Here is a 56,144-nt window from a genome sequence, read left to right on the forward strand (position 1 = left end):
CCACGTGGGCCAGCGCCTCGGATCGGCCGACCGGCCCCAGTACGGACCGCCAGCCGTCCGGGACGGCCTGGAAGGACGGCCACAGCGAGTGCTGGCCCTCGTCGTTCACCAGCACGAGGAAGGAACCGTTCTCGTCGTCGAAGGGGTTGGTCATGGGATGAAGCCTTCTTTCGAGTGGGACGTCGGGACGGGTGGGACGTCGGGACGGGTGGGGCGTCTCAGGCCCGTTCGCGCCCCTCCAGCATGCGCACCAGGGCCCGCTTGTCGATCTTCCCGATGGCCGTCAAGGGCAGGTCCGCGACCGACTCCACGCGGTCGGGCAGCTTGAACGCGGCGACACCACGCTCCAGCAGGAAGGCCCGCAGGGACTGAAGCGTCGGAACCGAGGGGCCGTCGGGGACGATCACCGCGCAGATCCGCTCGCCCTGGCCGGAGTCCGGCAGGCCGACGGCGGCGCAGCGCCGCACCTGGGGATGGGCCGTGACGTGGCCCTCGACCTCCTCGGCGGAGACGCTCTCGCCGTTGCGGTCGATGGTGTCCTTGACCCGGCCCTCCACGATCAGGTGACCCGACGGCAGCCGGCGCACCAGGTCACCGGAGCAGTAGTAGCCGTCCGGTGTGAAGGCGGCGGCGTTCACCTCGGGGGCGCGGTAGTAGCCGCGCAGGGTGTACGGACCGCGGACCAGGAGCTCTCCGACCTCACCGGGCGCGACGTCCTGTCCGTTCGCGTCCACGACGCGCAGCTCGTCGTCCTCGCTCAGCGGCCGCCCCTGCGTGAGCGCCACCGTCTCGGGATCGTCATCGGACCGGGTGTAGTTGAGCAGGCCCTCGGCCATGCCGAACACCTGCTGAACGGAGCAGCCGAGGGTGCCGGGGATGGTGCGGGCCAGGTCGGCCGAGAGCTTGGATCCGCCGGCCTGGAGGATGCGCAGGCTGGAGATGTCCGCGGGATCCCACTCCGCCGCGTCGGTCCAGAGGGGGATCAGCGGCGGCACCAGCGCGGTGTGCGTGACCCGTTCGGCCTCGATCAGCGGGAAGGCGTCGCCGGGCGCGGGGGAGGGGGAGAGTACGACGCGGCCGCCCACCGACAGCGTGCCGAGCATGCCCGGGCAGGCCAGCGGGAAGTTGTGGGCGATGGGCAGGCAGGCGAGGTAGACCGTCTCGGCCGAGAGCTCGCACGTCTGCGCGCTGGCACGGGCGTTGTACCCGTAGTCGTTGTGGGTGCGGGGAATCAGCTTGGGGACACCGGTGGTTCCGCCGGAGACCAGCAGCAGTGCGATGTCGGCGGGGTCGGGATCGGGAAAGTCGCGGGGCTCCGCGTCGACCTTCGCGAGCGCGGTGTAGGGGCCGGGATCACCCGCCACCAGGACGTGCCGCAGGGCGGGTGCCCCGGCCCGCACGGCGGCGGCGAGCTCCCGGTAGTCGAACCCGGCGTACTCGTCGGCGATGACGTACGCCACCGCTTCGGACAGTCGGGCCAGGTGGCCGATCTCGGTGACGCGGTGGGCGGGCAGGGTGAGTGCCGGGATCGCGCCCAGCCGGGCGAGGGCGAAGAACAGAACGGGAAACGCACCGGTGTTGGGCAGCTGCACCAGTACCCGGTCGCCGGCGCGGATGCCAAGGTCGGCCAGGCCGGCCGCCATGCGGTCCGCGCGTTCGTCGAGCTGTCGGTAGGTCAGCCGCTCCGTCGCGGCGACGATCGCGAGACGGTCGCCGTATTCGGCCGTCCAGCCGCGCAGCATGGTCCCGAGGGTGCGGCCGTCCCAGTGACCGGCCGCGACGTATCGCGCCGCGGAGTTCGCGGGCCATGGGGTCAGACCCGAAGTCCGGGGCGAGGGAGGCTCGGTGGCGAAGTGGGTCACGTTTCGGCTCGACTCTCGTGGCCGGAGGGCGACGGGCGCGCCTCGCTGGTTTCCGCTCATGGGTGTGGACGCCGGGCGCCGCCTCGGCATCCACAAACAGGTGTGGTTAGGTTAACCTAACTCCCGTCGGTGCACACCTCCTGTCGCAAGGGTGCTTATGGTGACCAATTCTGGTTCGTTCTAGGCGATTTGAGAGCGGTTCCTCCGTACCTCGCCCCATCCGTCCGCCGGTGCTCATGGGCTCACCCGGACGCGAGCGCGACTCTCCATCACGACACGACGTCCTAGGAAGAAGCCGCTTCATGCTGTCGATCGACGATCTCCGGCGCGTGGTCACCGAGTTGCTCGGCCCTGGCTCCGAGCCTCCCGGAGACCACGACAACCTCATCGAACTCGGTCTGGACTCGCTCAAGCTGATGAGGATCGCGGACCGCTGCCGACGGAACGGCCTCGACGTGGGTTTCGCCGACCTGGCGCGTCGGCCGACGCTGGCCGGCTGGGCCGGGTTGCGGGCGGAAGCGGCATCCGAGCCGGAGCCCGAGGCGGCGACGGCGTCGGCGGCCGGCACGACCGCACCCGGGGAACGTCGCGTACCCGGGGAACGCGGAGCCGCGCAGGGCGTACCGGCGGCGGACGTACGTGCCTCGGACGATCCCACGACGGACGCAGCCGCGACGGACGAACCATTTCCCCTGGCGCTGATGCAGCACGCCTACTGGGTCGGCCGGGGCGGCTCACAGGCCCTCGGGGCCGTGGCCGCTCACCTCTACACCGAGTTCGACGGCTCCGGTGTCGACCCGGCCCGCCTCGGAGCGGCCGTCGCCGCCCTGGCGGAACGACACCCCATGCTCCGCGCCCGTATCCTCGACGACGGCCGTCAGGTCGTCGGGCCGTGGACCCGCGGCACCGAACTCCCGGTCCTCGACCTGCGTGACCTCTCGCCGCAGGAGGCGGAGGAGCAGGCCGCCCGCCTGCGGGACCAACTCTCCCACCAGCTGCTCGACGTCGAGGCCGGACAGGTCTTCGACGTCCGGGTGACGCTGCTGCCCGCAGGCCGCACCCGTGTGCACGTGGACGTCGACATGCTCGCGGCCGACGCCCGCAGCTACCGCGCGATGCTCGCCGACCTCGTCCACCTCTACGAGAACCCCGGCCGGCCACTGCCGCCGCTCGGCTACAGCTACGCCCGATACCTGGCCGAACGGCGTTCACAGCCGCCGCGCGAGCAGGACGTGCGCTGGTGGCGCGAGCGGCTGGGCGAGCTGCCCGGCGCCCCTCTCCTGCCGACCCGGCCGGAAGCCGAGCGCGGCGCCGGCCACCGGGTGACGCGCCTGCACCACTGGCTCAGCCCCGAGCAGCGCGGACGGCTCACCGACCAGGCCCGCCGGCACGCCGTCACCCCCGCGATCGCGGCGGCCACCGCCTTCGCCGAAGTCCTCGGCGCCTGGAGCGGTGAACCGCGGTTCCTGCTCAACGTCCCCATGTTCGACCGCCGTCCGCTCCACCCCGACGTGGACCGTCTCGTCGGCGACTTCACCAGCTCCGTCCTGCTCGACGTCGACCTGACCGAGTCCCGTACCTTCGCCGAACGGGCCGCGGACGCGCAGGACCGCATGCACCGGGCCGCGCAGCACTCCTCGTACTCGGGCGTCGAGGTACTGCGTGACCTCTCGCGCCATCAGGGTTCCCAGGTGCTCGCCCCCGTGGTCTTCACCAGCGCGCTCGACCTCGGCGAGCTGTTCGGCCAGGACGTGGAGCGCTGCCTCGGCGAGCCGGTGTGGATCGTCTCGCAGGGCCCGCAGGTCCTCCTCGACGCCCAGATCACCGAGCTCCACGACGGCCTGCTGGTCAACTGGGACGTACGGGCCGACGCCTTCCCCGACGGCGTCGCGGACGCCATGTTCGCCGCCTTCGTCGAGCTGATCGGCAAGGTGTCCGACGGCAGTGCCTGGGACGCCCCCGTGGGGCCGCTCGCCACCCGTGAGCAGCTCGCCGTCCGGGCGGAGGTCAACCGCACCGACGGGCAGCTGCCCGAACACCCGCTGCACCACGCGTTCTTCACCCGCGCGGCCGCCACCCCCGACGCCCCCGCCGTCCTGGGCTCCGACGCCGTTCCCGGCTCCGGGACGACGACGGTCACGTACGGCCAACTCGCCGAGCGCGCCCTGCGGGTGGCCGGAGCCCTGCGTGAACGGGGTGTCCAGGCCGGCGACGCCGTGGCGATCAGCCTGCCCAAGGGCCCCGACCAGCTGGTGGCGGTCCTCGGCGTCCACGCCGCGGGCGGGCACTACGTGCCGATCGGCGTCGAACAGCCACCCGCCCGCGCCGAGTCGATCCGCGAGCGGGCCGGTGTCACCGTCGCCCTCACCGCGCCCGGCAGCGGCACGGACGCCGGGCATCTCCCACTGGACGAGGCCGTCGCCTGGCCCCGGCCCCTGGCCGAGCCCTTGTTCGCAGACCCGGGCACCGTGGCCTACGTCCTGTTCACCTCGGGCTCCACCGGCGAGCCCAAGGGCGTCGAGGTCTCCCACCGCGCCGCCGCCAACACCGTCGACGACCTCGTCGAACGGCTCGGCCTCGGTCCCGCGGACCGCGTGCTCGCCCTGTCCGCGCTCGACTTCGACCTGTCCGTCTTCGACATCTTCGCCCCCCTGGCGGTCGGCGGAGCGGTCGTCACCGTCGACGAGGCGACCCGCAAGGACGCCTCCGCGTGGGCACGGCTGGTCCATCGGCACTCCGTGACCGTGCTCAACTGCGTGCCCGGCCTGCTCGACATGCTGCTCACCGCGGCCGGGAGCGAGCCCCTGGGGACGAGCCTGCGAGCGGTCCTCCTCGGCGGCGACTGGGTCGGCGTCGACCTCCCGGTCCGGCTCCACGCCCAGGTCCCCGGCTGCCGCTTCCTCGGTCTCGGCGGCACCACCGAGACCGCCATCCACTCCACCGTCCGGGAGGTCGAGGGCGGCGAGGTGCCCGCGCGGTGGACGAGCGTCCCCTACGGGACCCCGCTGCGCAACGTCAGGTGCCGGGCGGTGGACGCCCAGGGCCGGGACTGCCCCGACTGGGTGCCGGGCGAACTCTGGATCGGCGGCGCCGGGGTGGCCGACGGCTACCGGGGCGACGCCGAACGGACCGCCGACCGCTTCGTCGAGACCGACGGGGTCCGCTGGTACCGCACCGGCGACCGCGCCCGCTACTGGCCCGACGGCACGCTGGAGTTCCTCGGCCGGGCCGACGACCAGGTGAAGATCCGTGGCTTCCGGATCGAACTCGGCGAGGTGGAGGCCGCGTTGGCCGAGCACCCGGCGGTCCGCCACGCCGCGGCGCTCGTGATCCGTACCGGCCCCACACCGCGGCTGTGCGCCGTCGTCGCCGCCGACGCGGGCACCGGGCCCGGCGACGTCAGGGCCCGCGCCGCCGACCGGCTGCCCGCCCACATGCTGCCGGACACCATCGCCGTCCTGGACGACATGCCCCTGACCGCCAACGGCAAGGTGGACCGCCGGGCGCTGCGGGAACTCCTCGCCGTACAGGCGAAGGAGGGTGAGCGCGAGGCACCGGCATCCGCCCTGGAGGAGGTCGTCGCCCGGACATGGGGCCGCGTCCTCGACGCGGAGAAGGTCGGTCGCCACGACGACTACTTCCAGCTCGGCGGGGACTCCATCCTCGCCACCCGGATCACCGCCCGGCTGCGCGAGGCCCTCGACACCGAGGACGTCTCCGTCCACGACGTCCTCGCCTCCCTCACGGTCGCCGGCCTCGCCCGGACGCTCCTGGACCGTGACGAGGAAGGCCGTTTGGAGCTCGTCGCCGAGGTCTTCCTGGAGATCGACTCGCTCACCGACGAGGAGATCGACGCGCAGCTGGACGACGGGCCCCGGGAGCCGGAGCGCGCCGATGGCTGAGCCCGCCGCCGGTGCGGCGGACCGTGGCACCTCGGAGGCATGGTTCCGCCGCTACGCCCCGAGGCCGCACGCCACGGCTAGGGTCGTGTGCTTCGGCCCCGCCGGAGGTTCCCCCGCCTTCTACCGCGACTGGGCCCGTTCCGTGCCCGGCGACGTCGAGGTGCTGTCTGTGGTCCTGCCCGGCCGTGAACGCCGGTTCGGCGAACCGCCGTCGACCACCATGGACGTGCTCGCCGACGCGCTGGCCGAGGCCCTCGTGCCCTGGCTCGACCGGCCCACCGTCCTGTTCGGCCACAGCATGGGCGCCTCGGTCGCGTTCGAGGTGACACGCCGTCTGGAGGCCTCGGGAGGGCCTCGCCCGGCCGCCCTTGTCGTCTCCGGCCGGCCCAGCCCCCGCCGGCTGAGGGAGTGCCCATCGCCCGTGGCCGACTACGACGACGACGCGATCGTCGCCTACCTGCGCGGTCTCGGCGGCACCCCGGACGAGCTGCTGGACGACCCGGAGACGCGGGAGCTGATCCTTCCCCCGTGCCGGGCGGACTTCCAGGTCATCGGCCGGTACGCCCCCGATCCGCACCCTCGTGTCACCACTCCGCTGCACGTCCTGGTGGGCGACCGGGACGAGAACGCCCCGGCGTGGGACGCGCCGCGCTGGGGCGAGGTCGCCACCCGGCTCGCCGGGATCCACGTCCTGCCGGGCGGGCACTTCTACCTCGTCCCCGGGCGCCCCGCCGTCATCGCCCACGTACTGCGGGCACTGCGCGAGGCGGACGCACCCGTGCGCACCACGCCCGCCGCCCCGCCACGCCTCGCCCGTTCCGAGAGGGACACCCGCCACGCCGGACATGCCGACTCCGGGAAAGAGAGAGAAGCCGTGACCTTCGCCCCTGCCTACCACGAGCGCCGCATAGCGCTGACCGGCGACGCGCTGAGCACCGCGGTGGCGCTGTCGGAGACCTCGGCCGACGCCTACGTGCTCTTCGAGAACCGGGGCGCCATCGGATGGGCGGAGGGCGAGTACGGCAGCATCGTCATCCGCGCCGAGGGGACCACGCTCAGCCTGGAGGGTGCCGACCCCGTCGAGTTCTCCGCCGGAGGGGGGGTGCTCCACGCGCTGGACCAGGCCCTGGCCGCCGTACGCCTCCAGGGCTGGCGGGCCTACGGATGGTCGACGTTCGAACTCAGCTATCCGCTGCACGGCCTGCCCGCCGTGCCCGGAGACGCCCCCCTCGCCCACCTCGTCGTACCCGGCCGGGAGGTCAGGCTCGAGGACGGCGGCGCCCTCCTGCGGACGCTGCGCCCCGAGGAGCTCGACGGTCTGGAGCAGCGGGTGCGCTCCGCCGCCGCCCTCGGCGGAGCGGTGGGCGACACGCGGCGGGTGACCGCGGACATCGAGCGGCACGACGCCGATGACTACCGCGCGTCCGTCGCCGCCGCCGTGGACGAGATCCGCGCCGGAAACCTGACCAAGGTGATCCTCTCCCGCGTCGTTCCGGTCACCTCTCCCATCGACCTGCCCGCCACCTACCTCGAAGGCAGGCGCGGCAACGACCCGGCCCGGTCGTTCCTGCTGCGCCTCGGTGGCTGGGAGACGGCCGGGTTCAGCCCGGAGATCGTCGCCCGGGTCACCGGCGAGGACCGGCGGGTCGTCGCCCAGCCCCTCGCGGGCACCCGGGCCCTGGAAGGCGACCCGCTCGCGGACAGCAGCCGGCGCGCCGAGCTCTACCGCGACGAGAAGGAGGTCTTCGAACACGCCGTGTCGGTACGGCTCGTGGCCGAGGAGCTCGAACAGGTCTGCACCCGGGAGTCGGTCACGGTCGACGACTTCATGTCGGTGAAGGAGCGGGGGAGCGTGCAGCACCTGGCCTCCCGGCTGTCCGGCTCGCTGGCACCGGGACGTACGGCGTGGGAGGCGTTCGGCGCGCTCTTCCCCGCGGTGACGGCTTCGGGCATCCCCAAGGCCGAGGCGTGCGAACTCATCCACCGCAGCGAGCGCGACTCCCGTGGCCTCTACAGCGGCGCCGTCATGACGGTCGACGCGGACGGCACGGTCGACGCCGCGCTGGTGCTGCGCAGCGTGTACCGCCACGAGGGCCGGACCTGGCTGCGGGCGGGCGCCGGTATCGTGGCGCACTCCAGCCCGGACCGCGAGCTGGAGGAGACACGCGAGAAGCTCCGCAGCGTGTCACGCTTCCTCGTCCCGGCCGCCCACGCCGGGGCCGAGCCGCAGTCCCCGCTCTCCGCCCGAGACGAGCAGTCCGCGGCGTTGGCCCGCTGAGTTGTCCGCCGAGTCCGGCGAGAACGGAGCACCGGTGACGGTCAGGACCTATCGGGATGCCTGGGGCATTCCGCATCTGCGTGCCTCGGGAGCGCTCCAGCTGGCTTTCGGGCAGGGCGAGAACGCGGCGCGGGACCGGTCCTGGCAGATCGAGGTGGAGCGGCACCGCTCCGAAGGCACCACCGCGTCCTTCCTCGGCGCGGACGCCGTTCCCTGGGACCGATTCGCCCGTCAGGCCAGACTGGACGACACCGCGCGGCGCTGCTTCGACCGCCTCGACGAGGAGACGGCGGCCTGGGTGTCGGCGTACGTCGACGGCGTGAACGCGGGTCTGGAGCGCGGCGCGGCAGCCGCTCCGGAGTTCGCGGCCACCGGCCTCGCGCCGCGGCCCTGGCGGCGATGGACACCTCTCGGTGTCTGGCTCACCCACCACATCCTCTTCGCGGGCTTCCCCACCAAGCTCTGGCGCGAAGCGGTCGCCGGACGGCTCGGCGACGGGGCCGTCGAACTCTTCGCCACCGACGACCCGGGAACCGCGGGATCGAACGGCTGGACGGTCTCGGGGGAACGCACCGCCGGCGGCGCGCCGCTCATCGCGGGTGATCCCCACCGGTTCATCCAGGACCCCGGGTTCTACCAGCAGATACATCTGTCCTGTCCCGATTACGACGTCGTCGGTCTCGCCGTCCCCGGTGTCCCGGGAATCGCCCACTTCGGCCACACCGGCACTGTCGCGTGGGCGATCACCAACGCCATGTCCGACTACCACGACCTCTACCGGGAACGGTTGCGCCGCACGGACCACGGCATCGAGGCGCTGGGCCCCGACGGGTGGCGGCCGGCCCTCCATCACCGGGAGACCGTCCAGGTCGCGGCAGCCGAGCCCGTCGAGGTCGACGTCATCGAGACGGAACGCGGCCCCGTCGTCATCGAGGGCCTCGCGGACACCCCCGGCACGGAGCCGGAACCGGGCGGCCTGCCCGAGGGCATCAGCCTGCGCTACCCGCCCCGCGTCACCGCAGACCTCGGCTTCGACGCGATCCCCGCCCTCCTGCGGGCCCGCACCGTCGCAGACGTGGACCGCGCGCTCGACCGGTGGATCGAGCCCGTGAACGTCGTCCACGCCGCCGACTCGACGGGCGGGCTGCTGCACCGGGTGGCCGGCTACGTACCGATCCGCGCTCGTGACAACTGGCTGCGGGTCGTTCCCGCTTGGGGGCGAGGACACGACTGGCGCGGGCGCCTCGGCCTGCCCCGTGCCGAGGTCGACGACCTCGCCGTGATGGCGAACGCCCGAGGCATCGCCGCCCCCCTCGGCGTGGAGTTCGCGCCGCCGTACCGCGCCGACCGCATCGAGGCGCTGCTGCGCGCGTCGCGGGACTGGACGGCCCCCCGTATGGCGGCCATCCACATGGACACTCACCTCGCGGCCGCCGCACCGCTGCTCGCACAGGTGGAGCGGCTCGGCGATCTCCGCCCCGAGGCCGAGCGGCTGAGGGAGAGACTGCTCGCCTGGGACCGCCACATGGACGCCGACAGCGTCGCCGCCGCGGACTACGCGCGCCTCCGCTCAGCCGTCACACGCGGGCTCGCCGCTGCCCCGCAACTGAAGGACCTCGCCGAACCACTGCCGTATCCGGCGGTGTTCGCGCCTTGGCTGACCCTCACCTCCAAGGTGGCCTTCGCCCTGGAGAATCTGCTGACCACCGACCTGTTGCCCGGCCTGGACGTGCCCGGAATCGTCCGCGCCGCCATGACCGAGGTCGCCGGCGAGGAGCCCGTCGCCTGGGGTGAACTCCACCGTCTCGCCCCCTGCCAGGCCGTCCCCGCGGTCGCCGACGAACCCTGGCCCGGGCTGGGAGGCGATCACGACTGCGTCCTGGCCACCTCCAGCACCCCCGGCATCACGGACCTCAGCCCACGCGGCCCCTCCGCCCGGTACGTCTGGGATCTCTCCTGCCGCGAGAACAGCCTCTGGGTCGTCCCCCTGGGCGCGAGCGGAATCCGTGGAGACCAACACCACCACGACCAGCTGCCGTGGTGGCTCCGCGGCGAACTGGTGCCCGTCGTCACGGATTTCTCGCGGCTCGTCGAGGAGGACGACGGGCGCTGAAGGGACCCCGCGGTGGGGACGGTCCGCTTGGTCAGGCCCGGGAGAGGGGCAGGCACACCACCAGCAGGCAGACCTCCGACGGCGCGGTCGCCGTGGGAGAGGTACTGGCCTGCGACGTTCCCGAGCCCGTGCTCTCGGTGCCGGAGTCGTCAGCCGGGGCAGCGGGCGCCGGTGCCTGGGAGGCCGTTGTGCCCGGGGTACTCGTGTCGCTCGCGCGGTCGAGAGCCGGCTGCGCGGAGGCCGGTGAGGCGCTCTGGGGCTGGTGGGCCGGCGCTGCCTGGGTCTCCTGCGAGGCGGCGGGGCCGGGTCGGGCGTCCGGCGGTGTGGTGGGGGGAGCGACCGCCGAGTCCGGCCGCGGGACGTCCGGCGCGGGAGGGGCGGCCTGAGAGACGGGCGGGGCGGGGCGCGTGTGAGGCGGTGTCGATGCGGGCCGGGCGTCCTGCGCCGCCTGTTCCTCGGCGGCGCCCATGCCCGGGTCCTGCGGCGCCGTGGCCGCCTGCGCCCGGTCGCCGCCCTGCCGGTCCATCGCGGTCATGGTCAGACCGCCGCCCACGAGCGCGACGGCGGTCGCGACCACGGCCCGGCGCTGGTTCTTCTTCCACCGGACACGCTGGCGTCGCCGTGCCGCCCGTCCCTCGGGCACGGACGGCACGCCCGCGAGATCCGCGGGCGAGTCGTCTCGAAGTCCCTCCTCCGGGACGGTCCCGGCCGCGGTCTCGCCGTGAGGCCGACCGCCGTGCCACGCGGCCGGGGCCGCCTCACTCATCGTCACCGTGGTGGCTGCCACCGAGAGGGGGCGACCGGCGGTGACGACGGGAGCGATGTCCGGGGCGTGGGCGCCGCATCCAGGGCACACGAGGGCGCCGTTGAGATGCCGGCGACACGAGGAGCAGTAGTCCATCTCGGTCTTCCTGAGTTGACAGGCCGCCGACCCGGTGGGGCCACGGCTCGATCACGTTCGCAATCGGAATCACGCGGCCAGTCACGCTAACCAAGTTTTCGAAAGACTGTGCGCAGCCTGTGTGGGGCTCCTGTGCGGATTCCCTCAGTGTGGGATGCGCCCGGCCGCCGCGTCCGCGACCGGAATGCCGAAGTCCGGGGTCCCGTCGGGGTTCCACCCCAAGACCTGGATGCGGGTGTGCCGGTTCGGATCGTTCAACGGGTCACCCGTGATGTCCTTGTACGGGCGGGCGTGGTACACGAGGACGTCGGTGCGGCCGTCCTCGGCGACGGTGAACGAGTTGTGACCGGGGCCGTACTGACGTGTGGCGTCGCTGCTGGTGAAGACCGGCGCCCTGGACTTCGTCCAGGAGTTCGGATCCAGCAGGTCGCTGCCGGCGCCGGCGGTCAGCAGGCCCATGCAGTAGTTGCTGTCGGTGGCGCTCGCCGAGTACGTCATGAAGACCCGGCCGTTGCGCGCGATGACCGAGGGGCCCTCGTTGACCTTGAAACCGCGCGTCTCCCAGTCGTACGTGGGAGAGGACAGCCGCACCGGCCGCCCGCCGATCGTCCAGGGGTTCGCCATCGGCGCGATGTAGAGATTGGTGTTGTTGTCGATCCCCGGCTCGTGCTGCGCCCAGGTCAGGTAGCGGACGCCGCGGTGCGTGAAGGTGGAGGCGTCCAGCGAGAAGGTGTCCCACGCCGTCGTGATCTGCCCCTTCTCGGTCCACGTTCCCCGCAACGGGTCGGGGTGGGAGTTCTCCAGGACGTACATCCGGATCTTCCAGATGTCGTCGGACCGACCCGCGGCGAAGTAGATGTACCAGCGGCCGCCGACGCGATGAAGCTCCGGTGCCCAGATGTGCGCGCCCATGTCGCCGGTGGTGTGCTTCCGCCACAGCACGGTCTCCGCTGCCCCGGTCAGGCCCCGCAGCGTCCGGGAACGGCGCAGGACGATGCGGTCGTACTCCGGCACGGTGGCGGTGAAGTAGTAGTACCCGTCGGTGTGCCGGTGGATGTGCGGGTCGGCGCGCCGCGGCACCAACGGGTTGGGGTACCGGGCGGCCGACGCGACGGCCGGGCCCTCGGCGGCCCGGGCCACGGCGGGCAGGCCCGCCGTGGCGCCCAGGGCAAGGGCGCCCGCCAACACGCCTCGGCGGCTCAGGTCGGTGTGCCTCATGGTGTTCTCCTCACGGGGGATCATGAACGTTTCTGCGGACCGAGCGTCTTGATCCGCATGAAGGTGATCGAGTGGGGCGGGAACGTGTACGTGAAGGCGGAGTCGACGCCGTCGAACGTCGACCGCCTCGGCCGGATCGGCTGAGACGCGGACGTGTTCTCCGAGCCCGGATCGCCCTGGAGCGTGGTCAGGCGGGCGACCGGTGCGACGTCGGTCTCCCGGCCCAGGTCGATCCGCGTACGGGCGGCCGCGTCCTGCGCGTTGACGACCTTGACGATCAGCTCACCGGTGGCCTCGTCCCGGGTGACCACCTGGCGGAACGGTTCGGCCACCTTGTCGTCCGTGAAGCCGCCCCACTTCTCGCCGTCCAGGAACAGCGTGACGTGCCGGCCGCGGACCTCGATCCTCACGTCGTACGCGCGGCCGCTCTCGATCGTCGTACCGTCCTCGACCATCGTCTGCTTGGCCCCGCCGACGGTCTTCTCCACCGCCGAGCGGGTGTTCCCCCAGCCTCCGAGGTTCCACCAGTAGTGGTTCCCGGTGTCCTTGACCCCGAAGGCGATCAGGAAGCCTTCGCGCCCGGCCCGCTTCGTGGCCTTCACCCGCACGTCGTAGTCCCGCCACGCCGGGTCCCCGGCGGTGACCAGCGTGTTCTCGGCGGTGACGTCGGACTGCACGTACGCGCCGTCCTCGACGGCCCACGCACCGCGTCCCGCGGCCGGTGTCCACCGCCCGTCGCCGTCCGAGAAGTCGTCGCCGAACAGGACGCGGCCGTCCGGTGCGGTGACCGTGACGTCGTCGTACGCGGCGCTGGTGGCCCAGGTGGACAGTCCGACGGCACCGCCGATGGGAGCGACGGTGGCGGGCGTGGGGGAGGCCTCGCTGGGGACGACCCGGTCCCCGACGTTGGTCATGAACAGCTTCTGCGCCTCGTAGCTGGTCGATCCCCACGACGTCCGGTTGTCGAACCAGATCATGTCGGGTCGCCACTGGACGGAGTCCGTGCGCGCGAGCAGCGGCGCGTAGGACGCGAGCTTGACGACGTCGGCGTTCCGCTCGAGTCCCGTCATGTAGGCCGCTTCGGCCAGCGCGTTGGAGAAGCGGTTGTCGAGGGAGGCGTACTCGCCGAGGAACACCTTCGGGCCCTCGCGGTCGTAGGAGTCGTAACGCTCGTTGTTCTCCAGGAACCACTGCGGGCTGTTGTAGTAGTGCTCGTCGACGAGCTTCACCCCCGCCGCCCGGTTCAGTTCCCAGAGCCGGTCGAAGGTCTGGCCGGCGTCGTCGGGACCGGAGTTGCCGACCACCGTGATCTCGGGGTGCGCGGCCTCGACGGCCTTACGGAACGCGGTGAAGCGCTCGAAGTAGGCGTCGGGGAGGTTCTCCTCGTTGCCGACCGCGAGGTGGGTCAGACCGAACGGTTTCGGATGCCCCATCGCCGCCCGCTTCCCGCCCCAGGGGGAGGTCACCGGGCCGTTGGCGAACTCGATCAGATCGAGGGTGTCCTGGATGTGCCGCCGCAGGAGCTCGGGGTCGTCGGTCGCGCGGTTCTGGCCGCACCCGGTGACGAGTGCCGGCACGACGGGCAGCGGCATGGCGCCGATGTCCTCGGCGAACTGGAAGTACTCGAAGTACCCCAGTCCGTAGGACTGGTTGTAGCCCCAGAAGTTGGCGTTGGCCGGGCGCTGCTCGACCGGTCCGATGGTGTCCTTCCACTGGTAGGAGCGCCGGCGCTCCCAGTTCGGGGCCTGGTACCCCTCGTGGCTTCCGGTGTTGACCAGGCAGCCGCCGGGGAACCGCAGGAAGCCCGGCTTCAGCGCGGCGATCTTCTCGGCGAGGTCCTTGCGCAGCCCGTTCGGGCGGCCGCGGAACGTCTCCCGGGGGAAGAGCGAGACCATGTCGAGCCGGACCGTGCCCGAGCCTCCGGCGACCACCGTGAGCCGGCCGGTCGTGCTCGTGGCGCGAGCGGTGAGCGTGCCGGTGTACTTCGTCCAGCGGTCTCCGCGCACAGTGATGCGCAGGGGGTCGGCCAGGGCCGTCTCTCCGGCGGCGTCCCGCAGGCCGACCGTCAGTGGTGTACCGGAGGAGCGGTCGGTGCGCGCCCACACCGAGAAGTCGTACCTCTCTCCTTCGCGGAGGCTGACGCCGGAGGCGTGCCCGGAGTTGGCGACCCCGATCCCGGCCCCCGCACCTCCCTGACCGCCGAGCCTCATCCGCAGGTGGCGCCGGTTGCGCTCGGCCAGGCGGCCGTCGTCGTCCACGACCTCGGCGGAGCCCGTCGCGCCCCCGGTCGCGGTCGGGGTCCACGCGGTCATCGGGGTGTACGAGCGGTTGTCCGCGGTGTCGTACTCGAAGGACCGGTTCCGCACCAGCTCGGCGTAGAGGCCGCCGTCGGCCGCGTGGTTGATGTCCTCGAAGAAGACGCCGTACATCGTGTCGTCGATGGCGGGGCCGGTACGGGCCGGGTCGAGGGTGAGCGAGTAGTCGACCTCGGCGGTGTCCGCGGCCGAGACCCGGGCCGGAGCGCTCGACGCGGTGGCGGGAAGCGGAAGCGGTAGCAACGCCGCGGCGAGCAGGACGCTCAGAGTGCTCAGGGCGGGGGTGAACCGTGATCGTCCGCGCGGTCCGCGCGGCTTGCGTGATCTGCCGAGTGTCATGGTGCGCCTCTCTTGTGTAGTTCGAAATATCGGACGGCGTCTGGGATTTCGCTCGCAGAAGAATGTCCGTCTCGGTGACCTCACGTCAACACCCCTGTCGCTCAGGGGAGATGTGCGACGCGAACCGTTGACACGCTCCCTGGAACGTCACTACGGTCACGCCACGATTTCGAACCCATGACGAAATATCGAACGACCTGGGTCGAGGAGTCGCATCGTCATGCGCATCAGCAGACGTACGGTGATGGCTGTCGTACGGCGGCATCGTCCAGGCCCTGGAAGTCCCCGACCGGCGCGGGCGCTACGCGAACGTGTCGCTGGGCTTCGACAACCTCGAGGACTACGTCTCGGGCAGCCCGTACTTCGGCGCGATCATCGGCCGCTACGGCAACCGCATCGCCGGCGGCGCCTTCACCCTCGACGGACGCACGTACCGGCCCCCCGTCAACGACGGTCCCCACAGCCTGCACGGCGGGGACAAGGGCTTCGACAAGCGGGTGTGGGACGTCGAGCCGTACACACAGGGACCGGACCGGCCTCACCCTGCGGTACGTCAGCGCGGACGGGGAGATGGGATACCCCGGCACCCTGCGCGTCCGGGTCGACCACGTCCTCACACCGCGCGGCGACTTCCGCATCCGGTACGAGGCCACGACGGACAGGTCCACCGTCGTGAACCTCACCAACCACACGTACTTCAACCTGGCGGGAGAGGGCAACGGCAGCGTCCTCGGCCACACCCTGAGGATCGCCGCGTCCCGCTACACCCCCGTCGACGCCACCCTCATCCCCACCGGCGACCTCGCCGGCGTCGCGCACACGCCCTTCGACTTCCGAGGCGGCAAGCCCGTCGGCCGGCACATCCGTGAAGGGCACCCGCAGGTCCTCTTCGGCCGCGGCTACGACCACAACTTCGTTCTCGACAAAGGTGCCACCGACGCACCCCGGCACGCCGTCACCGTGACCGAACCCGTCTCCGGTCGGGTGATGGAGATCGCGACCACCGAGCCGGGCGTGCAGTTCTACAGCGGCAACTTCCTCGACGGCACGCTGGCGGGCCCCTCCGGGAAGGTCTACCGCCAGGGCGACGGCTTCTGCCTGGAGACCCAGCACTTCCCCGACTCGCCCAACCACCCGTCCTTCCCGTCCACGGTGCTGCGCCCGGGGCAGACCTGCCGTTCGACGACGGTGCACTCCTTCGCCACCCGCTGACGCGGCCGGCCGAGCCTGCCCGCGCCGGGGCGGGCCCGGGCAGGCTCGGCCGAACGGAGGTTTCCCGCCACGGACCGGTACCGGGGCCGCCCCGGCGGGTATGGCGCCGCGCATGAGCGGATTGGAACTGAGCAGCCCCGCGTTCGACGACGGAACGGTGATCCCCCGTCGGTACAGCGGTGAGGGAGAGAACGTCTCACCACCCCTGACCTGGGCGGGCGTGCCCGAGGAGGCCACGGAGCTGCTGCTCCTGTGCGAGGACCCGGACGCGCCGGGGAAGACCTTCCTGCACTGGCTGGTCACCGGTATCGACCCGGGAACCACGGGTGTGGCGGAGGACCAAAAACCGCAGGGCGGTCTGCCCTGGCCCAACGGCTTCGGGCGCGTCGGCTGGGGAGGACCCATGCCTCCACCGGGGCACGGGCCGCACCGCTACTTCTTCCGCCTGTACGCCTTGTCCGAACCGCTTCCCCTGCACGGCCACCCGGGCGTCGAGGACGTGCACCGAGCCCTGAAGGGCAGGGAACTGGCCTCCGGCGCCCTTGTCGGGACCTACCAGCGCTGAGCACGTCCCCTCAACATCGACACGGCCGGGCCCCGGCCGACGCCCCGGCATCCGGCAGCGAGCCCTGAGCCGCCGCACGAGCCACGTTGATCCGCCGCCGAGGGCCTCGCGAGGTGGCGTGGGAAGTGTGTCGCGAGGCGCTTCGGAGGACCGGACGAACCCCGAGCGGGTCTCCGGTGCCTTCCCCCGAAGCTGCGGACGTTCCGTAGCAGCGGGGACGCCCACCGGCGAGGATGCCCACCATGGCCCTCGACAACGACCTCGTACCCGCCCGTTCGCTCCACTCGACACCCCTGGTGTTCGGTACGGGCGCGGCCATCGGGGTCCTCGGCGGGATGATCGGCCTGGGCGGCGCGGAGTTCCGCCTGCCGCTGCTCATCGGCCTGTTCGGCTTCGCCGCGCTCTCCGCGGTCATCCTGAACAAGGCGATGAGCCTGGTCGTGGTCCTCGTCGCGCTGCCCGCCCGCCTGGCAGCGGTGTCCGCCGCTGAGCTTGCCGCTCACTGGCCCGTCGCGCTCAACCTGCTGGCCGGAAGCCTGCTCGGCGCCTGGACAGGGGCGGCCTGGGCGGTACGCATGCGCGGCTCCACCCTCTACAAGGTGCTGGCGGCGCTGATGGTGCTCATGGCCGCGGCCCTGCTCGTCACGCACAGCACCAGCCTGGGGACGCTCGCGCTGCCGCTCTGGGCCCGGGTGCCCAGCGGGGGCGTGGCCGGCTTCGGCATCGGTGTCGTCGCCGCGATCATGGGTGTGGCCGGGGGCGAGCTGCTGATCCCGACGATCGTGCTCTTGTTCGGCGTGGACATCAAGACCGCGGGAAGCCTCTCCCTGCTGGTGTCGCTGCCGACCATGCTGGTGGCCTTCGCCCGCTACAGCCGCGACGGCAGCTTAGCGGTCCTGGGCGCCAGCCTCCGCTTCACCATGGTCATGGCCGCGGGTTCGGTCGCCGGCGCCGTGCTGGGCGGACTGCTCCTCGGCGTGTTCCCGGAGCTGGTCCTCATCCCCGTACTGGTGGTGGTCCTGCTCGTCTCCGCGGTCAAGCTCGCCCGCCACGACTGAGCCGTGGCCTCGGCCGCGCCCGGCGTGCCCGCGCGGTGCGTGCGGGGCACCCTGGAGGCATGGGCCGAGCCAACGACCAGGTCGAGGCGCTGCTCCAGGAGTACGCCGACCTCATCGCGATCCGGGGCGAGGAGGCGTTCAAGGCGCGCGCCTACGAGAAGGCGGCACGCGCCGTCGGCGGCTACCCGCAGGACGTCTCCACACTGGACGCCAAGGCGCTGCTCGAGATTCCGAACGTCGGCAAGTCCGTCGCCGACAAGATCGTGGAGTATCTGCGGACCGGCCGCATGTCCGTCGTGGAGAAGGCCCGGACGTCCGTGCCGGCCGGAGTGCGCGAGCTGATCGCGATTCCCGGGCTCGGGCCCCGCAAGGCCATGCTCCTCCACGAGGAGCTGGGCATCAGCACCGTCGACCAGCTGGTCGACGCCATCCACCAGGAACGGCTGCGGGACCTGAAGGGCTTCGGGGAACGGACCGAGGAGAACATCCTGCGCGGCATCTCCGTCCTGCAGCACGCCGGCGAGGGCCGGATCCTCGTCAGCGCCGCCATGGACATCGCAGAGCAGCTCGTCGCCGAGCTGTCGGAGATCCCCGGCTGCGTCCGGTGCACGTACGCCGGTTCCCTGCGCCGCATGAAGGAGACCATCGGCGACGTCGACATCCTGGTGGCGGCGCGCCGGTCGGCCCCGTTCATGGAGGCCCTCGCCGGCCTTCCGCACACGGCCGAGGTCATCGCGATGGGGCGGAAGAAGACGTCCGTACGGACCGTCACCGGCCTCCAGGTGGACCTACGCGTCCTTCCCCCCGCTTCCTGGGGCGCGGGACTGCAGTACTTCACCGGCTCCAAGGCGCACAACATCCGCACGCGCGAACTCGCGGTGCGCCACGGCCTCAAGCTGTCCGAGTACGGGCTCTTCGACGCCGAGAGCGGCGAGAGCATCACCTCCGAGACGGAAGAGGCGATCTACGAGAGGCTCGGACTGCCCTGGATCCCGCCGACCCTGCGCGAGGACCGCGGCGAGATCGCGGCCGGGCTGCGCGGCGAACTCCCCGAGCTCGTCACGGAGAAGGACATCCGCGGCGATCTGCACACCCACACCGACCTCACCGACGGGCTGGCGCCGCTGGAGGACATGATCGCCGCCGCCGCCGCCCGTGGATACGCCTACTACGCCGTCACCGACCACGCCCCGAACCTGTACATGCAGCGCATGACCGACGAGAAGATCCTCGCCCAGCGCGAGCGGGTACGCGCACTCGACGGCGCGCACCGCGAAATGCGGCTGCTGCACGGCACGGAACTCAACATCGGCCCGGACGGCTCCCTGGACTGGCCCGACGAATTCCTCGCGGACTTCGACATCTGTGTGGCCTCCGTCCACTCCCACTTCAACCAGAGCAGACGGGAACTCACCCGCCGTCTCATCCGCGCCTGCGAGAACCCGTACGTCGCCGTCATCGGTCATCCCACGACCCGCCGGATCGGCAAACGCCCGGGCATCGACGCCGACTTCGACGAGGTCTTCAAGGCCTGCGCGCGAGCGGGCACCGCGCTGGAGATCAACGCGCACCCCGAGCGGCTCGACCTCCGCGACGAGGACATCCTGCGCGCGAAGGAGTACGGCGTGAAGTTCGCCGTGAACTCCGACGCGCACGCCACCACCCATCTGCCGTACATGCGCTACGGGCTGGCGACGGCTCAGCGCGGCTGGCTGACGACGGACGACGTCATCAACACGTGGCCGTTGACCAGACTGCGCCGGTTCCTGCGCAAGAAGGGCGCATGAAGCGCAGCAGGGCGGTCCGCATCGCGCCGGTGTCCGGTCCGGTGGAGCGAAGGCGCACCGAGCGCCCCGCGCCGAACGTGACGCGCGCGCCCGGCCGGGATCACCCAGGAGCCGGTGCGCGGTCGTGAGGAACCCCGGCACCGGAGGACCGGCCCGCGCGAAGGTCTTGGTCACGGAACGGAGAAGGTGACTCCGCTCCTCCCCAGGCCGGACGCATGATGTGTCCCTGATCATCAACGTCCTGAGGAGACCATGCGCACCCGCACCGCCGCCCTGACCGCCTGTCTGCTGCTCGCACTCACCGCCTGCGGCATCGGCGACGAGCCGGACGCCGACACGTCGACGGCCGCGAGGACGCCGGAGGAGGAGTTCCTCGCCAACGCCAGGGCCGCCGACTTCGACAGCTGGAAGACGGCGGCGCCGACGGACGCCGAACTCGCCGCGTACCCCCCGCAGTGGTGCGCCGGGCTCAGGACCGGCCGCGGCGTCGCCTCCCTCCTCGAGGACGTCGCCCTCTACCCCGTCGGGGAGAAGTGGGGCACGGACAAGCCCGACGCCGAGGAACTCGTGCTCCTCGGCGTCAAGGCCCACTGCCCGGAGTTCGGTGACCGGGTGGCCGAAGAGGTACGGCTCGGCGGCCGGTCCCGGGGAGGCGGGTGACGCCCCTCTGCCGAAACGCCCCTCGGCGCCCGCCGTGCTGACCTAGCATGTCGACGACCAGTACGTCCGGGGGGATCGCACTGCCGAGGAGGACCCGTGTCTCGCATCATCGGCTACGCGTCAGGTGTCTTCGACCTCTTCCACATCGGCCATCTCAACGTGCTGAAGCACGCGAGCGCCCAGTGCGACTACCTCGTCGCCGGCGTACTGACCGACGAGGCCGCCGGCCACAAGGGGCACGCCCCTGTCGTACCGCTCCACGAGCGGCTGGAGATCGTGCGCTCGATGGCGTACGTCGATGAGGCGATCGTCGACAACACCCTGGAGAAGATGGAGGCCTGGCGCCAGGTGGGCTTTCACCGCCTGTTCAAGGGCGAGGACTGGAAAGGCACGGCCCGGGGTGCCCAGTGGGAACGCGACTTCGCCGCCGTCGGTGTCGAAGTCGTCTACGTGCCGTACACGATGCACGTCTCCAGCACCAAACTGCGCCAGATGATCCACCAGTTGATCTCGGAAGGCCGGCGCTGAGAGTCGGCCAGGTCAGTTCACACGGCGGGAGCCTGTGAGTGGGCTGCGGCATCCTGTCCTCGCCCCTCTGGTGGATCTCCCTGAACAGCTCTGCGGCCGTCTTCTCGCCCTCGTCCCGGAATGCCTTCAACCGCTGACCGCCACCGCCGGCGCCCGGCCGGAGCCGTGCCGGGCCCGCGCGTCTCCCTATATGTCCTCCCAGACCATCGAGCTCATCCTCCAGCCGGCCGGTGTCCGGACGAACTGAGTGGTCTTGCGGCCGGCGCCCTCGAAGGGTTCGCCGTTGAGGAAGCCGGACTTGCGGTACTCACTGGACCGGTGCGCGATCGACGCGAAGATCTCGGTCCGCTCGGCGACCTCCCATTCGGAGAACTCCGTCAGCGTCCCGTCGGTGAGGAGCTTCTGCCGCGGCTCGATGAACCGGTCGAGGTCGTAGACCACCGGCTCGCTCCCGACGTTCGCGATGATCGTTCCTTGGGGGATGAACACCTCGCGGACGACGTCGACGTTCGGCCGGCTGCCGCCGGTGTTCGTGAACGCGCCGAGGAACACGCGCATCAGCCGGTCGAGTTCAGCCTTTTCGGCCTTGACCGCGGGCGCGGGGAACTCGTACGCGTCCGTCGGCGGTACGTCATCGGAGAGCAGCGACCAGATCTCGATGTCGTGCCGCTTCCCCCCGTACGCGGAACGCTGTCGCAGCACCCCGTCACGGGTCATTCCGAGCCGGCGCGCGGTGTCGACACTGCGGGTGTTGTGCGCCGCGACCCACCATTCGACCCGTCTCATCCCGCGCTCCTGGAAGGCCCAGTCGATCAGGACCCCGCACGCCCGGGTCACCAGGCCGCGGCCCGCCGCCTCGGCCTCCAGCCAGCAGCCGAGCTCGCACACTCCGGTGGCCGCGTCGAAGTCGGTGAACATGACCCCGCCGACCAGCGTGCCCTCCAGCCAGATTCCGTAGATCCGGCGGGTGTCCTCGGCCTGTCGGTCCGCGTACCGCTGGAGGGTGGCCGTGGCGGAGTCGAGGTCCGTGCTGTACGTCGCCCAGGGGATCCACGGGTCCACGTAGGGGCGGGCGCGGTCGATGTGGGCGAGGAACTCCCGTGCGTGCCAGGGCTCCAGGGGGCGGAGCTGCGCGTCGTCGTCGCCGAGCGGCAGGGTGAACACGGACGACCTCCAGGTACGTTCGTACGTAACGAGCGTTCGGTATGTAAGCTGGCAGTATGCCTCCCGCACCCGGAGACCGTGAAGCCCGCCGCCAGGACGTGTCCGAGGCGGTGTGGCGCGTACTCGCCGACAAAGGGTTCGGCGGGCTGACGCTCCGTGCGGTCGCAGCCGCCATGGGCGTCTCGACCGGCATGCTCATGCACTACTTCCCCACCAAGCGGGCCTTGGTGGCGCACGCCCTTGACCTGCTGGAGAGGCGAACCGCCGAACGCCCGCGGCGCGCACGCCCCACCGAGGGCCTCGCCGCCCTGAGAGCGATGCTGCTGGACATCCTGCCGCTGACCGCGGACGACACCGCCCGCAACCGCATCTGGGTCAGCTCGTGGGATCTGGCCCTCGCCGACGAGTCACTCGGCAGGGACCAGGCCGACCGCTACACCCGCTTGCGCTCGGCGATCCGTCCGCACCTCGAAGCCGCCCGCGACCACGGTGAGCTGCCCGCGACCGCCGACCCGGACCAACTCGCCGCTACAGCCGTTGCGTTCACCCACGGCCTCGTCGTCCAGGCCCTCTTCGACCCCGCCCGCTTCCCCCCGGACGCACAGACCGCCCTGCTCGACACGTTCCTCGCGTCGATCGCAGGCCCAGCGTCACCCTCCGCTTGACATGAGGGCGCTGATGCCGTGGCGGCTGATCCTGCCGGGCGGTCTCGCCGCCGTACGCTCCGGGCCTGCACAATGCCGCTTGTGATCGATGACGACCCGTACCTGTGGCTGGAAGACGTGACGGACGAGGCCGCGCTCGCGTGGGTGACCGAGCGGAACGCGGAGACGGAGGCCGTGCTGGGCGCCGACGGCGCGTTCGCCGCCCTGAAGGAGCGGCTGCGGGAGGCGCTGGACGCCTCGGACCGCATCCCGTACGTCACCCGGCGCGGCGCATTCCTCTACAACTTCTGGCGCGACGCCGGGCACGCGCGGGGAGTGTGGCGGCGTACGACGCTGGAGCAGTACCGCAAGGACGCTCCCGACTGGGAGATCCTCCTGGACGTCGACGCGCTCGCCGCCGCGGACGGCGAGAAGTGGGTGTGGGACGGCGCGGAGGTACGGCACCCCGACCACGACCGGGCCCTGGTGCGGCTCTCGCGCGACGGCGCCGACGCCGTCGTGGTCCGCGAGTTCGACCTCGTGACCCGGAGCTTCGTCGAGGACGGATTCCAGGTGGGGGAGGCGAAGACCAGGATCGGCTGGATCGACGCCGACACCGTCTTCGTCGGCACGGACCTCGGCCCCGGTTCGCTGACCGACGCCGGCTATCCGCGTACGGTCCGCAGGTGGCGACGCGGCACGCCGCTGGAGGAGGCCACCCTGGTCTTCGAGGCCGAGGCGGGAGACGTGTCGGCCTGGGGCCGGCGCGACACCACACCCGGCTACGAGCGGGAGTTCGTCGGCCGCGCCCTGGACTTCTTCCGCAGCGAGCTGTACCTCCTGACCTCCGACGCCACGCTCGTACGGATCGACGTCCCCGAGGACGCCCTCGCCTACGCCCATCGCGAGTACCTGATCGTCACCCTGAAGTCCGACTGGCTCGGCCATCGGGCTGGCTCCCTGCTGGCGTTCGGCTTCGACGCCTTCCTGGCCGGCGACCGCACCGCCGAGGTGCTGTTCGCCCCGGACGGGCGGACGGCTCTGGCCGGGCACTCATGGACCCGGCACCACCTGCTCCTGGAGACCATGCGGGACGTCAGCACCCGCATCGAGGTGCTCACCCCCGCCCCCGCCGGGGCGTGGGCGCGTACGGGGCTCACGGACGTCCCCGCGCTCTCCGCGGTCTCCGTCGTGGACACGACCCCCGATCTCTCCGACGAGTACTTCCTCGACGTGTCGGGCTTCCTGCAGCCCTCCACCCTCTACCGCGGGCGGATCGGCGCCGACACGGAGATCCTCAAGCAGGCTCCGGCCCACTTCGACGCGGCCGGCCTGACGGTGGAGCAGTTCTTCGCGACCAGCCGGGACGGCACGCGCGTGCCGTACTTCGTCGTCGGGCCCGACCGGGGCCCCGGCCGTCCCGGCCCTGCCCTGCTGTACGGCTACGGTGGCTTCGAGGTGTCCCTCACGCCCTTCTACGGCGCGGTGAAAGGCCGGGCGTGGCTGGAGCGGGGCGGCACCTATGTGATCGCGAACATCCGGGGCGGCGGCGAGTACGGACCCGAGTGGCACCAGGCGGCGCTCGGCGCGGACCGGCCGCGGGCCTTCGAGGACTTCGCGGCCGTCGCCGCCGATCTCGTCACCCGGGGCATCACCACGCCGGACAGGCTCGGGGCGGTGGGCGGCAGCAACGGCGGCCTGCTCATGGGCGCCATGCTCACCCGCTGTCCCGAGCTGTTCGGTGCGATCGTCGCCCAGGTGCCGCTGCTCGACATGCTCCGCTTCCACAAGCTCCTCGCCGGCGCCTCCTGGACCGCCGAGTACGGCAACCCCGACGTCGAAGCCGATCGCCCCCACCTCCGCGACATCTCGCCGTACCACCGCCTGTCCGCGGACCGGGCCTACCCGCCCGTCCTGCTGATGACCTCCACGCGCGACGACCGCGTCCACCCCGGCCACGCCCGGAAGACGGCCGCCCGGCTTCGCGAACTCGGCCACGAGGTGCTGCTGTACGAGAACACCGGCGGAGGCCACGCGGGTGCCGGCGACAACGAACAGGCCGCCCACAACAACGCCCTGCTGCACACGTTCCTGTGGCGTCACCTCGCCCCCTCAGACTGACGGCGAGGCGGCACATCTGTATCCGACGCCCCGCGCCCGGCGAGAGCTGGCCGAGGTGCGGCGTCTCCAGGGAGCGCACCTCGCCCGCGCCCTCAGGTCGCTCACCGACGGTGAGCGCGACGCCCTGGGCTCGGCGGTCGGCGCGCTGACGGCGTTGACGCACCATCTCCACGCCGGCTCCGGAACGGAGTAGCACCCCCCGCGCCCGTCGCGCACTTCCGGCGGCGCTCGCGCGCTCCACGCAGCGACCGTACGTCCACTCCGCGCCGGTCACACCCACCCCGCACCGGACCGTCGACCTCGCGCGCCCCCGCACGCCCGGCCGTGGCCTTCCCCTGCCCTGACGCCTGCCGGCCGTCGGTTTCTTCCGTCACCCTTTCGACAGACAAGGCACCTTCATGTCGTCCACCGCCGTGGATCCCCTCTTCCCGCACGCCTCCTCCCCGCCCGGGCCGCAACGGTCCCGGCACAGGGGCGGGGACAGGAGGTCCAATCCGTGGCTGACCCTCGTCGCGGTCGCCTTCGGCCTGTTCATGGTGCAGCTCGACGCCTCCGTGGTGGCGATCGCCAACCCCGAGATCGGCCGCGCCCTCCCCGCGTCCACCGTGGACCTGCAGTGGGTCACCAACGCGTACCTGCTCGCCCTGGCGGCCTCCCTCATCCTGGGCGGCAAGCTCGGCGACCGCTTCGGACGCCGTACGTACTACATGGTCGGTGTCGTCGGGTTCCCCCTCGCCTCGGTGGCCATCGGCCTGTCGGGCTCGGTCGAGGGTGTCATCGGTTTCCGCGCGGCGCAGGGCTTCTCCGGCGGGCTCCTGATGCCGAACACCCTGGGGCTGCTGCGCGCCGCCTTCCCGCCCCGGAAGTTCGGCATGGCCGTCGGCATCTGGGCGATGGTGTCGGCGGTCTCGACGGCGCTCGGGCCCATCGTCGGCGGACTGCTGGTCGAGCACACCGCCGCCGTCGTCACCGCAGTGCTCTGCCTTCTGGGAGCCGTACTCGCGGCCGTCGGCCTCCGGCGCGGCGCCCCGGGACCGTCGACCGCCGCGCACTGACACCGGTTCATCCGGCGGCGAAGCCGGCCGCCACCCACCGCCCGAGCTCAGCGCGCACGGCCGTGCGCTGCTCGGCCGTCGCCGGGGCCGCGCTCACCAGCGCGAAGTGCACCGTCGCCGATCCCTCCGAGGTTCCGGACAGGAGGATCCGGCGGGCGGCCGTGCCGCCGGGCTCGGGGGCGATCGTGATCGCTCCCGAGGCCCCCGGCCCGGTCACCGTACCGAGGTCCGAGACGACCGTGGTCGTGGCGGGATCGAAGCCGGCCGGCAGATGCAGTTCCGTCGGCGCGCCCGACCCGCCGCCCCGCCACACCAGCAGACCGTACGGAAGGTCCGAGCCGGTCAGCTGTGCCAGGGCGGGCATGCCGGCGGGCACCTGGCTCCAGGTCAGTGTCTTCCCCGCGTCGCGGGAGCGGTCCTCGTAGAGGAACGCGAGCGTACGGCCGGCGACCGCGCTCGGATACAGACGGTCCAGGAGCCGCGCGTCCTGGCGGAGCTGGGGGAGGCCCCTGTCGTCGAGGCGTACGGCGGACAGGTCCTCGTCGTTCCAGGCGTCGCCCTCCGTGCGGATCTTCCGGGGGTTGTCGTTCATCGCCTCGTGATGGCGACCGCTGTAGACGTCCCACTGCCACTGCGTCGCGGACAGCACGGGTCCGGCGGCGGCCGGGTTCCGCCACCAGTTCCGGCCGTCGAGTCCGCTGTCGAGCGCCTGGTACTGGCCCTTGAGGACGGACGGCGCCTTGTCGGACGAGGTACCGGTCAGGGGGTGACCGAACTCGCTGACGACGGCGGGGGTGCCCAGGGCGGTGGACCGCTCCCGTACGGCGTTGAAGTCCCCGGCGTACTCACCGTCCTTCGCCTTGGTCAGGTCGAAGAAGCCGGACATCCGCGCCTGGTCGTAGAAGTGGGTGTTGAACACATAGCGCGGGCCCAGCGGCCCCACGCCGTGCAGGCCGCCGGGCTGTTTCATGAAGGAGAGGTTGGAGTTCCAGAACATGTGCGGCTCGACGAGGGCGGGTTTGCTCCGCCAGCCCGCCGCGTCCATGCGGGCCCGGAACCTCTCGTAGAACGGCCAGAGCAGATCCCGCTCCCAGCCGCCGCCGTCCTGCCCGCTCGCGTACTGCCCCGCATAAGGCTCGTTGTACGGGTCGAAGCCGACGATCCCGGCGAACTCGGCCCGGGTCAGATGCGTGGAGAGATACGCCATGGTCTCCTGCGCGGTGTCGAGGAAGGCGTCCTGGATTCCGTTCCGGTTGGTCCAGAAGTCGCGCATGGCGTCCTTGACGGTCTGGTTCTGGGTGATGTTCTGACCCCAGTGGGCGCAGATGCCGCAGAACTCCCGCGGGTAGCCGCCCGCTTGGACGACCCAGCGCGGTGCGCCGTCGCCCGAGTACCAGCTGTCCCCGTCGAAGACGTGGCGGGAGAAGAGGTCCTGATGGAAGTCGGGGTACACACGCAGCCCGACGGCCAGGAACTCCCGCATCTGTGCCGTCACCCGCGCCAGATACACCTGGTCCACCTGCCCGCGCACGGGCTCGGCTGCCGCCCATGAGAGCAGGAAGCGGACCGAGTTGGCGCCTCCCAGCTCGCGGACCGCCCGCGCCGACCTACGTGCGTCCTCGGCGTCGGCGAACGGCAGTCCGCCGTTCTCGGCCAGCTTGGTCTCGCCGGACACGTTGAAACCGCGCAGCACCACCTCGCGGCCGTGGCCGTCGAGGAAGCGTGTGCCGCTGACGGTCAGCTCCGCCGCACGCTCGTCGTACGGAAGGGGATCGGCCGCCGCTCGTGCCGGTACCCCTGTTCCGAGCGCCGAGGCGACGAGGGCGAGGAGCGCCGCTCCCCACGCCCACCGGCCGAGACGGTGTGGTACGCGAATCCCCTGGGTCGTCGCCATGGCGTCACTGTCACGGCAATCTGACGATACGTCAATCGTTTGGGTCCTCTCCGCGCTCCGCCGCCCGGGTGTCCCGTCCGCCGTGTCGGCCCCCGGGCGGACGGCCCCGGTATCAGGATGTGGCCCGCAGTTTCCGACCTGGCAGGAGGCCCTTCCATGCTCGAACGCAAACGCCGCAAGGGCGGCAAGAACCACACGGAGATCACCTTCGTCCTGCCGGCGGACACCCCGCCCGGACCGGTCAGCGTGGTCGGCGACTTCAACGACTGGAAGCCCGGCACGCACGAGCTGCGCCCCCGCGAGGACGGCAGCCGCGCGGTCACCGTCGCCCTGCCCGGTGCGAGCACGCACGCCTTCCGCTACCTGGCCGCGGGCGACTACTGGTTCAACGACGAGGCGGCCGACGCGCTCGAAGGTCCCAACAGTCTCGTGCGTACCTGAGACCCGTCCGGCCGCCTGCCGCTACCGCGCGCCTCCGAGGTGCGCGGGACGCGGCGGGTGGCAAGACTGAAGGCATGGCGAACAAGGCAGCACTCGAGGGCGGTCCGGCCGATCTGCCCGAGCGGATCGTGCCCCTCGACACGTCGGACGACGACCTGAAGATCCCCCACCGCGGCGGATACGAGCACTTCAAGGCCACCGCACGGCACCAGGACGGCCCGGAGGGCCGGCTCCCGGTCTACGAGTGGTGGGAGCGTACCGAGATCGCCGAGTGACCTCTCCGGCACCGGAGGCCACGCGTCGTCGCCGGACACCCGTCATACGACGGTCTGCGGCGCCGCAGGGTCGGTCGCGACAGGGTCGTTCGCGGACGGCTCCGTCGTCGCCGGTTCCGGTGCGGGGCGGCGGTTGCCGATGCCGCGGTAGACGACCGGCAGCCGGTGGAGCAGAGCCGGAGGCAGGCAGTTCTTCGCGTCGACCACCACCCGCGGCTCGCGCATACGGGCGGTGAGATCCGCCCAGTCCGCCTCGACGGCCTGCGGCCACTCCGTCAGGACCAGGATGGCGTGTGCTCCCGCCACCGCCGTGAGCAGGGCGGTGTGCGGGGTGGCCGAAGGGGCGAGGTGGCTCAGCTCGTCGGGGGTGAGGCCCGGGTCCCAGACCCGGACGGCGGCTCCCTGCTCCTGGAGGAGCGGCAGGAGCACGCGGCTCGGCGCGGACCTGAGGTCGTCGCTCCACGGCTCGTGACGGACACCGAGGACCGCGACCTCCCGCTCCCGCAACCGCCCGCCCACGCTCTCCCTGAGGAGCCCGAGGACAGCGGCGGGCTGCTGGGCATCGGTCCGCACGGTGGCGTCGAGGAGGGGCGTAGGGATGCCCTGCCCGGCCGCCCAGTGGAAGAGCGCGGCGGTGTCCTTGGGCAGGCAGGAGGCGCCGTGTCCCATGCCCGGCCGGAGCAGCGCGTGGCCGATGCGCGGATCGAGCCCGACGCCCTGGATGACGTGGTCGATGTTGAGGTCCGGCGCGGCGCACATGCGGGCCAGCTCGTTCGCGAAGCTGATCTTGGTGGCGAGGAAGGCGTTGCTCGCGTACTTGATCATTTCCGCCGTGGCCGGCGTGGACGTCACCCAGGGGCAGCTCACCGACCGGTACAGGTCACGCAGCACGGTGACGGCCTCCGGGTGGTGCGCGCCGGCGACGATCCGCGCGGGGGCCTGCCAGTCGTCGAGGGCGCTTCCCTGGTTCAGGAACTCCGGATTGCAGACGAAGCGCTGCCGCAGTTCGGGATACTCGGCGAGGAGCATGTCACTGGTCCCCGGCGGAACGGTCGACTTCAGCACCACCAGCGGGGCACCCGCCAGTTCGGCGGACTCCTCGATCGCCGTCAGGACCTGGGAGAGATTCGCCGACCCGTCGGCGGCGGGCGGGGTCCCGACGCAGATCATCACCACATCGAGCGGGTCGGCCACCATGGCGTCGGCGAGGTCCTCGACGAACTCCAGCCGGCCGGTGCGCAGGACGGCGGTCATCTGCTGGATCAGTCCCGGTTCCAGGACGGGCGGCTCCCCGGCCCGCAGGCACGCGAGCCGCTCCCTGTCCTGCTCCACGCCCACGACCCGGTGCCCCTGCTGCGCCAGGGCGACCGCCCCCGTCAGACCGACGTACCCCTGACCCACCACCGCTGCCCGCATCGCCGCTCCTCGGAGGTCGCCCGTTCCGTCCCCACCACAGAAGCACAAGGGGTGACCGGATCGCCTCTTGTGGTCACCCTACGTGCCTCTCCGGCGGGTCTCCTCGGGCGAGGCCTCGCGGCTCATCGGGCCCCACTCCCCGTTCTGACCGGCGACGACCGACTCGGCCTCCTTGATCACCGCATCGGCCACCCAGCCCAGTGGCGCCACGTCACGCACCAGCGGTTCGTTGTCCGGCCCGCGCCCCGCTTCCGTACCGCGCAGAAGCCACGGCCGGACGCCCGGCCCCCTTATGCGGGGCAGGTGCGAGTAGTCGTGGAGGCGGCGCGCCGCCCAGACGCGGAGCGACCGGTCCTCCCACCAGGGCTCGGCGTCGAGCGGGTTGGCCGAGAGGCCGGGCAGCTCGATGCCCGTCAGACCGTCGCGACTGGTGTGCTCGGCCAGGTCGAAGCCGGGTCCTCTCGACCATCGCAGGTACAGCCCGCCGCGGGCGGCGAGCAGGCCCGCGAGCTCGTCCAGCGACCCGATGACGGGCATGTCCTGGAGGGTGCGGAGATCGTCGGGGGTGTTCATGCGCGGCGGCTACCCGAGCCGGCCCGGCGTACGCCTGCGGGCATGCGACGAGCGTGTGGAGGGGCGGATGTGTGCGCGACCCGCCGTGGTCGCGATCACCGCCGTACGCGGAAGGCCCCGACCGGGGTCGGGGCCTCGCCGTGCGTGGGGGAGTCGGCTCAGCGGCTCAGAACTCGTCGGCGCCGTTGCGCAGTTCGGGCGTCCAGAAACCGGTCCTGGCGACGGCGTCGTCGACGGCGAGGCCGCCCTTGGGCGCGGAGACGACCTTGCTGCCCTCGGCGGGGCCGTCGGCGGCGAAGAGGTTCACGTGGAAGGAGGTGACCACCCGGTTGTTCTCGTCGACGCCGCCTTCGTTGACGCGGACGGCCGCGTACGCCGGGGCGCCGGCGTTCAGCACGACGGGGGTGGCGGGCCTGCTCTTGGCGACGGACGGGACGTCCTTGGCGGTCTGGATGTCGCCGAACGCGATGAGCGGGTACCGGAGCAGCGTGCAGGCGCGGCCGGAGACGTTCGTCGCGGTGAGGGTGATGTGCGTGGTCGGCACGCCCTCCTGCTTGGCCGCGGAGATCTTGAGGTCGTCGACGGTGCAGGCCGGGGCCTTGCCGCCGGGGTTCTTCTTGGCTCCGGCCTGCGTGGCGGGGTCGGCTGAGTCGGACGATCCGGAGGTTCCCGAACCGGAGGCGCTCGAACCCGAGGTGCTCGGGCCGGAGGTGCCGGAGCCCGCCGTGGCGGCGCCCGAGGTGCCCGTGCCGGCCGTGTCGCCGCCGGCCGTGCCCGTGTCGCCGCCCCGCGCGGCCGCCGAGCTGGAGGCGGGGACGGCGGCGCCCTGGTCCTTCGCGCCGTCACCGCCGCCACAGGCCGTGAGCGTCAGGCTGAGCGCGGCGACGAGGGTCGACGCGACAAGGGCAGGGCGGCGGATGGACGTACGCATAGGAGGCTCCCCGTGTGTGGTGGTGCGGTCGTTCGGTCGGTGGTCGTTCCGGGTACGGACGACCGGTCTCCCCACAGCTTCGGTGCCCGCCCTGCCGTTCCGCTGACGTACCGCTGACGTACGGCTCACGTCCGGGAGACGGCCGGCTCCAGGGAGATCGCGACCAGTCGCTCGCTGACCCCGGCCGGGCTCCGGCCCGTCACCGCGGCGCGATGGGCGCGGACCGCCGGGTCGGAGACGGTGAGGGTCACCACCGGGCAGTTCGCGGCGTCGTTGGTGTCCGTGGGCGAGCAACGGCCCACGTCGTGGAGCGTGTGTCCGGGGCAGAGCGCGCCGGCCGGGAGGTCGATGTCCAGCAGCAGGGGCTTGCCGGGCGCGACGCGGAACCGGCCGGAGGACGGGACCTTCGCCGGCCCGTCCGGCCGCGGCTCGTCCACGACGGTCGCGGTGAGCCCGTGGGCCGAGGCCCGGAGCCCCTCGCCGTGCGGGCCGTGGATGTCGACCGTGACCCGGCCCCGGGAGACCGGCGCGTCCAGCAGCAGAGGCCGGTCGGCGACGCGGACGGCCGCGTGGACGGTGAAGCGGCCCCGGCCCGGTGTCTTGGAACCCGGGTCGAAGTACCCCCAGCCGCCCAGCGCCAGGAGCGGATCCCTGCCCCGCTCCCCGTCGCCGCGGGCGACCGGCCGCGGCCACTCGTCCACCTGGCATCTGGAGAGCCGGGCCGTGCCGCCACCGGGCAGAGGCCTGTCCCGCAACGGCCCGGCGAGGACCGGAGGCCGGGCGGAGCCGCGGCTGTCCCCGGTGGCGGCTCCGTCGGACAACGGCGAGGACGGGAACGTCAGGAGTGCCATCAGTATGAGGAAGGCGACGGCGGGCACCGAGAGAATGAACCAGGAGCGTGGCGACAGGCGGAACATTCAGGCACGCCCCGGCACGGGCTCGTGGCGGCGGCCGTCGACCAGGGATATCGGATCACGTGTGCTCATGATCCTTTCAACGCACGCGCGGCCGAGAACGTCACCCCGCCCCCGCCCCGCCCGCGCGGTGGGCGAACGGTGGACAAGGCGCCACGGTCGTGAGCGCCGGGCCCGAAGTGAACGGGCGACGGGATTCGGCCACGGGGCGTCGTTCGACAGGTGGAAAGCCGCCCAGTGGAAGATCCTCGACCCATCGAGCGCTTACCGGAACAGAGGTACGCGACGGAAGGGACAGGCGCCGGACATGAAGATCGATCTCACCGACACCACCTCCGGCAAGATCAACAAGGCGATCCTCGCGGGTCGCCGCGCCGTCGGCACGCCCGCCGTCGGCGTGGTGCTCACCCTCGTCATCGTGACGGACGAGGAGAACGCCTACGACGCGGTGAAAGCCGCCGGTGACGCCTCCCGCGAGCACCCCTCCCGCACCCTGGTCGTCATCAAGCGCCATGCCCGTTCGCCGCGCGGGCGGCACGAGGCCCGGCTCGACGCGGAGGTCCGCGTGGGCAGCGACGCCGGCTCCGGCGAGACCGTCGTCCTGCGGCTGCACGGCGAACTCGGCGCGCGGGCCGACTCGGTGGTTCTGCCGCTGCTGCTGCCCGACGCGCCGGTCGTCGTCTGGTGGCCGGTCGACGCCCCGGAGGTCCCCTCCGAGGACCCGCTCGGCGCGCTCGCCCAGCGCCGCATCACCGACGCCTACGCCGTCGAGGACCCGCTGGCGGCGCTCGACGTCCGCGCCGCGTCCTACGCCCCCGGCGACACGGACCTGGCCTGGACCCGGCTCACGCCGTGGCGCTCGATGCTCGCCGCCGCTCTGGACCAGGCCCGTACGACGGTCGTCTCGGCGGCGGTTGAGAGCGAGGCCGACAACCCCAGCGCCGAACTCCTCGCCCGCTGGTTCGCGGACCGGCTGCGGGTGCCGGTCGAGCGGGTCGTCACCGGAGGGCCGGTCGTGACGGCCGTACGTCTCGGTACGCCCGACGGGGAGATCCGGATCGACCGGCCCGAGGGGCCGGTGGCCAGGCTGACCATCCCCGGACAACCCAGCCGTGTGCTCGCGCTGAAGGTGCGGACGACCGCCGAACTGATCGCGGAGGAGCTGCGCAGGCTCGACCCCGACGAGATCTACGCCTCCGCGCTACGGGCCAAGGTCACGCCCCTGCCCGCCACGCCGCACGTCCCGCCCGAGCGGCAGGGGCCCTCCGAGCCCCCCGGGGCGGCCGCGTCGCCCGGGTCCGCGGAGGCGCCCACCGGGCCGCCGCCCTCACCGCCGCCCGGGGCTCCCGCGCCGAGCGGTGCCTGAGGGCGGCGGCAGCCGCGGACCTCAGGCGGTGAAGCGCCGGACGTACCGCTTCTGCCAGGGCGTCTCGACGGCTCGCGGGTGGTAGCTCCGGCGTACGAACTCCACCGCCCGGTCCGGCGACACGCCGTCCAGGACCGCGAGGCAGGCCAGGGCCGTACCCGTCCGCCCGATGCCGCCCCCGCAGGCGATCTCCACACGCCCCTCGGCCGCTCGGTCCCACGCCTCGCCGAAGACGGCCCGGGCCTGGCCGGGATCGGCGGGAAGCCGGAAGTCGGGCCAGCGCAGCCACCGAGCCTCCCAGGGCACCTCGGGCGGGTGCTTGCCGAGCAGATGGACGGCGAAGTCCGGCGTCGGCCCCGGCGGGAGAGGGTTCCGCAGCCCGCGCCCGCGCACCAGGCGCCCGGACGGGAGCCGCAGGACGCCCGGGTCGCTCGCTTTCCAGAAAACGGTCATCAGATCACCGTAACCGCCAGAGTCGGTCCGCCGTGGCTGTGTGCGAAATCTCGAACACCGAGGGGCGCTCCCAGGGATAGGGTGGCGTCGCCGCGGGGGCAGCCGCGGACGGACCGAAGGTTGAGGGTGATACGGGTGCCGCGACTCACGCCCGCCGTCGTGCGGAGCCTGGACATCCTGGAGCTGTTCCTCGACGCGCGCGAGGGGCTGACCGCTCCCGACGTGGCGCGGCGCACCGGGCTGCCCAGGACGACCGTGCACGAGATCCTGACGACGCTGGCGGCACGCGCGTACCTGAAGCGGGACGAGGCCACGGCCACATACCACCTCGGCCTGAGTGTCTTCCGGCTCGGGAACGCCTTCGCCGAGCGGCTCGATCTGCACGCGGTGGGACTGGGCGTGGCCCGCGCGGTCTCGGAGGCGTGCGACGAGACGGTCCACGTCGCGATCCTGGACGGCGCCGACGTCCTCTACGTCTGCAAGGTGGACAGCACCCAGTCGGTCCGCATGGTCTCCCGGGCGGGTGGCCGCGTGCCGGCCCACTGCACAGCGGTCGGCAAGGCGCTCCTGGCGCATCTGCCGCAGGACGAACTGGAGCGGCGGGTCGAGGACGGCCTGGTCCGTCTGACACCGAACAGCGTCACCGAACCGGTCGCGCTCGCCCGCCAGTTGAAGGAGATCCGGACGGCCGGACTCGCCTTCGAGTACGGGGAGTCCAACCCGGACGTCTCCTGCGTGGCGGCGCCGGTGCGCGACCACACGGGCACGGTGGTGGCGGCGCTGAGCATCTCCGTACCCGACATGCGCTGGAAGCAACGCCCGGAGGCCGAGTGGGCGACCCTCGCCGCGGACGGCGCCCGGCACCTGAGCACGGAACTGGGCTCCGCCTGACGCTCCCCGCCCGGGCGGGGGCAGGGCGGCCTCGCCCAGGACTGACGCCGCTACCGAGGCCGGGACGGGCACCGGTACGGCGCGCCGGTGGTGCCCGGCACTCGGCGGCCGGCCCGTGCCCGGTCCCGGTCGTCCGGGACCGCCGGCCGGGAGCCGGGTCTCAGCCGCTGATGTCGAGCGCCGTCCCGTACAGCCGGGACACCTTCAGCCGGATGACCACCCGGCGCTCGGCGACCAGCTGCTCCAGGAAGGCGTCCTCCTCCTCGTCCCGCGGCCTCGCGGCCTCCGGCACCATCGAGAGCAGCTCCCGCCCGACCGCGTCGCCCGGCGTGGTCGTGATCTCGGAGACCTCGGCCTCGCCCTCGGCCACCGCGAACGACCAGACGTCCCCACCCGGAACATGCACGGCCGCACGCGGGTCACGCCGGAGCTGCTTGACCTTGATGCGGTCGGCGGTGGTGGAGAACCGCACGACGCGCGCCTCGGCGTCCCAGTGGTAGAGCATGGTCGTGGGGTGGGGGTGGCCGCTGCTCTTGTTGGTGGCGAGGGTGCCGAACCGCTGAGTGCTCAGCAGAGCGGAGAGAGCGTCGTCGGACAGGGCGCGGGGTGCTGGGCCTTGAGTCATGTCCTGGGCAACTCCCGTTCTCGTCCCGGCATTCCGTGACGGCCCGAAGTCAGCTCACCCGACTTTCAGTGCCGCGGATCGAGCGGCAGCCCGACGTAGTTCTCGGCCAGTTCGGTCGCCGCGGTGTGGGGCGCGTCCGCGATCCGGTGGAGCTGGGAGAGCTGGAGCCGGGTGTCGAACGCCGACTGCCCGGGTTCGGTGTGCAGGGTCGTCGTCATGAAGTACGAGAAGTGCGCGGCACGCCAGACCCGCCGCAGGCACGTGTCGGAGTACGTGTCGAGGAGGGCGGTCGAACCGGTGGAGGACCAGTGGGCGAGCGCACGCGCCAGCACGATCACGTCCGCCGCGGCGAGGTTGAGCCCCTTCGCACCGGCCGGGGGCACGATGTGCGCCGCGTCCCCGGCGAGGAGGAGGCGCCCGTAACGCATCGGCTCCGTCACCGGACTGCGCATCGGCAGCACCGACTTGTGGGTGACCGGCCCCCGCTTCAGCCGCCACTCGGGCTGGGCGGAGAGCGCGAGACGGGCGTCCAGCTCGTCCCAGATCCGGTCGTCGGGCCAGTCGGCCGGATCGGTGCCGTTCTCCACCTGGAGGTAGAGCCGGCTCACGGACGGCGATCGCATGCTGGCGAGCGCGAAGCCCCGCTCGGAGTGGGCGTACACCAACTCCTCGTACACGGGCGGCGCTTCGGCGAGGATGCCGAGCCAGGAGTACGGATAGGTGCGCTCGTACGTCGTACGCTCGTGGTCCGGGACGGCCGTCCGCGAGACTCCGTGGAAACCGTCGCAGCCGACCACGTAGTCGCAGGTCAGCGTCTGTTCGCGGCCTTCGTGGGTGTAGCGGATCACCGGGCGGTCGCCGTCCACGCCCTCCACGGCCCGCACCTCGGCGTCGAAGAGCAGCGGTCCGCCCTCGGCGAGTCGGAGGGCGATCAGGTCCTTGACCACCTCCGTCTGCGCGTAGACCCACACCCGACGGCCGGCTGCGAGCGAGGGGAAGTCCACCCGGTGCGCCCGGCCGTCGAAGCGCAGCTCTATCCCGTCGTGGACCAGGCCCTCGGCGTCGAGCCGGGTCCCGGCCCCCGCGGCGCGCAGAGCGTCGACCGTCGCCTGCTCGAGGATGCCGGCGCGCCGGCGCTGTTCGACGTACGGGCGGTCGCGGCGTTCCAGGACGACGGAGTCGATGCCGGCGTTGTGGAGCAGACGGGTGAGCAGCAGGCCGGACGGGCCGCCACCGATGATTCCGACGTGGTGTGCATACGAGTCTCCTCGTCGGTACACTAGTTCGCCTGGCGAAGAGAACTTCACGGAGGACGCGCGGGCCGAGTCTGCGCCCGCAGACCGCCCCTGTCGACGTCCCGCGCGGACACGGCGGGCCCGAACGCCCGTCACTCATTGCGGTGTCCCCAAGATCCCTCAGGGAGAGTCCATGCCACCGACCGAAAGCACGACGGCCCCGGGGGCCGGGGCGTCGGCGGACGTGCCACCGGAAGCCGTCGCACCGCTGATGCGCGGCCTCACCGTGCTGCGCAGGCTCACCGACGCCGACGGGACCCTCAGCCTCAGCGACCTGGAACGCGGCACCGGGCTGGCCCGCTCCACCGTCGACCGGGTGACCGGCACGCTCGCCCGCATGGGATACGTGCGCCTCGACGGCCGTGACGTCTTCCTCGCCCCCCGGCTCATGGAACTGGGCAACGCCTATCTGGCCTCGCTCCGTCTCCCCGGCCTCCTCGGCGGCCCCGCCGACGCGCTCGCCGACGCGCTCGACGAGTCGGTCTCGCTCGCGGTCGCCGACGGCGACGGTATCCGCTTCGTCCACCAGGCCACCCGCCGTCGCGCGATGTCCCTCAGCTTCCGCATCGGCGACCTGCTGCCCGCCGAACGCACCGCCCCCGGCGCTCTGTTCGCCGCCGACTGGACCGAGGCGGAGTGGGAGCGCTGGCGCGCCCGACGGGCCGCCGACCCCCACAGCTCCGGCTTTCCGGCCGTGCCGCCCGGGGCCGGACCGGACGGCGAGGAGTTCGCGGCGCGAGCGGCCCGGGCGGGGGAGTGCGGCTGGGCGGTGGACGACCAGCTCATCGAGCCCGGCCTGATCACCCTGGCCATCCCCGTACGGGACCAGGCCGGCGCCGTGGCCTGCGTGGCCAGCGTGGTGAGTCACACCAGCCGCCACACCGCCGACTCCCTGCGCGAGGCGATGCTGCCCCGGCTGCGCGAGGCCGTGGAGGGATGGGAGGAAACGCTGCGGCGGACGCCGCCCGCGCACCAGCCCGCGGAGGCGCCGCCGACCGCCGGCCTCGCCGCCTGGACCCACGCCTCGAAGCAGGAGCTCGGACGCGGCTTCGTCGAGTCGCTCGCGCGCGGTCTGACGGTCCTGACCGCCTTCGGCGAGGACCGTGCCGCCCTGCCCCTTACCGCCGTCGCCGAGGCCACGGGGCTCGCTCGCGCCACCGCCCGGCGCGCCCTGATCACTCTGGAGCACCTCGGATACGTCCGCACCGAGGGGCGCCTGTTCCGGCTCACCCCCCGCGTGCTCGCCCTTGGCTTTCCCCACCTTTCGCGTCTGCCCCTGCCGCAGATCGCGGCGCCCCACCTCGCCGAACTGTCCCGGCGGGTGCACGACTCGGCGTCCCTCGCCGTGCTGGCCGGTGCGGACGTCCGCTACACGGCCCGTGTCGCCACCCGCAGGATCATGAGCGTCCACATCACCGTGGGAACCCGCTTCCCCGCCCACGCCACCTCCCTGGGGCGGGTGATGCTCGCCGGCCTTCCGCCGAAGGAACGCGCCGAGTGGCTCGCGGGCGTCGAACCGCGGGCGCTCACCCCGCACACGGTCACCGGGCGCGTGGAACTCGCCGACATCCTGGAGCGGGTGCGGAAACAGGGGTTCGCCCTGGTCGACGAGGAACTGGAGCAGGGACTGCGGTCCATCGCCGTACCCGTGCGCGACCGCGCGGGCGTGGCCGTGGCGGCGGTCAACGTGGCCATGCACAGCAGTCGCCGCAGCATCGAGGAGTGCGTCGCCGAGGTGCTCCCCGAGCTGCGCACCGCTGTCGGGCGCATCGAGGAGGACCTGCGCACGGCCGGGCGGTTCGCCCGCGTACCGGCGGTGTGACGGCCCCGGGGGATCGAGGTGTGCCGGCCCGTGACGTGGCCTTCGCCGTGACCCGGCGGACCCTCGCAGAGGACGACGACACCACGACGGGGTGAACACGGCCACCGACGGCCTGCGGGCGCGTACGGGGGATCAGTTCGCGCTGTCCGCCGTCGCCGGCCTGCCGCTGCCCGCTCCCTTGTCCTCGCCACCGGCGGCCCGGCCGCCTCCGACCACCCCCCGGGGGACGAGCGGTACGGCCAGGAGCGGCACCGCGGCCAGGAGCAGCCAGGGAACGGGTCCCGGTCGTTCCAGGAGGGCGCCGGCAGGGGCGGCGCCCGCGAGGACGACCAGGCCCGAGACGGAGGAGAGCGCCCCGGTGAACAGCCCCAGCCTCTCGGCGCCCGCCAGTTCGGGAACGCACGCCCGCACCGCCGGAACCACGAGCATCTGACCGGCCGTGAGCAGCACCGTGAACGTCAGGGCGGGCCACAGACCCCCCACCGGGAGCAGGGCGCCGGTGGCCGTGAACGCGACGGCGATCACCACGAGACCGCAGCGGATCGTCGCCGGCCAGGACAGCCGCGCCGCGACCCAGCGCTCAAGCGGCAACTGACCGACGACGACCAGCGCCGAGGAGAGCGCGAAGAGCCAGCCGAGCGCCCGCTGCGACCCGGCGGCCCGGTCCAGTTCGGCCGGCAGCGCCAGATAGAGCTGGTTGTACGCCAGCAGGTAGCCGGAGTACGCGAGCGCGAGGCCGAGGAACCGGCGGTCGCGCCCCAGTGGCTTCCACGTGGTGGGCCGGTGCCGCCCGGCCGGCTCCGCGCGGGGCATGAGGAGCGCTTGCCCGGCGAGGACCACGACGAAGACGGCCGCCCCGGCCAGGCACGCGGCCCGGAAGTGCTCTCCCGAGGCCCCGTCGCCGGTCCCGTGGAGCAGCAGCGCGCCCAGGACGGGGCCGAGCAGGGCGCCGGCCTGTCCGCCGGCAGAGAAGAGGGCGAGGACGCGCGTGCGGGGCGGGCCGCCGTCGCCCTCGACGCGTACCGCCTCGCGCGCGATCTCGGTCTCCACGGCGGGCGAGAAGAGGGCGGCGGCGAAACCGACCAGGATCACGGCCCCCACGACCGCGCCCGTGGAGGTGGCGAAGGCCAGCCAGACGAAGCCGGTCACGCGCAGCGCGCATCCGGTGAGGACGACCGGCCGGGCGCCGTAGCGGTCGGTCAGCGCCCCGCCGACGACGAACATGCCCTGCTGGCTGAAGGTGCGCAGACCCAGAACGAGTCCGACCAGCCAGCCGCCGAGACCGAGCGCGCCGCCCAGGTGGTCCGCGAGATAGGGCAGTACGGCGAAGAAGCCGACATTGAAGGCGAACTGGCTGGCTATCAGCAGCCGGGCGAGCGGGGTCATGTGACGATCTTTCCGGCACGCATGGTGAGCACGCGGTCGCTCAGGTGCCGGACCGCGGCCATGTCGTGGGAGATGAAGAGATAGCCGAGGCCGAGCCTGTCCTGAAGGTCGAGCAGGAGGTTCAGGACGCCGGCGCGCAAGGAGGGGTCCAGGGCCGAGACGGGCTCGTCCAGGACGAGGAGCTCGGGCGCGCTCGCGAGCGCGCGGGCGATCCCGGCGCGCTGGCACTGGCCGCCGGACAGCTCGTGGGGGAGCCGCTCCCCGAGGACGGGGTCGAGACCGACCATGTCGAGGAGTTCGGCGACCCGCTCGGGCCCGGCCGGCCGCGACCAGCGTCCCTGGACCCGCAGGGGCTCGGCGATCTGTGCCCGGATGCGCCTGCGCGGGCTGAGGGAGCCGTAGGGGTCCTGGAAGACGGGCTGGAGACGCGGCCGGACCGCGCGCAGCCGGCGCTCGCTCAGCGCTGTCAGCTCCAGACCGTCGAACCGGACCTCGCCGGCGTGCGGCCGGCGCAGTCGCAGGACGGCCGCGGCGGTGGACGACTTCCCGCAGCCGGAAGGCCCGACGAGCCCCACCGTCTCTCCGGCGCGCACCTGGAAGGAGACACCGTCGACGGCGGTGGCCGCGCCGTAGCGCACGACCAGGTCTCGGACGTCGAGCAGCGGCGTCATGTCGTCTCCAGAGCGGCGTGGTGGCAGGCGACCGTACGTCCGTCGAGCGGGCGGGGCTCGGGCCGTTCGGTACGGCAGCGGTCGGTGGCGCGGGCGCAGCGGGGCGCGAAGGCGCACCCCGCCGCCGGCTCGCCCGGGGCCGGCGGGCGGCCGGGCACGACGGGCAGCCGGGTCTTCGGCGGCCTGGGGCCGCTGGGCAGGGAGGCGAGCAGACCCGCCGTGTAGGGGGCGAGCGGTCGGGCGAGGACCCGGTCCACCGGCCCGTACTCGGCCAGGGCGCCCGCGTACAGGACCGCCATACGGTCCGCGTGCGCCCGTACGACGTCCAGTGCGTGGGTCACCAGGACCAGGGAGGCGCCCGTGGCCGAGCACCGCTCGCGGAGCAGGCCGAGGACCATGTCCTGCGTGGCGGGGTCCAGCGCGGTGGTCGGCTCGTCGGCGACCACGACGTCCGGCCGGTTCACCAGCGCCATGGCCAGGACGGCCCGTTGCCGCATGCCGCCGGAGAACTCGTGCGGAAAGGAACCGGACCTGGCGGCCGGAATTCCGACCTCGGACAGCGCCTCCCGGGCCCTGAGACGGGCGTCCTTCCTCGACAGACCCTGAACCGACCTGACGGCGAGAGCGAGTTGGTCGCCGACCGGGTGGGCGGGGGAGAGCGCGGAGAGCGCGTCCTGCGGGACCAGCGCGATACGACGCCCCCAGTCGGCGGGCGTGACCGGGGAACCGTGCAGCAGCACACGGCCGGCGGACGTCGCCCCGCGCGGGGCCATCCCGAGCAGCGCGCGGGCCGTGAGCGACTTGCCCGCGCCCGACTCGCCCACGAGGGCCAGGACCTCACCGGGCAGGACGTCGAAGGAGAGGCCGCGGACGACGTCCACGCCGTCGAAGCCGACGCGCAGTCCGCGTACCGAGAGGAGAGCGTCAGACCGTGGCACGGGTCGTCCTTCGTCGCGGGGGAACGGTGTGGCCGCGCGCCGGCGTCCCCGACAGGGAGACGGCGAGCGCCGCGAGGAGTGCGAGGGCCACCGACGGCGCGAGGGCGGCGACCGGGGCCCGCTCGACGTAGTCGGCGGACTCGTCGAGAAGCAGGCCCCACTCGGGGGACGGCGGCTGCGCGCCGAGGCCGAGGAAGCCGAGCGAGGCCAGGGCGAGCGCGATGCCGGGCAGCCGCAGGACGGCGTGCCGGGCGACCGGGGCGGCCACCGATGGCAGGACGTGCCGACCGAGGATCCACAGCGGACCGGCGCCCATGGCGCGCTGGGCCATGAGGAAGCCGGAGGCCCGTACCTCCTGGGCCAGGGCGGCGGCGTGGGACGCGAGCGGCGGCCACGAGACCAGGGCGACGGCGAGGGCCGCGGCGCCGGTGCCGGGGCCCGTCGCGGCGGCGACGAGGATGCCGGCGACCACCGGCGGGACGGCGTTGGCGATGTCGGCGAGGCCGGAGGCCAGATTCGGCAGGAAGCCGATCGCGAGCGCGATCAGATACCCGAGCAGGCACACGGCCGTGGCCGTACCGACCGTCGAGGCCGCGCCGTGCCCCAACCGGGCCAGGACGTCCCGCCCGAGCGCGTCGGTGCCGAGCGGATGCTCCGCCGAGGGGGCGGAGAGCCGCAGCGCCGTGTCGACGGCGAACGGTTCGCGCAGCAGGCCCCAGCCGATCACCACGACCAGGACCGCCCCCAGTGCGAGGGGAACGGCCGGGGGTACCCGTACCGGACGGGCGGCGGGCAGCGTGAGACCCGCGTCGCGCAGGGCGGGGCCGAGCAGCCTGCGGCGTACGGCGGCGCACACCGCGCCCACCAGCAGCCCGAACCCGAGGAGCGCGAGCACCGTCCCCTGGAGAAGCGGCAGGTCCTGGGACTTGGCCGCGCCCAGAGCCGTACGGCCGAGGCCCGGGATCGCGAACACCGTCTCCACGGCGACCGCGCCACCGGTCAGACCGACCACGACCATCCCGAACTGCGGTACCAGCGGCGGCAGGACACGACGGACGGCGGCCGCGGCGACCTGGACGCGTCCGACACCCGCCCCGCGCCACAGCTCCACCCAGCGCTCCTCCAGGACCGAGGGCAGCGCGTCCGCGACCAGCCGGCCGAGCAGCGCACCCGCCGGAACGCCGAGGGCGAGCGCGGGCAGGACGAGGTGACGGGGCCCGGCCCAGCCGGAGGTCGGGAACCAGCCGAGCCCCACTCCGGCCACGATCAACAGGCCCAGGGCGAGGAGGAATTCGGGGACGGCGGCGAGCACCGCGGCGACCGTGCCCGCCGTGCCGCGCCCCCGTACGAGAACGGGCGCGGCGAGGGAGGCTCCCACGAGCAGCGCGACGGCCAGGGCGGCGCCCATGAGGGAGAGGGAGACCCGCAGACCGGCCGTCACCGACGGCAGGACGTCGGTGCCCGAGACCCAGGAGATCCCCAGGTCGCCTCGGAGCAGGCCGCCGGCCCACTGTCCGAGCAGGCCCAGCGGGCCCGCGTCGAGCCCGAGGTCCGCGCGGACCGCGGCGAGGGCCTCCGGCGTCGGTTCCTGTTCGGCGGACCTGGCTCGCAGCAGGCTGAGGGCGGGGTCCTTGCCGGACAGCCACGGCAGCAGCCCGGCCGCCGTCAGGACGGCGACCAGACCGGCCGCCCGCGCGAGGGTCGCTCTCACCTGACGAAGGTGTCGAGCGTGACCAGCTCGCGCTCGCGCGGATCGTGCGCGGCGCCGCTCACGTGCGCCGCGTCGCCCTGGATCACCCGCTCGTGCAGCAGGGGTACGGCGGCGTCGGTGGCGAGCACGGCGGCCTCCGCGCGCATGATGTCCCGGCGCCGGGCCTCGCCCGTCGCGGTCCCCGACGCGGTGGTCAGTGCCCGGTCGACGGCGGGGTCGGAGAGCTGGGCGATGTTGAAGGAGCCGCTGCCCGCGAAGTCGCTGTACAGGTACGCGGCGGGGTCGCCGGAGTCGAGGACGGTGGCCCGGGAGAGGATGAAGGCGTCGAACTTCCCGGCCAAGGCGTCCGCCTCGATGTTGGCGTACTCGCGGACGTCGAGCGTGACCTGGAAGCCGGCCGCCCGCAGCTGCTGCTGCAGGACCTGCGCGACCTCGGGCAGCTCGGCCCGGTCGGTGAAGGTACCGATGGTGATCCTGGCGCCCTCGGCGGCACCGGCCGCCGGGCGCGCGACCTTCCCGCGCAGCTTCGCCGCCCAGGGCAACGCGGGGCCGAGCAGGCCCTCCGCGACGTCGGCCCTCCCCTCGTACACGCCCTTGACGATCTGCTCGGCGTCGATCGCCTCGCGGGCCGCGGCGCGCAGCCCCGCGTCCTTGAACGGGCCGGAGCCCGTGTTGAGGTAGAGGGTGTTGGTGCGCGGCATCGGCACCTCGGTGATCAGCTTCGGGTCGAGCAGCGCGGCCTGCGACACGGGGACGGCCTCGACGATGTCGGCCTCGCCGCTGCGCAGGGCGGCCGCCCGTGCGGTGCCGTCGGGCACGAACTTCACGTCTATGCCGGAGGCCTTCGCCTTGCCGCCCCAGTACGCGTCGTAGCGGTTCAGCGTCGCCGACGCGGTGCCGGACACCTTCACGAGCTCGAAGGGGCCGGTACCGGCGCCCACCGGGTCGACGGTCCTGCCGCGGTACGCCTTGGCGGCCAGGACGGACAGCTGCGGCGAGCTGAGCCGTTGCGGTACGAGGGGGTCTGCGGTGGCCGTGGTGACGGTGACCGTGTGCGGCCCGGTGGCCCGGACGGAGAGGTCGACTCCGTCGAGGATGCGCGGCTTGGGGGAGGCGCCGGTGGCGGCCGTCAGGGATGTCACGACGGACCGGGCGGTGAGGGCCGTGCCGTCGTGGAAGGTGACGCCTCGGCGGAGTGTGAACGTCCAGGTCCTGTCGGTCCGCTTCCAGGCGGTGGCGAGGGCGGGGACGGCGTTGCCGTCGCGGTCGAGCCGGACCAGCGTCTCGGCGGTGGACCAGCGCGACAGCTTGAAGGCGTCGTCCGACAGCGGCGAGAGGCCCGAGCGGGGCGGCTGCATCATCGCGAGGCGCAGCCGCCCGTCCCGGGAGCCCTCCGAGGAGGTGCCGGAGGCGGAGAAGCATCCGGTGAGCAGGGTCGCGGCGGTTCCGGCGGCGAGGGTCGCGAGCAGGGCGCGGCGGGGTGTCGAGGGGTTTTCGGGCAGGCGCAAGTCGGGCCCCAACGGGAGGTGCGGCGGGTGGATGAGGCACCGACCCTAGCATTATGACAATCGTTTTCATTCATCCGCCCGCCCCGGGCGCGAAGCCCTCCCTTCCGGCGTGCGCGCGCCGGACGGAGGGCGGAGCATGAACGTGGGGAGACAGCGCACAAGCGGGGGCGGTGACCCAGGAGGGTGCCATGCCCGTCCGGGACGGCGGCAGCGGCGGCGGCCACGGAGACGGCCGCCACGGCGACGGAGACGGCGGCGACGCGCTCGTCGTCCTGCGGGACGTCGACAAGCACTTCGGTGCGCTCCATGTGCTCCGGTCCATCAACCTGACCGTGGGCCGGGGCGAGGTCGTGGTCGTGATCGGTCCGTCCGGCGGCGGGAAGTCGACGCTCTGCCGGGCCATCAACCGGCTGGAGACCATCGACTCCGGCGAGATCTTCATCGACGGCAGGCCTCTGCCCGCCGAGGGCCGCGAACTCGCCGCGCTGCGCGCCGACGTCGGCATGGTCTTCCAGTCCTTCAACCTCTTCGCGCACAAGACCGTGCTCGAGAACGTCACCCTCGGGCAGGTCAAGGTCCGCAAGAAGGACAAGAAGACCGCCGACGGGCGGGCCCGGCAACTGCTCGACCGGGTGGGAGTCGCCTCCCAGGCCGACAAGTACCCGGCGCAGCTCTCCGGCGGACAGCAGCAGCGCGTGGCGATCGCACGCGCGTTGGCCATGGATCCGAAGGTGATGCTCTTCGACGAGCCGACCTCCGCGCTCGACCCCGAGATGATCAACGAAGTCCTCGAAGTCATGCAGCAACTCGCCCGCGACGGCATGACCATGGTCGTCGTCACCCACGAGATGGGCTTCGCCCGCTCCGCCGCCAACCGCGTGGTGTTCATGGCCGACGGCCGGATCGTGGAGCAGACGACGCCCGACCAGTTCTTCAGCAACCCGAGCAGCGACCGCGCCAAGGACTTCCTGTCCAAGATCCTGCACCACTGAACCGCGGCTCCGCGTGCACAGCAGCCTCCAGGGGTGATCACATGAACCCGCGCAAGCTCACCAAGGCCGGTGTGGCCGCGGCCGCGGCCCTCGCTCTCTCCTTCTCCGTGGCCGGCTGCGGCGACGACGGCGGTGGCGGCGGCACCGGCGGCGACAACGAGAAGATCACCGTCGGCATCAAGTTCGACCAGCCCGGCCTCGGGCTCAAGACGCCCGACGGCACGTACACCGGATTCGACGTCGACGTGGCCACCTACGTCGCCAAGGAACTCGGCCACGATCCCGGTGACATCGAGTGGAAGGAGGCCAAGAGCGCCGACCGCGAGACGATGCTCCAGCGAGGCGACGTCGACTTCATCACGGCCTCCTACTCGATCAACGACGAGCGGGCGGAGAAGGTCGACTTCGCCGGTCCGTACCTCCTGGCGCACCAGGACGTCCTGATCCGGGCGGACGACAACTCCATCACCAAGCCCTCGGACCTGAACAACAAGAAGCTCTGCTCGGTCACCGGCTCCACCTCCGCGCAGAACATCAAGACGAAGGTGGCCCCGGAGGCGCAACTCCAGGAGTACGGCGGATACTCCGAGTGCCTCACCGGCCTGGAGAACGGCGTGATCGACGCGCTGACCACCGACGACTCGATCCTCGCCGGCTATGCGGCCCAGGAGGAGTTCAAGGGCAAGTTCAAGCTCGGCGGCTTCAAGCTGAGCAACGAGAACTACGGCATCGGCGTACAGAAGGGCAGCGAACTCAAGGCACAGATCAACACCGCGCTCGAGAAGATGGTCGCCGACGGCTCCTGGGAGCAGGCCGTGAAGAAGAACTTCGGCCCGGCCGGCTACAAGAACGAACCTCCCCCGAAGATCGGCGAGATCGTCCGGTGAGCAGGCCGACGTGTTCGACTTCCTCGAAGGGTACGACCTGCTGGGAGCCTTCTGGGTGACGGTGCAGCTCACCGTCATCTCGGCGATCGGTTCCCTGATCTGGGGGACGCTGCTGGCCGCCATGCGCGTCAGCCCCGTCCCCCTGATGCGGGGCTTCGGCACCGCCTATGTGAACGTCGTCCGCAACATCCCCCTCACCGTCATCATCGTCTTCACCTCGCTCGGCCTCTTCCAGACGCTCGGCGTCAGCATGGGCGCCAAGGACTTCACCACCATCAACTTCCGGCTGGCCGTGCTCGGGCTGATCGCCTACACCGCGGCCTTCGTCTGCGAGGCGGTGAGGTCCGGCATCAACACCGTGCCCGTCGGCCAGGTCGAGGCGGCCCGCGCCATCGGGCTCGACTTCCCCCAGGTGCTGCGCCTGATCGTGCTGCCCCAGGCGTTCCGCTCGGTCGTCGGGCCCCTCGCCAACGTCCTCATCGCCCTCACCAAGAACACCACCGTCGCCGCCGCCATCGGTGTCGGCGAAGCCGCCCTGCTGATGCGCGAGATGATCGAGAACGAGGCCCAGCTCATCCTCATCTCGGTGATCTTCGCCGTCGGCTTCATCTGCCTCACGCTTCCGACCGGGCTCCTCCTCGGCCGGCTGAGCAAGAAGGTGGCGGTGAAGCGATGAAGGAACGGCCCACCGTCCTGTACGACGTCCCCGGCCCCCGCGCCCGGCGGCGCAACGTCCTCTACACCGTGCTCTTCCTGCTCGCCCTCGCCGCTCTGATCTGGTGGGTGGTGCTGAGCCTGGAGGAGAAGAACCAGCTCGAATGGTCCAAGTGGTCGCCGTTCTTCACCGACTCCCGCGCCTGGACGACGTACATCCTCCCCGGTCTGGAGAACACCCTCATCGGCGCGGCGCTCGCCATGGTCATCGCCCTGCCTCTCGGCGCGCTCTTCGGTATCGCCCGGCTCTCCGACCACCGCTGGGTGCGGGGGGCGGCCGGGACGGTCGTGGAGTTCTTCCGCGCCATCCCCGTCCTGATCCTCATGCTCTTCGCCAACGCCGCGTACTCCGAGTTCACCGACATCAGGCCCGAGACCCGCCCGCTGTACGCGGTCGTCACCGGCCTCGTGCTGTACAACGCCTCCGTGCTCGCCGAGGTGGTGCGGGCCGGGATCCTGTCCCTGCCCGCCGGCCAGACCGACGCGGCCAAGGCCATCGGCATGCGCAAGGGCCAGACCATGGCGCACGTCCTGCTGCCCCAGTCGGTCACCGCGATGCTGCCGGCCCTGGTCAGCCAGCTCGTCGTCATCGTCAAGGACACCGCGCTCGGCGGCGCGATGCTCGGCTTCTCCGAGCTCCTCGCCTCGGTCCGGCCCATGAGCGCCAACTACGGCGCCAACACCATCGCCAGCTTCACCGTCGTCGCCGTGATCTTCGTCCTCCTCAACTTCGCGCTCACCACGTTCGCCGCCTGGCTCGAACGCCGGCTGCGGCGGGCGAAGAAGTCGACGGGCGCGGTCGTCGGAGCCGACGCGGTCGAGGAACTGGCCACACCCGGCGAGCACGTCGGCCCCGCCGACGGGCCGAAGTGACTCGAGGGACGCTCACGCGCCGGGCGGCCCCGCGGAGCGGGCCGGCATACCCGGCCACCACACCGGGCGGCCGATGTCGCGGACGAGGGCCGGCACCAGCAGCGAGCGGACCACGAGCGTGTCGAGCAGCACGCCGAAGGCGACGATGAAGGCGATCTGCGCCAGGAACGCCAACGGGATCACGCCCAGCGCCGCGAACGTGGCCGCGAGGACGACGCCGGCCGAGGTGATGACGCCACCCGTCGCGATCAGCCCGCGCAGGACGCCCTCCCGCACGCCGTGCCGCAAGGTCTCCTCGCGGACCCGGGACATCAGGAAGATGTTGTAGTCCACGCCGAGGGCGACCAGGAACACGAATCCGTACAGCGGAACCGACGGGTCCGTGCCCGTGAAGCCGAAGACGTGGGGGAAGACGAGGGCCGAGACCCCGAGGGTGGCGACGAAGTTCAGCGCCACCGTGGCGACGAGCAGCAGCGGCAGGAGCACGGAGCGGAGCAGCCCGACGAGAACGACCAGGATGATCAGCAGTACCACCGGAACGATCAGCGCCCGGTCGCGCTCGGCCGTCAGCCGGGTGTCGTACTGCTGCGCGCTCTGGCCGCCGACCAGGGCGTCCGCTCCGGGCACCGCGTGCAGCGCTTCCCTAAGACGTACGACGGTGGCCTTGGCGGCGTCGCTGTCCGAGGCGTCGCTCAGGGTGACGTCGATACGGACCCGCCCGCCGGCGATCAAGGGGGCGCCCGCTCCGGGGCGGCCGGAGGCGGTGAACAGGGCGGCGGAGTCGACGCCCTCGACGTCCTCGGCGGTCGCCCTCACCCGGTCGGCGGCGCCCGCCCGGGCGATCACGACGGCCGGGTTGCCGGCCCCGCCGGGGAAGTGACGGCCGAGCGTCTCCTGCGCGGCGACCGAGGGGGCGTCGCTCACGAAGATCTCGTCCAGGGGCACACCCTTGGAGTCGAGGGCCGGGGCGAACGCGGCGCAGGCGAGGAGACCGGCGAGCGTCACCGCCCAGACCTTGCGGGGCGCGCGGTCGACGATCCCCGCGACCCGGCGCCAGATCCGGTGACCGCCGCCGCGGGTCCCGTCCTGGGCGGGGTCCTGGGCGTCGCCTCGGGCAGCGCCCTGGCCCTCGGCCGGCCGCGGCCGGGCGGGCCAGTAGGCGGCCCGGCCGAGCAGGACCAGGACGGCGGGCAGGAAGGTCAGGGCGCTCAGGACGGCGCAGACGATGCCGATCGCGCCGACCGGCCCGAGGGCCCGGTTGTTGGTGAGGTCGCTGAGGAGCAGCGCGATCAGGCCGAGCGCCACGGTCGCGGCGCTGGCCGTGATCGGACCGTACGACTGCCGCAGCGCGGCACGCATGGCGGAGAACCGGTCGCCCCCCTCACGCGCGGAGAGCTCCTCCCGGTACCGCGCGGCCAGCAGCAGCGCGTAGTCGGTGGCGGCGCCGATGACCAGGATCGACAGGATGCCCTGCACCTGACCGTCCACCCGGACGACACCGTGGTCGGCCAGCACGTACACGACGGCGCAGGCCAGGCCCAGCGAGAACACCGCACCGACGATGATCACCAGAGGCAGCAGCACGCTCCGGTACACCAGGAGCAGGATGATCAGCACGGTGGCGAGGGCGACCCCGAGCAGCAGCCCGTCGATGCCGGCGAACGCCTGGGAGAGGTCGGCCTGGGTGGCTGCGGGCCCGGCGAGCCACACGGTCGTCCCGGGCACGGACGCGGCCGCGTCGTCGATCGTCCGCAGCGTCGTGGGCAGCGCGTCCCCGAGGTCCGGGCGGAGCTGGACGGCTCCCCGCAGGGCCTGGCCGTCCTCGGACGGCAGGGCGGGGGAGGGCGCGCCGACGACACCCGGTTCTCCCGTGAGGGAGGCCAGGGCGCGCGTGGCGGAAGCCTGCTGCCCGGCGTCGAGCCGGCCACCCTCGGCGGAGGTCCAGACGACGATCGCGGGGACCGTCTCCTCCTGACGGAAGGCCCGCTGCGCCTCGAGCACCCGGGTGGATTCGGCGCTGCGGGGCAGGAAGGCGGCCTGGTCCCGGGTGGCGACCTCGCCCAGCTTGCCGGCGTACGGACCGAGGCCGCCCCCGATCAGGAGCCAGACGACGAGGAGGACGAGGGGCAGCACTCTGCGGGCCCACGGGGCGGTTCGGGACATGGCGGCTCTCCAGTGAGGAGGTCTCTCAACGACAAACAATCTCAATGATTGAGAGAGATTGAACCACGGCGGAAGAGACGCCTGGACGGCGGCTCCCTGCCGTCTTCGGAACGGTGACGCCGAACGGATGCACCCACGGCGGGTACGGGCAGAAAGAAGAAAAGGGGGCCTGGGGGAAGAAGGACGGCCGTCAGCGGCGGGGGGCGCGCAGCTCGCCCAGTTCCGCGTTGAGAGCGTCGAGGAACCGCAGCGCGACGGCCAGCTCCTCCTCTTCGAACTGGAGCCGGGCCCGCTCCGCCGCCTGCGCCAGCGGCATGAAGTAGCTGCGCGCGGCGGCCCGGGCGCCCTCCACGTAATGCACGTGGACCACGCGCCGGTCGGCACTCTCCCGCGAGCGGCGGATGTGCCCGGCCCGCTCCAGCCGGTCGAGGCAGGCGGTGACCGCCCCCGAGGTCAGGCCCAGGTGCTCCCGCAGCCGGCCCGGCGTCAGAGGCTCCGGGCTGTCCAGCACGACGGAGAGCGCCTGCACGTCCGTGGGATGCAGACCCTGCGCGAGTGCGAAACCGTGGACGAGCCGGTTGATCTCACCGTTCGTCCGCCGCAGTGCGACGGCGAAAGCGTGCAGATCGCCCGGCGCGCGCTCGGGCGCGCTGCCACTGGTCTCTCGTTCCTCTGTGCCGGCCACACGATCAGCCTATAGAAACGCCGCGCATCCACAGCGGCCGCGACCGAGGAAGAGAAGGACGAAGCACCCGCGAACGGAGCACACACCTCCATGACCGACACAGCCCAGCACAGCACCCCGGAGTCCCACCCCTCACCGGGCCGGCGGTGCCTGGTCACCGGCGCCAGCGGCTACATCGGCGGACGGCTCGTCCCCGAGCTGCTCGCGGCCGGTCACCGGGTCCGCTGCCTCGCCCGCACCCCGGCGAAACTGCGCGACCACCCCTGGGCCGGCCGGACCGACATCGTTCGCGGCGATGTCACCGACGCCGCGACCCTGTCGCCCGCCCTACGGGACATCGACGTCGCGTACTACCTGGTGCACGGTCTGGGAGGCCGCGACTTCGAGCGCACGGACCGCGCGGCCGCCAGCACCTTCGCCGAACAGGCCCGCGCCGCCGGCGTGCGCCGCGTGGTCTACCTCGGCGGCCTCAGCCCACGCGGCGTCCCGGACGAGGAACTCTCGCCCCATCTGCGCTCCCGCGCCGAGGTCGGCCGCATCCTGCTGGACTCCGGTGTCCCCACCACCGTCCTGCGCGCCGCCGTGATCATCGGCTCCGGGTCCGCCTCCTTCGAGATGCTCCGCTACCTGACCGAGCGCCTGCCCGTCATGGTCACCCCGAGCTGGGTCCGCACCCGCATCCAGCCCATCGCCGTACGGGACGTCCTGCGCTATCTGGTCGGCAGTGCCCGGATGCCCGACGACGTCAGCCGGGTCTTCGACATCGGTGGTCCCGACGTCCTCACCTACCTCGACATGATGCGCCGGTACGCCGCCGTCGCCGGCCTGCCCCGACGGCTGATCCTCCCCGTGCCCGTCCTCACCCCACGCCTCTCCAGCCACTGGGTCGGCCTGGTCACCCCTGTGCCGAGCTCCCTCGCCCGTCCGCTCGCGGAATCCCTCCGGCACGAGGTCGTCTGCCACGAGCACGACATCGCCTCCCTGGTTCCCGACCCACCGGGCGCCCCGCTGCCCTTCGACACGGCGCTCACCCTCGCCCTCCAGCGGGTCCGCGAGGCCGACGTCACCACGCGCTGGTCCTCCGCCTCCGTGCCCGGAGCCCCCAGCGACCCGCTTCCCACCGACCCCGACTGGGCCGGCGGAAGCCTCTACAGCGACACACGCGAACGCACGGTGGCGGCCCGGCCCGAGGCGCTGTGGCGGGTCATCGAGGGCATCGGCGGCGAGAACGGCTGGTACTCCTTCCCCCTCGCCTGGGCGGTGCGGGGCTGGCTCGACCGTCTCGTCGGCGGCGTCGGACTGCGCCGCGGCCGCCGCGACGCCGCACGCCTGCGCGTCGGCGACTCGCTGGACTTCTGGCGGGTCGAGGAGATCGAGCGCGGCCGTCTGCTGAGACTCCGGGCCGAGATGCGGCTCCCCGGGCTCGCCTGGCTGGAGATGTACGCCGAACGGGACGAGGAGGGGCGGACGAGGTACCGGCAACGAGCTCTGTTCCATCCCCACGGCCTCGCGGGCCAGGCGTACTGGTGGAGCGTCTCGCCCTTCCACGCCGTCGTCTTCGGGGGCATGGCCCGCTCCATCGCGCGCACGGCGGAGGCGAGCGAAGCCGCCGGCGGCGCCCCGTCCACGGCGCCGCCCGCCCCCGCCGCCACCTCGCCGTCCGCCGCCTCCGCCCCACCGGGAGAAGCCCCATGACCGTCTCGGTCGTCCTGTTCACGTCGGACCTCCGGCTCCACGACCATCCCCCGCTGCGCGCCGCGCTGGGCCCGGGCGACGAGACCGTCCCCCTCTTCGTACGGGACCCGGCGGTGGACCGGGCGGGCTTCGCCGCGCCCAACAGGCTCGCCTTCCTCGCCGACTGCCTCGGCGACCTGGACGCCGGGCTGCGGGAGAGGGGCGGTCGGCTCGTGGTGCGCTCCGGCGACACCGTCGAGGAAGTCTGCTCAGTGGCGAGGGAGGCCGAGGCGGGGGAGGTGCACATGGCGGCCGGGTGCAGCGCGTTCGCCCGCCGCCGCGAGGACCGGCTGCGGTCCGCCCTCGAGGCGGCGGGCCGGCGGCTGTACGTCCACGACGGCGTGGAGACCGCCGTTCCGGCGGGCGCCGTAACCCCGCAGGGGTCCGACCACTTCGCCGTCTTCACGCCGTACTTCAGACGCTGGAGCCAGGAGCGGCTGCGCGAGCCGCTGGCGGCGCCCCGGCGCGTACGGGTGCCCGAGCGGATCCGTACCGAAGAGGTCCCGGCACGTGCGGCTGTCGCCTCCGTCTCCCCGGGCCTGGCCACCGGCGGCGAGAGGGAGGCCCGCGAACGGCTCACGGCCTGGCTGGCCGCGCACCTCGACGCGTACGCCGACCAGAACGACGACCTGGCGGCCGACACCACCTCGCGCCTCTCTCCGTACCTCCACTTCGGCGCCCTGTCCGCGACGGAGGTCGTGCACCGGGCCCGGTCCCAGGGCGGGCCGGGCGCCGAGGCGTTCGTACGGCAGCTCTGCTGGCGCGACTTCCATCGCCAGGTGCTCGCCGCCCGCCCCAGGGCGGCGGTCGAGGACTACCGTCCACGCGGCGACCGGTGGCGCGTGGGCCGCGAGGCGGAGGCCGACCTGCGGGCGTGGCGGGAGGGGCGGACCGGCTACCCCGTCGTCGACGCCGTCATGCGGCAGATGGCGTACGAGGGTTGGGCGCACGGCCGGGGACGACTGCTCGCGGCCTCCTTCCTCACCAAAACGCTCTACCTCGACTGGCGGGCCGGCGCCCGGCACTTCCTGGAACTCCTCGTGGACGGCGACGTCGCCAACAACCAGCTCAACTGGCAGTGGATGGCGGGCACGGGCACCGACAGCCGCCCCAACCGGGTCCTCAACCCGGTCCTCCAGGGCCTTCGGTACGACCCCGAGGGGGTGTACGTACGGCGCTGGGTGCCCGAGCTCGGCGGGATCGAGGGAGCGCGGATCCACGAGCCGTGGAAGCTGCCCGGCCTTGAACGGGCCCGCTACGACTATCCCGACCCGCTCGTCGAACTCGCCGACGGACTCGCACGCTTCCGACAGGCGCGCGGTCAGACCTGAGCGGTACTCACCGTGCCCGCGCACAGCCGGTGCAGGAGCGTCGCCGCCTCCCGCAGTCCTGCGGGCCGGAACATGCCCGGGCGGCCGGGCGGCGGGCCCGCCCAGCCGGGGCCGGCGAGGACCACGACCGCCCGGTTCCGGGCTCCCTTCACGCCCCAGGACGTGTCGGCGACATGCCGGGCGAGCGAATGGTTCGCGGTGGAGCGTGCCTGGGCCCACAGGACGACGGCGGCAGGGCCTGTCCTGCGTACGGCTTGGTCGAGGGCGTCCGGTGGCACGGCGGCGCCGAACATCCGGACGGGCACGCCGAATTCGGAGAGAGCGGCGGCGAGGGCCTCCAGCGGAAGGGTGTGCTGTTCGTTCGGGACGCAGGCGAGGAGAGCCGGCGGGACTCCGGCACGTTCCGTGTCGCTCAGGGTGGGCGCGGCGCCCGGCGCAACGCGGTCGCGATGTGCCAGGAGAGCAGGTGCTCCACCTCCACGTACCGGTCGCCGGAGGTCTCCCAGCGACGCCCCACGGCGTGCAGCGTCGGCACCAGCACGTCCTCCCAGGCGGTGACCAGACCGTGCTCCGCGATCGCGGAGCCCAGCAGCCGCTCCAGGGCGGCGGAGTCGAGGCGGACGGCGGCCCGGGCGAGCCCGCGGGCCGCGCGCCGGACGTCGCCGGGCGACAACCGGTCGTGCTCCGCCGCCGGGAGGGGGCTGGTCCGCTCCGCCGACGGCCCCGTGGGGCCGTCGGCGCGCGCCGCCCGGGCGGCCTCCGCGGGCGGCACGCCCGACGCGGTCAGCCGGCACATCTCCTCCAGCACCGCGATGTCCGAGGCCGTCCACCGGCGGTGCCTGCCCTCCTGGCGGGCGACCGGGCCGATGCCGTAGCGCTGGTCCCACGACCGCAGGGTCGTGGGGGACACGCCGAGGCGCGCGCGACGGCGCCGCTGGTGAGACCAGGGGGTGATGCGGTCATGGTTCGAGCGTACGACGCACGATCGATGCGAGTGGAACGCAGAGGGCGGGGCGGCCGAGCCTGGAAGGGCCCGAGCGGCGCGGGATCCTGTTCCGCCCCGCCCGTCCGCCCCCGCCCCGGTCGAGGCCCGAGGAGCACCGTCATGAGCGCACCGTCCGCCACTACCGTCACCGGGCTCCCCGACGAGGAGGTGGCCGCAGGGCTCGTCCGGGGTGACGAGCGCTGTGTGGACGAGGCGTACCGGCGCTGGGGCGGCCTGGTGCAGGGCCTCGCGGCCCGCACGCTCGGTGATCCGGGGGAGGCGGAGGACGTCACTCAGCAGGTCTTCCTCGCCGCCTGGCGCGGCCGCGCGGGCTACCGGCCCGAGCGGGGGCCGCTCGCCGGGTGGCTCGTCGGCATCGCCCGGCGGAAGATCGCCGACGCGCTCGCGGCCCGCACCCGTCGTCGCGAGCTGGTGGTCGCCGCCGCCCTGCCCCATGACGGAGCCCCCGGCGAGGTAACCGACAGGGTGCTCGACCGGGTCCTGGTCGCCGGCGAGCTGGCCAAACTTCCCCCGGTCCAGCGGGAAGTGCTGGCCCTGGCCTTCTACGGAGACCTCACCCAGCCGCAGATCGCCGAGCGCACGGGCATGCCGCTCGGCACCGTGAAGAGCCATGCGCGGCGCGGCCTCCTGCGCCTGCGTCGGGGTCTCGCGGCGCCGGGGGTGGCGACGGACGACGCAGCATCGATGCGTTCACGTCGGCCCTCGGGGGCAGGCGCCCCGTCCGCCGACCGGCACCGCGACGGCCGCCGGGGTGGACCGAGCCAGGCGGAGGCGGCCCCTGCGCCCGGGTGTGGCCCCACAGACGGGCCTACGTCGGGTGCGCGCACCGGCACGCTCGTCGCCGACGACGGCGCCCGCCCGGTCCTCGTCGGCGGCGGCACCGGCACGCTCGTCGCCGACGACGGCGCCCGCCCGGTCCTCGTCGGC

The 56,144-nt window shown here is 72.7% G+C and carries 44 protein-coding genes and 3 pseudogenes; 25 read left to right on the forward strand and 22 right to left on the reverse strand.

Going from position 1 to position 56,144, the window contains the following annotated elements; all coding sequences use genetic code 11:
- On the reverse strand, positions 1–154 hold a 154-nt coding region (locus IE136_RS07630; RefSeq protein WP_189599895.1), incomplete at its 3' end, for an MbtH family protein.
- A 64-nt stretch (positions 155–218) separates the two neighbouring features.
- Positions 219–1,862 (reverse strand): (2,3-dihydroxybenzoyl)adenylate synthase, encoded by a 1,644-nt coding sequence (locus tag IE136_RS07635; RefSeq protein ID WP_308432394.1) that lies wholly within the window; start codon positions 1,860–1,862, stop codon positions 219–221.
- A gap of 302 nt (positions 1,863–2,164) precedes the next feature.
- On the opposite strand from IE136_RS07635, the gene IE136_RS07640 reads away from it, so the two are divergent.
- Genes IE136_RS07640 through IE136_RS07650 form a run of 3 tightly spaced genes read left to right on the forward strand, consistent with a single transcriptional unit; the run spans position 2,165 to position 10,155 of the window.
- Entirely contained in the window at positions 2,165–5,764 is a 3,600-nt protein-coding gene (locus tag IE136_RS07640) for a non-ribosomal peptide synthetase (RefSeq protein ID WP_189599896.1), read from the forward strand.
- The gene (locus tag IE136_RS07645) at positions 5,757–8,042 is read left to right on the forward strand and encodes a salicylate synthase (protein WP_189599897.1); all 2,286 of its coding nucleotides are present in this window, start codon (positions 5,757–5,759) and stop codon (positions 8,040–8,042) included. The genes IE136_RS07640 and IE136_RS07645 overlap by 8 nt, the downstream gene beginning before the upstream one ends.
- 34 nt (positions 8,043–8,076) lie before the next feature.
- Positions 8,077–10,155 carry a penicillin acylase family protein gene (locus IE136_RS07650; protein WP_189599898.1) on the forward strand — a complete coding sequence of 693 codons (2,079 nt, stop codon included), beginning with the start codon at positions 8,077–8,079 and terminating at the stop codon, positions 10,153–10,155.
- Between the two features lie 31 nt (positions 10,156–10,186).
- Here IE136_RS07650 and IE136_RS07655 read toward each other — a convergent pair whose 3' ends face one another.
- The 3 genes from IE136_RS07655 to IE136_RS07665 form a co-directional block, all read right to left on the reverse strand.
- Entirely contained in the window at positions 10,187–11,056 is an 870-nt protein-coding gene (locus IE136_RS07655; RefSeq protein ID WP_444545717.1) for an SCO2400 family protein, read from the reverse strand.
- A gap of 144 nt (positions 11,057–11,200) precedes the next feature.
- The gene (locus tag IE136_RS07660) at positions 11,201–12,274 is read right to left on the reverse strand and encodes a glycoside hydrolase family 43 protein (protein ID WP_158992648.1); all 1,074 of its coding nucleotides are present in this window, start codon (positions 12,272–12,274) and stop codon (positions 11,201–11,203) included.
- Positions 12,275–12,294: 20 nt separating this feature from the next.
- The gene (locus tag IE136_RS07665) at positions 12,295–14,928 is read right to left on the reverse strand and encodes an alpha-L-arabinofuranosidase family protein (RefSeq protein ID WP_189599900.1); all 2,634 of its coding nucleotides are present in this window, start codon (positions 14,926–14,928) and stop codon (positions 12,295–12,297) included.
- A 248-nt stretch (positions 14,929–15,176) separates the two neighbouring features.
- On the opposite strand from IE136_RS07665, the pseudogene IE136_RS07670 reads away from it, so the two are divergent.
- The 6 genes and pseudogenes from IE136_RS07670 to IE136_RS07695 form a co-directional block, all read left to right on the forward strand.
- Positions 15,177–16,140 (forward strand): annotated as a pseudogene (locus IE136_RS07670) (aldose epimerase family protein); the annotation flags it as partial.
- A gap of 112 nt (positions 16,141–16,252) precedes the next feature.
- The gene (locus IE136_RS07675) at positions 16,253–16,705 is read left to right on the forward strand and encodes a YbhB/YbcL family Raf kinase inhibitor-like protein (RefSeq protein WP_189599901.1); all 453 of its coding nucleotides are present in this window, start codon (positions 16,253–16,255) and stop codon (positions 16,703–16,705) included.
- A 242-nt stretch (positions 16,706–16,947) separates the two neighbouring features.
- Positions 16,948–17,763: a sulfite exporter TauE/SafE family protein gene (locus tag IE136_RS07680; protein WP_158992654.1), complete on the forward strand. Its 816-nt coding sequence runs from the start codon at positions 16,948–16,950 to the stop codon at positions 17,761–17,763.
- Between the two features lie 59 nt (positions 17,764–17,822).
- A complete protein-coding gene (polX, locus tag IE136_RS07685; protein WP_189599902.1) occupies positions 17,823–19,550 on the forward strand; it encodes a DNA polymerase/3'-5' exonuclease PolX in 1,728 nt (575 codons plus the stop codon).
- A 252-nt stretch (positions 19,551–19,802) separates the two neighbouring features.
- The gene (locus tag IE136_RS07690) at positions 19,803–20,210 is read left to right on the forward strand and encodes a hypothetical protein (protein ID WP_189599903.1); all 408 of its coding nucleotides are present in this window, start codon (positions 19,803–19,805) and stop codon (positions 20,208–20,210) included.
- 96 nt (positions 20,211–20,306) lie between these two features.
- The gene (locus tag IE136_RS07695) at positions 20,307–20,738 is read left to right on the forward strand and encodes an FAD synthase family protein (RefSeq protein ID WP_158992660.1); all 432 of its coding nucleotides are present in this window, start codon (positions 20,307–20,309) and stop codon (positions 20,736–20,738) included.
- A gap of 186 nt (positions 20,739–20,924) precedes the next feature.
- On the opposite strand, the gene IE136_RS07700 is transcribed toward IE136_RS07695, so the two are convergent.
- The gene (locus IE136_RS07700; RefSeq protein WP_189599904.1) at positions 20,925–21,902 is read right to left on the reverse strand and encodes a GNAT family N-acetyltransferase; all 978 of its coding nucleotides are present in this window, start codon (positions 21,900–21,902) and stop codon (positions 20,925–20,927) included.
- 56 nt (positions 21,903–21,958) lie between these two features.
- Here IE136_RS07700 and IE136_RS07705 point away from each other — a divergent pair, with 56 nt between their 5' ends.
- From IE136_RS07705 to IE136_RS07720, 4 genes are all read left to right on the forward strand, one after another.
- Positions 21,959–22,567 (forward strand): TetR/AcrR family transcriptional regulator, encoded by a 609-nt coding sequence (locus IE136_RS07705; RefSeq protein WP_158992664.1) that lies wholly within the window; start codon positions 21,959–21,961, stop codon positions 22,565–22,567.
- Between the two features lie 72 nt (positions 22,568–22,639).
- Positions 22,640–24,667: a prolyl oligopeptidase family serine peptidase gene (locus IE136_RS07710; RefSeq protein WP_158992666.1), complete on the forward strand. Its 2,028-nt coding sequence runs from the start codon at positions 22,640–22,642 to the stop codon at positions 24,665–24,667.
- 55 nt (positions 24,668–24,722) lie between these two features.
- On the forward strand, positions 24,723–24,860 hold the full coding sequence (locus tag IE136_RS07715; RefSeq protein WP_189599905.1) for a hypothetical protein: 138 nt from the start codon (positions 24,723–24,725) through the stop codon (positions 24,858–24,860).
- A gap of 205 nt (positions 24,861–25,065) precedes the next feature.
- Positions 25,066–25,722, forward strand: coding sequence for an MFS transporter (locus IE136_RS07720; protein WP_229818694.1), 657 nt, complete (start codon positions 25,066–25,068; stop codon positions 25,720–25,722).
- A gap of 7 nt (positions 25,723–25,729) precedes the next feature.
- Here the strand turns inward: IE136_RS07720 and IE136_RS07725 are convergent, their stop codons facing one another.
- On the reverse strand, positions 25,730–27,616 hold the full coding sequence (locus IE136_RS07725; protein ID WP_158992668.1) for a cellulase family glycosylhydrolase: 1,887 nt from the start codon (positions 27,614–27,616) through the stop codon (positions 25,730–25,732).
- A 156-nt stretch (positions 27,617–27,772) separates the two neighbouring features.
- Between IE136_RS07725 and IE136_RS07730 the strand changes: the two genes are divergently transcribed.
- Positions 27,773–28,057: an isoamylase early set domain-containing protein gene (locus IE136_RS07730; RefSeq protein WP_158992670.1), complete on the forward strand. Its 285-nt coding sequence runs from the start codon at positions 27,773–27,775 to the stop codon at positions 28,055–28,057.
- 74 nt (positions 28,058–28,131) lie between these two features.
- Positions 28,132–28,332: a DUF5988 family protein gene (locus IE136_RS07735; protein WP_189599906.1), complete on the forward strand. Its 201-nt coding sequence runs from the start codon at positions 28,132–28,134 to the stop codon at positions 28,330–28,332.
- Positions 28,333–28,374: 42 nt separating this feature from the next.
- On the opposite strand, the gene IE136_RS07740 is transcribed toward IE136_RS07735, so the two are convergent.
- From IE136_RS07740 to IE136_RS07755, 4 genes are all read right to left on the reverse strand, one after another.
- The gene (locus IE136_RS07740) at positions 28,375–29,748 is read right to left on the reverse strand and encodes a UDP-glucose dehydrogenase family protein (RefSeq protein WP_189599907.1); all 1,374 of its coding nucleotides are present in this window, start codon (positions 29,746–29,748) and stop codon (positions 28,375–28,377) included.
- A 78-nt stretch (positions 29,749–29,826) separates the two neighbouring features.
- Entirely contained in the window at positions 29,827–30,321 is a 495-nt protein-coding gene (locus IE136_RS07745) for a DUF6098 family protein (RefSeq protein WP_158992676.1), read from the reverse strand.
- A gap of 166 nt (positions 30,322–30,487) precedes the next feature.
- On the reverse strand, positions 30,488–31,252 hold the full coding sequence (locus IE136_RS07750; protein WP_189599908.1) for a DUF4232 domain-containing protein: 765 nt from the start codon (positions 31,250–31,252) through the stop codon (positions 30,488–30,490).
- A 125-nt stretch (positions 31,253–31,377) separates the two neighbouring features.
- Positions 31,378–32,103, reverse strand: coding sequence for a hypothetical protein (locus IE136_RS07755; RefSeq protein WP_189599909.1), 726 nt, complete (start codon positions 32,101–32,103; stop codon positions 31,378–31,380).
- 370 nt (positions 32,104–32,473) lie between these two features.
- Between IE136_RS07755 and opcA the strand changes: the two genes are divergently transcribed.
- Entirely contained in the window at positions 32,474–33,532 is a 1,059-nt protein-coding gene (gene opcA / locus IE136_RS07760; protein ID WP_189599910.1) for a glucose-6-phosphate dehydrogenase assembly protein OpcA, read from the forward strand.
- Positions 33,533–33,553: 21 nt separating this feature from the next.
- Here the strand turns inward: opcA and IE136_RS07765 are convergent, their stop codons facing one another.
- A complete protein-coding gene (locus IE136_RS07765) occupies positions 33,554–33,985 on the reverse strand; it encodes a protein-tyrosine phosphatase family protein (protein WP_158992684.1) in 432 nt (143 codons plus the stop codon).
- A gap of 135 nt (positions 33,986–34,120) precedes the next feature.
- Here IE136_RS07765 and IE136_RS07770 point away from each other — a divergent pair, with 135 nt between their 5' ends.
- Complete coding sequence (locus IE136_RS07770) at positions 34,121–34,876, forward strand: IclR family transcriptional regulator (protein ID WP_158992686.1); 756 nt, start codon at positions 34,121–34,123, stop codon at positions 34,874–34,876.
- A gap of 160 nt (positions 34,877–35,036) precedes the next feature.
- On the opposite strand, the gene IE136_RS07775 is transcribed toward IE136_RS07770, so the two are convergent.
- Together IE136_RS07775 and IE136_RS07780 are read right to left on the reverse strand one after the other, a co-directional pair.
- On the reverse strand, positions 35,037–35,501 hold the full coding sequence (locus IE136_RS07775; protein ID WP_189599911.1) for a pyridoxamine 5'-phosphate oxidase family protein: 465 nt from the start codon (positions 35,499–35,501) through the stop codon (positions 35,037–35,039).
- 65 nt (positions 35,502–35,566) lie between these two features.
- Positions 35,567–36,781: a 4-hydroxybenzoate 3-monooxygenase gene (locus tag IE136_RS07780; protein WP_158992690.1), complete on the reverse strand. Its 1,215-nt coding sequence runs from the start codon at positions 36,779–36,781 to the stop codon at positions 35,567–35,569.
- A 148-nt stretch (positions 36,782–36,929) separates the two neighbouring features.
- Between IE136_RS07780 and IE136_RS07785 the strand changes: the two genes are divergently transcribed.
- A complete protein-coding gene (locus IE136_RS07785) occupies positions 36,930–38,618 on the forward strand; it encodes an IclR family transcriptional regulator domain-containing protein (protein ID WP_229818695.1) in 1,689 nt (562 codons plus the stop codon).
- Positions 38,619–38,750: 132 nt separating this feature from the next.
- Here the strand turns inward: IE136_RS07785 and IE136_RS07790 are convergent, their stop codons facing one another.
- The 5 genes from IE136_RS07790 to IE136_RS07805 are packed head-to-tail and all read right to left on the reverse strand — an operon-like array spanning position 38,751 to position 44,826.
- Positions 38,751–40,004, reverse strand: a complete 1,254-nt coding sequence (locus IE136_RS07790) for an MFS transporter (protein ID WP_332836518.1) — start codon at positions 40,002–40,004, stop codon at positions 38,751–38,753.
- Positions 40,001–40,675, reverse strand: a complete 675-nt coding sequence (locus IE136_RS35415) for an ATP-binding cassette domain-containing protein (RefSeq protein ID WP_158992694.1) — start codon at positions 40,673–40,675, stop codon at positions 40,001–40,003. The genes IE136_RS07790 and IE136_RS35415 overlap by 4 nt, the downstream gene beginning before the upstream one ends.
- Positions 40,672–41,613, reverse strand: a complete 942-nt coding sequence (locus IE136_RS07795; RefSeq protein ID WP_189599913.1) for an ABC transporter ATP-binding protein — start codon at positions 41,611–41,613, stop codon at positions 40,672–40,674. Before IE136_RS07795 ends, IE136_RS35415 begins: the two co-directional genes overlap by 4 nt.
- On the reverse strand, positions 41,600–43,324 hold the full coding sequence (locus IE136_RS07800) for an ABC transporter permease subunit (protein ID WP_189599914.1): 1,725 nt from the start codon (positions 43,322–43,324) through the stop codon (positions 41,600–41,602). Before IE136_RS07800 ends, IE136_RS07795 begins: the two co-directional genes overlap by 14 nt.
- The gene (locus tag IE136_RS07805) at positions 43,321–44,826 is read right to left on the reverse strand and encodes an ABC transporter substrate-binding protein (RefSeq protein WP_373309033.1); all 1,506 of its coding nucleotides are present in this window, start codon (positions 44,824–44,826) and stop codon (positions 43,321–43,323) included. The genes IE136_RS07800 and IE136_RS07805 overlap by 4 nt, the downstream gene beginning before the upstream one ends.
- Positions 44,827–45,020: 194 nt before the next feature.
- Between IE136_RS07805 and IE136_RS07810 the strand changes: the two genes are divergently transcribed.
- Genes IE136_RS07810 through IE136_RS07825 form a run of 4 tightly spaced genes read left to right on the forward strand, consistent with a single transcriptional unit; the run spans position 45,021 to position 48,298 of the window.
- Complete coding sequence (locus IE136_RS07810; protein WP_229818696.1) at positions 45,021–45,824, forward strand: amino acid ABC transporter ATP-binding protein; 804 nt, start codon at positions 45,021–45,023, stop codon at positions 45,822–45,824.
- A 41-nt stretch (positions 45,825–45,865) separates the two neighbouring features.
- Positions 45,866–46,711 carry a glutamate ABC transporter substrate-binding protein gene (locus tag IE136_RS07815; protein ID WP_158992700.1) on the forward strand — a complete coding sequence of 282 codons (846 nt, stop codon included), beginning with the start codon at positions 45,866–45,868 and terminating at the stop codon, positions 46,709–46,711.
- Between the two features lie 10 nt (positions 46,712–46,721).
- Complete coding sequence (locus tag IE136_RS07820; RefSeq protein ID WP_158992702.1) at positions 46,722–47,387, forward strand: amino acid ABC transporter permease; 666 nt, start codon at positions 46,722–46,724, stop codon at positions 47,385–47,387.
- A complete protein-coding gene (locus tag IE136_RS07825) occupies positions 47,384–48,298 on the forward strand; it encodes an amino acid ABC transporter permease (RefSeq protein ID WP_189599915.1) in 915 nt (304 codons plus the stop codon). The genes IE136_RS07820 and IE136_RS07825 overlap by 4 nt, the downstream gene beginning before the upstream one ends.
- A 12-nt stretch (positions 48,299–48,310) precedes the next feature.
- Here IE136_RS07825 and IE136_RS07830 read toward each other — a convergent pair whose 3' ends face one another.
- Positions 48,311–50,461, reverse strand: coding sequence for an MMPL family transporter (locus IE136_RS07830; RefSeq protein ID WP_189599916.1), 2,151 nt, complete (start codon positions 50,459–50,461; stop codon positions 48,311–48,313).
- A 190-nt stretch (positions 50,462–50,651) separates the two neighbouring features.
- Positions 50,652–51,146 (reverse strand): MarR family winged helix-turn-helix transcriptional regulator, encoded by a 495-nt coding sequence (locus IE136_RS07835; protein WP_158992708.1) that lies wholly within the window; start codon positions 51,144–51,146, stop codon positions 50,652–50,654.
- A gap of 90 nt (positions 51,147–51,236) precedes the next feature.
- Between IE136_RS07835 and IE136_RS07840 the strand changes: the two genes are divergently transcribed.
- Complete coding sequence (locus tag IE136_RS07840; protein ID WP_189599917.1) at positions 51,237–52,841, forward strand: SDR family oxidoreductase; 1,605 nt, start codon at positions 51,237–51,239, stop codon at positions 52,839–52,841.
- A complete protein-coding gene (locus IE136_RS07845; protein WP_189599918.1) occupies positions 52,838–54,211 on the forward strand; it encodes a cryptochrome/photolyase family protein in 1,374 nt (457 codons plus the stop codon). Before IE136_RS07840 ends, IE136_RS07845 begins: the two co-directional genes overlap by 4 nt.
- Here IE136_RS07845 and IE136_RS07850 read toward each other — a convergent pair.
- A pseudogene (locus IE136_RS07850) lies at positions 54,202–55,174 on the reverse strand (MerR family transcriptional regulator). The gene IE136_RS07845 and the pseudogene IE136_RS07850 overlap by 10 nt on opposite strands.
- A gap of 142 nt (positions 55,175–55,316) precedes the next feature.
- Between IE136_RS07850 and IE136_RS07855 the strand changes: the two are divergent.
- Positions 55,317–55,865, forward strand: a pseudogene (locus IE136_RS07855) (RNA polymerase sigma factor); the annotation flags it as partial.
- Between the last annotated feature and the right edge of the window lie 279 nt (positions 55,866–56,144).

The organism is Streptomyces lateritius (genome assembly GCF_014649715.1).
Taxonomy (GTDB): Bacteria; Actinomycetota; Actinomycetes; order Streptomycetales; family Streptomycetaceae; genus Streptomyces; species Streptomyces lateritius.

Excerpts from the sequence above, each read along its gene's own strand:
- IE136_RS07640 (WP_189599896.1), top strand. The coding sequence starts at position 2,165 with ATGCTGTCGATCGACGATCTCCGGCGCGTGGTCACCGAGTTGCTCGGC.
- IE136_RS07645 (WP_189599897.1), top strand. The coding sequence starts at position 5,757 with ATGGCTGAGCCCGCCGCCGGTGCGGCGGACCGTGGCACCTCGGAGGCA.
- IE136_RS07655 (WP_444545717.1), bottom strand. The coding sequence starts at position 11,056 with ATGGACTACTGCTCCTCGTGTCGCCGGCATCTCAACGGCGCCCTCGTG.
- IE136_RS07660 (WP_158992648.1), bottom strand. The coding sequence starts at position 12,274 with ATGAGGCACACCGACCTGAGCCGCCGAGGCGTGTTGGCGGGCGCCCTT.
- IE136_RS07665 (WP_189599900.1), bottom strand. The coding sequence starts at position 14,928 with ATGACACTCGGCAGATCACGCAAGCCGCGCGGACCGCGCGGACGATCA.
- IE136_RS07675 (WP_189599901.1), top strand. The coding sequence starts at position 16,253 with ATGAGCGGATTGGAACTGAGCAGCCCCGCGTTCGACGACGGAACGGTG.
- IE136_RS07680 (WP_158992654.1), top strand. The coding sequence starts at position 16,948 with ATGGCCCTCGACAACGACCTCGTACCCGCCCGTTCGCTCCACTCGACA.
- polX (WP_189599902.1), top strand. The coding sequence starts at position 17,823 with ATGGGCCGAGCCAACGACCAGGTCGAGGCGCTGCTCCAGGAGTACGCC.
- IE136_RS07690 (WP_189599903.1), top strand. The coding sequence starts at position 19,803 with ATGCGCACCCGCACCGCCGCCCTGACCGCCTGTCTGCTGCTCGCACTC.
- IE136_RS07705 (WP_158992664.1), top strand. The coding sequence starts at position 21,959 with ATGCCTCCCGCACCCGGAGACCGTGAAGCCCGCCGCCAGGACGTGTCC.
- IE136_RS07710 (WP_158992666.1), top strand. The coding sequence starts at position 22,640 with ATGCCGCTTGTGATCGATGACGACCCGTACCTGTGGCTGGAAGACGTG.
- IE136_RS07720 (WP_229818694.1), top strand. The coding sequence starts at position 25,066 with ATGTCGTCCACCGCCGTGGATCCCCTCTTCCCGCACGCCTCCTCCCCG.
- IE136_RS07725 (WP_158992668.1), bottom strand. The coding sequence starts at position 27,616 with ATGGCGACGACCCAGGGGATTCGCGTACCACACCGTCTCGGCCGGTGG.
- IE136_RS07730 (WP_158992670.1), top strand. The coding sequence starts at position 27,773 with ATGCTCGAACGCAAACGCCGCAAGGGCGGCAAGAACCACACGGAGATC.
- IE136_RS07735 (WP_189599906.1), top strand. The coding sequence starts at position 28,132 with ATGGCGAACAAGGCAGCACTCGAGGGCGGTCCGGCCGATCTGCCCGAG.
- IE136_RS07740 (WP_189599907.1), bottom strand. The coding sequence starts at position 29,748 with ATGCGGGCAGCGGTGGTGGGTCAGGGGTACGTCGGTCTGACGGGGGCG.
- IE136_RS07745 (WP_158992676.1), bottom strand. The coding sequence starts at position 30,321 with ATGAACACCCCCGACGATCTCCGCACCCTCCAGGACATGCCCGTCATC.
- IE136_RS07750 (WP_189599908.1), bottom strand. The coding sequence starts at position 31,252 with ATGCGTACGTCCATCCGCCGCCCTGCCCTTGTCGCGTCGACCCTCGTC.
- IE136_RS07755 (WP_189599909.1), bottom strand. The coding sequence starts at position 32,103 with ATGGCACTCCTGACGTTCCCGTCCTCGCCGTTGTCCGACGGAGCCGCC.
- opcA (WP_189599910.1), top strand. The coding sequence starts at position 32,474 with ATGAAGATCGATCTCACCGACACCACCTCCGGCAAGATCAACAAGGCG.
- IE136_RS07765 (WP_158992684.1), bottom strand. The coding sequence starts at position 33,985 with ATGACCGTTTTCTGGAAAGCGAGCGACCCGGGCGTCCTGCGGCTCCCG.
- IE136_RS07775 (WP_189599911.1), bottom strand. The coding sequence starts at position 35,501 with ATGACTCAAGGCCCAGCACCCCGCGCCCTGTCCGACGACGCTCTCTCC.
- IE136_RS07785 (WP_229818695.1), top strand. The coding sequence starts at position 36,930 with ATGCCACCGACCGAAAGCACGACGGCCCCGGGGGCCGGGGCGTCGGCG.
- IE136_RS07790 (WP_332836518.1), bottom strand. The coding sequence starts at position 40,004 with ATGACCCCGCTCGCCCGGCTGCTGATAGCCAGCCAGTTCGCCTTCAAT.
- IE136_RS35415 (WP_158992694.1), bottom strand. The coding sequence starts at position 40,675 with ATGACGCCGCTGCTCGACGTCCGAGACCTGGTCGTGCGCTACGGCGCG.
- IE136_RS07810 (WP_229818696.1), top strand. The coding sequence starts at position 45,021 with ATGCCCGTCCGGGACGGCGGCAGCGGCGGCGGCCACGGAGACGGCCGC.
- IE136_RS07815 (WP_158992700.1), top strand. The coding sequence starts at position 45,866 with ATGAACCCGCGCAAGCTCACCAAGGCCGGTGTGGCCGCGGCCGCGGCC.
- IE136_RS07825 (WP_189599915.1), top strand. The coding sequence starts at position 47,384 with ATGAAGGAACGGCCCACCGTCCTGTACGACGTCCCCGGCCCCCGCGCC.
- IE136_RS07830 (WP_189599916.1), bottom strand. The coding sequence starts at position 50,461 with ATGTCCCGAACCGCCCCGTGGGCCCGCAGAGTGCTGCCCCTCGTCCTC.
- IE136_RS07840 (WP_189599917.1), top strand. The coding sequence starts at position 51,237 with ATGACCGACACAGCCCAGCACAGCACCCCGGAGTCCCACCCCTCACCG.
- IE136_RS07845 (WP_189599918.1), top strand. The coding sequence starts at position 52,838 with ATGACCGTCTCGGTCGTCCTGTTCACGTCGGACCTCCGGCTCCACGAC.